Origin of the sequence: Bradyrhizobium sp. AUGA SZCCT0177, assembly GCF_018130125.1 — a bacterium.
Classification (GTDB): Bacteria; Pseudomonadota; Alphaproteobacteria; order Rhizobiales; family Xanthobacteraceae; genus Bradyrhizobium.
In genome coordinates this window covers 1-52,035 of the sequence record NZ_JAFCMA010000044.1, presented here as the reverse complement: position 1 = coordinate 52,035, position 52,035 = coordinate 1, and the positions used below count along the sequence as shown (strand labels likewise).

The following is a 52,035-nucleotide window of genomic DNA, read 5'->3' as shown; positions in this document are numbered from 1 at the left end:
AGGCGTAAACCAGCGTCCACCGCAACCCGTCCAACGTCCGTGACGACGGCCGACGCCCTCTGAGTGGGACGGGATGGCAAACATTTGCACCTGATTTTCCTTCTGTAAAAGCGAAATATTTTTGATTCTGGGGCTTGACGCGGTTTCCGTAAATCAGAACTGATTTGCCCGTCGGGTTGTTTTGTCGCATGCACGTATCGAAATTGGGCTTGCATGCCAAGCGACGCAGTTTCGTAGGATGGGTTGAGCTCTTCGCGAAACCCATCATCTTGATCAGCGAAATCTATCCCCGTTCGCCGAAATCTGCATTCTCGTTAACAACCGTGCCTGCCCAATCTCCGGGATAAACTCCTAGCTTCACCATGCGATGGAACGACGAAAAGGGCCAATCCCGAGCCCGCGCGACGAGACCATGTTTCACCGGGTTGATATGGATGTAGTCGACGTGGCGCTCAAAGTCGGCTTCGTCGCGAACGGTATGTTCCCAATACCGCCGTTGCCAGATGCCGCGCTCGCCTTTGGCCGCGCGGCTCCCGGAAATCTGCTCGCCGGCCGGCAGGCTGTGCGAGAACACCGATTTGATAAGCCGCCAGCGCGTGGCAAAATTGGCGTCGCCCTCGGGGAGTGTCCATACCGCGTGGAGGTGATCGGGCAGAACGACCATGGCGTCGATCGTGAACGGATGCTGCTGCCGCACCTTTCGAAACGATATGCGCAATTCATCGATGTGCTCTGTCAGAAGGCGCAGCCGTCGATCCGCAAGATTGACGGTGAAGAAGAAGCAGCCTCCAGCAACGAAGTTGCGACGATAGCCGGTCATACAGGCACGCTCGCGCGGCAAGGTGATGGGTTTCGCGAAGGGCTCAACCCATCCTACGGTCTATTCCGAAAGCCCTACAACACCTGATGCACGTCGATGACGACGCGGTCGGTGTGGCGGGCGGCGGAGCCGATGAAGAGGTTTTCCATCAGCCAGCGGTATTTTTCGTGGCCGGTCTCGAATTTCGGCACGGTGCGGAAGTAGATCAGCTTGGGATCGACCGGCTCGCCGCGCTTCAGCTTCTGCAGCAGATCGACCGGGCCGAAACGCAGGCCCTTGTTCTCGACATAGACGGTCGCGCCGTCGTCGGTCTCGAAGGCGTATTTGGCTTCCAGTTCGATCAGTTCATTGGGCCGGATGATCTGGAAGTCCGCGCCGAACGCGCAGACCTTTCCGTTGACGCCTTCGCCGCGCACCTCGCCGCCGAGGATCGGGATGATCCGGCGCACGCCGTGACCGGTTTCGCCGGCCGATGTCACTTCGCCGATGCGGACGGTGAGCGTGAAGACATACTTTGTCTCGAGCTGAGGCTTCATCGGGTTAACCCATCATGCGTTGCGGCAGCCAGAGCGCCAGGATCGGAAATGCAATCAGGATCACGAGGCGGATCAGGTCGGTCACGACGAACGGGATCACGCCGCGGAAGATGGTGGTGAACGACACGTCCTTGACCACGCTCTTGATGACAAAGACGTTCATGCCGACCGGCGGATGGATCAGGCCGAGTTCCACCGTCATCACGATGATGACGCCGAACCAGATCGGGTCAAAACCGAGATGCATGATGACCGGGAAGATGATCGGCACCGTCAGGATGATCATGGCCATCGCGTCCATCAGGCAGCCCAGCACCAGGTACATCACCATGATCAGCGCGAGGATGCCGTAGGGGCCGAGCCCGAGGCCGGTGAGCAGTTCGGTGACCTTTTGCGGGGTCTGCGTCACCGTGAGGAAATAGCCGAAGATCAGGGCGCCGATCAGCACGGTGAAGACGGCCGCGGCGGTGCGGGTCGCCTGCAGCAGCGAGTTCAGGATTTTTTCCTTGTTCAGCCGTCCGGTGAGCACGCCGATCAGGAACGCGCCGGTGGCGCCGACGCCGCCGGCTTCCGTCGGCGTAAAGCGCGGCAGGAACGGCAGGCCGTAAAGTCCGCCGATCACGAAGACGAACAACAAGACCGGCGCCCAGATGTCTTTCAGGCCGGCAAAGCGCTCGCGCCAGGTGGTTTGCGGCCCCTTCGGCAGGAAGTCGGGCCGGAACCAGCCGATCAGCGAGATCGTGATCATGTACATGGCCATGGCGAGCAGGCCTGGAATGATGCCGGCCATGAACAGCTTGCCGATGTCCTGCTCGGTGATGATGCCGTAGACCGCCAGCACCGTCGACGGCGGCAGCATCGCGCCCAACGTGCCGCCGGCCGCGATCACGCCGGTGGCGAAGGATTGCGGATAGCCGAAGCGGCGCATTTCCGGATAGGCGACGGCGGAGAATGTCGCGGCCGTCGCCACCGACGAGCCGCAGATTGCGGCAAAGCCGCCGCAGGCCGCGACCGTGGCGATGCCGAGGCCGCCGCGCAGATGGCCGACAAAGCCGTTGGCGGCGCGAAACAGCTCGCGGCTCATTCCGGAGTTGCTGACGAAGGCGCCCATCAGCAGGAACATCGGAATGACGCCGAACGTATAGTCGGTCACCGTGCGCATCGAGGTCTGGCCGACCATTTTCAGCGCCGGGGTAAAGCCGACGAGATATCCAAAGCCGGTGACGCCGACGAGGCCCATCGCCATGCCCACCGGCACGCGCAGCAGCATCAGCGCGAACAGCGCGACAAATCCGAGAATGGCGACGGCGTCGGTGCTCATGATGCCCTACTCTACCGTGGTTTCTTTGGCATCATGGATGTCTTCCGGATGGAAGATCAGGCGGTAGGTGCGGATCGCGATCAGCAGCACCGCCGAGGCGTCGCCGGCCCACGCGATCGCGAAGAACGGCCAGGTCGGCATCCGCATGTCGAAGGTCAGGACGTTGTCGTTGTAGGTGCCCTGCACCTTGTCGAACAGCGTCCAGGTCTGTACCGCCACCACGAACAGCAGCACCAGCGTCGCGAACACGTCGATCATCCGCTGGTATTTCGGACCGACATTGGCCCAGACCAGATCGACCGTGATGTGCCCGCCGCGATAGCTGGTCGCCGCGATGCCCCAGAAGATCAGGATGCCGAGCATCATGCGGCCGATGTCGAAGGAATCCGGGATCGAATAGTTGAAGATGTTACGCAGCAGCACGGCCAGGAAAATGTTGGCGGCGACGATGCCGACAAATGCCGCCGCTATCCATTCGATCGTATCGATGAAACGATCCATCGAAGCGCGATTCATGTGGGGAGGTCCTAAGACTTAAGCGAGTTGATGAAAATTCGGTGGTGCCTAGAACTCAGTTCACCTCTCCCGCTTGCGGGGGAGGTACAGGCCGCCTTCGGCGGTTAACAGGAACGCCGAAGCGAAGCTTCGGCTATGGCGAAGCGCCGGGTGAGGGCTCTCTCCACACGAAGATTCTCACTGCGGCGGCACCCCCACCCCGCCCTCCCCCGCAAGCGGGAGAGGGAGACCACGAGTCTTTTACTGCGCCAGGGCGTTGTGCTTGGTCAGTTCGGCGCGAAGCTCGGTCATCGCCGCATCCGGGTCGCCGCCGGCTTTCTTGACATTGTCCGCCCAGGTCTTGACCAGCGGCTCGGACGCCTTCTTCCACAGCGCGGTCTGCTCCGGCGACAGTTTGTAGACTTCGTGGTCGGGCAGCGCCTTGATCTTTGCGACACCGGAGTTCTCGTAGATGCCCCAGGGTTCGCCGACGCGGCCGGCGGCCTCGGTGTTGCAGTTGTTGTCGATCGCCTTCTTCTGGCGATCGGACATCTGGTTGTACTTGTCCTTGTTCATCACGAAGGCAAAGGTCGTGACATAGATCGGCGCCTCGATGTGATACTTCGTCACCTTGTCGATGCCGAACAGCAGCACCGATCCCCACGGGAAGGTGACGGCGTCGGCGACGCCGCGCTCGATAATGTCGCGGACCTCAGGCGCCGACGACTGCACGTTGGTGCCGCCGAGCAGGGTCACGTAATTCGCCATGGTGGCGTGGGCGGGACGGATCTTCATGCCCTTGATGTCGTCGGGCACCACGATCTTCTTGGTGCGCGAATGGAACGTGGAGGGTGAGTGAATGAAGCCGAGGCAGAACTTGACGTCCTTCATCTCCTTCTCGGCATATTTGCGGTACCAGGCGTCGAGCGCCATCGAGCCGCCCTTGGCGTCCGACATCAGGAACGGCAGTTCGCCGGCGCCGATGATCGGGAAGCGGCCAGGCTGGTAACCCGGATTGATGTAGGTGACGTCGGCGATGCCGTCGCGCGCCATGTCGTAATGGTCGAACGCCTTGCCGAGCTGCTGGGCCGGGAACACCTTGTATTTGATGGTGCCGCCGGATTCCTTTTCGACCGCGGAGCCCCAGTCTTCCAGCGCCTTCTGCAGCGGGTGCGACGCCGGCACCCAATGCGACAATTTCAACTCGAAGTTTTTTTCCTGCGCCATCGCAGGCGTTACACTGGCAGCAAGCAGCAGCGCCAAAAACGCTTTTCTCATCGACATTCTCTCCCTTTGCGCATGAAGGCGGGCTTGGCGCCCGGTCTCGTTATTTAACATGTTATATAGTTGGTGCGGCTTTTCAAGCCGAGTTCGGTGCGGCGCTTCCACGCGTCCGCCGACAGGACGGCCTTGCGGTGCAGCGCAACAAACGACAAGGTTTCGCGCCAACGCTCTTTGCGAAAATTGTTATATGATATAATTATCATTTCAACACCTCGCGCAAGCGTCGGCGTGCCAATCTGTATCAGACCATGGGAGCAAGCAATTGCGGACTAAAGTCGCAATCATAGGTGCCGGGCCGGCTGGATTGTTGCTTGGGCAACTACTTCACCGCTACGGCATCGATAACGTCATTCTCGAGCGCCAGACCCCGGAATATGTGCTCGGCCGCATTCGTGCCGGCGTGCTGGAAGCCGGCACCGTGGCGCTGCTCGACGAGGTCGGCGCCGGGACGCGCGTCCATCGCGAGGGCCTGGTGCACCATGGCGTGGAACTGGCCTTCGGCGGCGTGCGGCACCGCATCGACTTGCATGCCGCCACCGGCAAGGCGGTGACGATCTACGGCCAGACCGAGGTGACGCTCGACCTGATGAACGCACGCAAGGCGGCCGGCCTCACCACGGTCTATCAGGCCAGCGAGGTCAAGCCGCATGATTTCGATACCGACCGTCCGCGCGTCACCTACACCAAGGACGGGGTTGCCCACGAAATCGACTGCGACTTCATCGCCGGCTGCGACGGATTTCACGGCGTCAGCCGCGCCAGCGTCAAACCCTCGGCGATCCAGACCTTTGAGCGGATCTACCCGTTCGGCTGGCTCGGGATTCTTTCCGAAACGCCGCCGGTCAGCCACGAATTGATCTATTCCAACCATGCGCGGGGCTTTACACTGTGCTCCATGCGCTCGACCCAGCGCAGCCGCTATTACGTGCAATGCCCGCTCGACGACCATATCGACCAGTGGCCGGACGAGCGGTTCTGGGACGAGTTGAAGCGCAGGCTCGACCAGAAGGCGGTCGATGAACTCGTCACCGGGCCGTCGATCGAAAAGAGCATCGCGCCGTTGCGCAGCTTCGTCGCCGAGCCGATGCGGTTCGGAAAAATGTTCCTGGCCGGCGACGCCTCGCACATCGTGCCGCCGACCGGCGCCAAGGGATTGAATCTGGCGGCCAGCGACGTGCATTACCTCTCGAGCGCGCTGCGCGAATATTACGACGAGAAATCCAGTGCCGGGATCGACAATTATTCGGCGAAGGCGCTGACGCGAGTCTGGAAGGCGGTGCGGTTCTCGTGGTGGATGACGTCGATGCTGCACAAATTCCCGGATCAGGGCGAGTTCGGCGCGCGGATTCAGCTCGCGGAGCTGGAATATCTGGTCAGCTCAAAAGCCGCGTCGGCGTCGCTGTCGGAGAATTATGTGGGTTTGCCGTTGTAGACATTCGCGTGGTGGCTATCCCTCATGGTGAGGAGCGCGTCTTCGCGCGTCTCCGGACGATGCTCCGCATCGCCGAGCGAACCATGAGGCCCGCGGCCCATCCTTCGAGACGCCGCTTCGCGGCTCCTCCAGCGACAACGGCGAAGCCGTTGCGCGGGGATGAGGCTGAGTTTGTTGCTGGCTCGGGTGACTCTGCCTGCGCTTACGACACAATCACGGCTCTGCCGCAGGCGTTTCAAACGGGTGCCGAAATCCCGTTTAAAACTTTGTAGGCGGTGACTTCGCAGGCGCGTTGCGTTCAATGACGAGAGACATCGTCAGCACGTGAGCCACACATGACCGCGACCGAAATCCCCGATGGTTTTGAGCTTCACACCCGCAAGAGCCCACTCACCGAGCCATGGGAGCCGCTTTATGCCAAGCGGACCGACAAGGCCGTGGTCATCGGGCTGCGACTTGCAAAACCGCACACCAACGGCCGCGGCCTGATTCATGGCGGGCTGATCGCGGCCCTCTCCGACAACGCGATGGGCTATAGCTGCGCGCAGGCGACGAACTGGACGACGTCATTCGTGACGATCGGGCTCGCGGTTGACTTCGTCGGCACCGCGGAGGTCGGGCAATGGCTTGCGATCGAGACCGAGGTGATCAAGACCGGCCGCACGATTTGCTTTGCGCAGAGCCTGATCAAAGCCGACGACGTCGTGATCGCGCGGGCCAATGCGACGTTCCGCGTGGTGCCGAAGAAAGTTGATGCGTAGGGGCTTACCTCGTGTCCCGGGCGCGGTGCGGCGTTCTTTACGCCGCTCCGCAGAACCGGGACCCACGCGGAGAGATGGGCCCCGGCTCTGCAGCGCACCGCAAGCGCGCTGCGCTGCGTCCGGGGCACGAGATTTCTGTCTAGCCAAAATGCCAATCCGCAGTCTCGGTCACGAGATCAATGAATGTCCGCACCTTGGCCGACAGCAGCCGCGAGGTCGGATAGACGATGTGGATCGGCAGCGCCGGCTGCTCGAATTCCGCCAGCACGATTCGGAGCCTTCCCGCTTTCAGTGAATCGGCGGCCTGATAGGCCAGCACCCGGGTCAGGCCCCCGCCCGCTTCCGCATACTGGATCGCGGCGTCGGCGCTGTTGGAGGTAAACCGCGGCGTGCTCGAGACGCGGATCTCACGGCCTTCGGCGGCAAAGCGCCAGTCCGGTGCGGCGGTCATGGCGCCGAAATGGATGGTATCGTGCGTAGCGATCGCCTCCGGCGTTTTGGGCTCCCCGCGCCGCTTGAGATAATCCTTCGAGGCCACCACGATCCGCCGCATCTCGCCGACATGGCGCGCGACCAGCGTCGAGTCCGGCAAATGGCCGATCCGTACCGCGAGGTCGACGCCCTCTTCCACCAGATTGATCATGCGGTCCGATAGCCTGAGATCCGCCGAGACGTCGGGATAGCGCTTCAGATAGGCCGTCATCACAGGGCTGACGTGAAGCCGGCCAAAGCCGTTCGGGGCGGATACCGCCAGCCGGCCGCCCGGCCTGGTGCGCTCGCCCTCGGCGGCGCTTTCGGCTTCCTCGACATCACTGAGGATCTGGCGGGCGCGCTCGAGGTAACGGGCGCCGGTATCCGTGAGCGTCAGGGATCGGGTGGTCCGCTGCAGCAGCCGGGCGCCGAGACGGTCCTCCAGCGCCGCGATCAGCCGCGTCACGCCTGATGGCGACAGCCCTAGCTTGCGCGCGGCAGGGGCAAAGCCCTGCAAATCGGCGACGGTGACAAAGGCCTGCATGGCTTCGATACGGTCCATGCCCATTATTTCATATATTGCAATAGTGTCGTGTCAATCGGGATGATTGTTTTAAATTCGGGAGATAGCATCTTATTGACCAGCAGAGGCGCACCGGCGCCATCGAACTTGGCAGGAGCAACTCCAATGTCAGACGTTCACACCTATTCCAGCGACGTTGCCTTCACCCCGGCGGTGAAGGCGGTGCAGTCGCGCAAGGGATCGCGCGACGCCTATGCCCGCGTCGAAGAGAACGGCGGCTGGCGCACCGAGATCGATGAAAACCTCGCGGGCTTCCTGGGCGAAACCAACAGTTTCTATATCGCCACCGCCTCGGGCGCCGGCCACCCCTACATCCAGCATCGCGGCGGCCCGAAGGGCTTTGTCAAAATCATCGACAAGAACACGATCGCGTTCGCCGATTACAGCGGCAACCGGCAATACATCACGCAAGGCAATCTCTCGGAGAACCCGCAAGCGCATATCTTCGTGATGGACTATGCGCACCGGAGGCGCGTCAAGATCTGGGGCGAGGCGCGCGTGGTCGATGACGACCCGGCACTGACGCAGGCGTTGATGCCGAAGGGCTATAAGGCGCGGCCCGAACAAGTCATCCTGTTCCGGATCTCGGCATGGGATACCAATTGTCCGCAGCACATCCCGCAAAAATTCGACGCGGGCGACGTCGCGACGGCCTTGGCCTCTCGCGACGCCCGCATCGCCGAACTTGAAGCAGAACTGGCCGCATTGAAGGGCCAGCCTGCATCGGCGACCTGAGCGGTGCACTCATAAATCGATCATGTCCGCTTGGCCGCCAGGCGCGGTAGTATCAGGCTGAAGCGGCCCGGACCTGGAAACCGGAAACCTTCGCACCCGCTGGACGACCAGGCGAACATTCAAGGGGAGACGCCATTGCCTGGAACAGTCGCTTCCCGAGCCGCGGCATTGCTGATGCTCTGGAGCGGCGTAGGTGCGCTGATGGCTGACGCATGGGCCACACCGCTGGAGCGCGTAGAGTTTGAAAGCGCCTCTCAGCGGCTCGTTTCAGGCACGCCCATTCCGGGCGAGCGCATCCAGGGCGATCTGGCCAAGCCCGATGGCGCAGGGCCTTTTCCCGCGGTCGTCGGACTGCACGGCTGTGCCGGGATGCACGACACGACAAAGCAAAAATTGACCGATGAACTTGTCGCCCGAGGCTATGTCGTCCTGCTCGTCGACAGCTATGCAACGCGTCTTGGTACCGATCACGCCTGCACATCAAGCGCGTTTGCCACCTTCGTCAGGCGCAGGCCGGATGCTTACGGGGCGCTCGTCTTCCTGGCTGGGCAAACCTTCGTCGATCCGCGGCGTGTGGCTGCGGTCGGCTTCTCGGCAGGTGCTCGGGTTGCCCTCTCTGTGGCGGAGCCCAATTCGTTCGAACTGTTCGGCCCTCCAAGCACTCTGCAGTTCCGGGCGGCGGCGGCGTTCTATCCTCCGTGTCAACAGGCCATGGCGCGTCCGGGGATACCCACGCTCATTTTCACCGGGGCCCTCGACGATTGGACGCCGGCGGCAGATTGCTCCGGTAAAATCGCCAGCTGGGGCAACGACGGGCCGCCAGTCGAGCTCGTTGTCTATCCCGGCGCGTACCATGGATTCTATTACCCGCACCTGAAGCCCGGCACGACCCTGTTTGGTCACTGGCTGGAATACGACGGCGAGGCAGCGGGCAATGCAAGTCAGCGCCTGCACCGGTTTCTCGATCGCCATCTCAACTGAGGGCATGCCGATAGCGGCAACGGAAGCTCGTCCAGCTGGCATCCATGCGCGTATGGTTGCGCTAACGGGCCCACGTCAGAGCAAGTTCGGCTGGACCCACAATGAAAAACTCGCCCGTTTCGTCTACGGGCGAGTTCTTACGCGTCAGCCGATCAATAGACCGAGCAAACGTTGATCACACCGTACGAGGTCACCCGCCAGCAGCCGTAGCCATGGGCGTGATGATGATGACCGTGATGGTGGTGGCCGTGGTGGTGATGGCCGTGGTGGTGATGGCCATGATGATGGTGGCCATGATGGTGATGGCCGTGGTGATGGCCGTGATGGCCATGGCCGCCATGGCCGTGGCCACCGTGCCCGCCGTGGCCACCATGCCCGTGCCCACCAGCGAACGCCGCGCTATTGATAGACAGCGAGGCAGTGCTCAGAGCGAGAACTGCAATCGCCGAAACAATGAGCTTCTTGATCTTCGTCATAGTCATTCTCCCGATTGGTGCAGCGCGAGTACCGCCTGCTGTGATCGGGAACGTAGCCAAGCTCAAAGTCGCGCGATGTGACGGAGATCACTCAGGCCGCTGGAGCGTGCCGGTCCTACCCGGCACGCCGGAGATGCGGAGTATTGGCTTCGCGTCATTCGCGGCGGTTTGATCGAACGCCGGCGACTTCCGGTCTACCCCCGCCAAACATCGCGCGGCTGCGTGCGCGCCACGACACCTCTGACGGTTTGCAACCTGATTTGTAACCAGGGTGCCGAAGCCTCACGCGCCGCTTTCCGGTCCTTGATCCAGATCAAGTTGATCGCCTTCAATCTGCCTTGAAATCCGGCTGCACTCTTTTTGTAATTGAGTTCATCCGATGCAGATCTGGATCCGAACACCGATTGCGATCGTGGTGGCGCTCGCGTCTTTGGGCGCGATCACCGAGCGGGTGCGCGAGCCTGATGTCACCGACACTGAAATTCGCATAGGGAACGTTATGCCCTATAGCGGGAATTTGGAGGCGTTCGGAGCGATCGGAAAGGCCGAAGCCGCGTATTTTGAGATGATCAACGAGCGTGGCGGGATCAACGGCCGCAAGGTGCGCTTCATCTCCCGTGACGACAAATCCAATCCGTCGACCGCCCTGGAACTTACACGCGACCTGATCGAGACAGAGAATGTCCTGCTGATGTTCGGTTCTTTCGGAACTCCGGGGAATTTTGCCGTCCGCACATACCTGAACGAGCGGCAAATTCCTCAACTCTTTGTCGCCTCCGGAGACGATCATTTGAGCGATCCAACCCTGTTCCCCTGGACAATGGGCTGGCAACCCTCGATTCGAGAAGAGGGGCGCATCTACGCCAACTACATCCAGGCGTTCTACCCCGGAAAAAGGATCGTCGCGCTTTGGCAGAACGATCATTTTGGTCGTGAACTGTTCAGGGGGCTGCAAGACGGGCTCGGGGACATCGCCCGGATGATCAAGGTCGACATCGCCTACGATGTCGCAGACGAGCATCTGGGCACACACGTATCGGTCCTGAAGCGATCAGGCGCCGAGATTTTTGTATTTGCGGGCGCGCCTGCGGACCTGACGAAAGTGATCCGAAGCGCGGCGGAACTGAACTGGCACCCGGTGTTCCTGCTGAACCACATGTCGTCGTCGATTGCGACGGTGCTAAAGCCTGCCGGCCCGGAAAAGGCCCTGGGCGTCATCACCGCTACCTTCCTGAAGGATGCCAATGATCCGGTCTGGAAGGACGAACAAGCCGTCAAGGACTGGCAGACTTTCATTGAAAAATACAACCGGGCCGGAGGCAACGACGACAGCGCCGCCATGTTCGGCTACGCGGCCGCCGAGACACTCGCCCAGGTGCTCAGACAATGCGGCGATGACCTGTCTCGCGACAACGTCATGAAGCAGGCAGCGGCCCTCGAAGACTACCAGGGCTCGATCTTGCTACCCGGAATCAAAATCAACACTGGACGTTGGGATTTCCGGCCGATCAAACACCTGCGACTGGTTCAATTCGACGGCCGTAGCTGGCAACCGATCGGCGACGTGCTCGAAACGGCTTTCTCCCGGGCCCAAAAATAGCTGCGTCCGGGCGAAACAACAGACCAATCTGCGTCGGAGAAGCGGACGACGCGCAAACCTGCCCGTCGCCGACTCAGAGTTCATCCTTACGCAGCCTCCTGCTGCAGCGGCGCCCAGCTGAACTCGGGATAATATTGCAGCATCATCCGGTCGACATAGGCGGTCAGGTTGCCGAACTTCTCGGTCTGCTGCCGCAGCGGCGATTCGAAGTACGGCGTCAGGATGCCGGCAATCGCACCGAAGGCGGTGGCATCGGTGCCGCAAGGCGTGTCGCCAAACAGATAGGGCTTGTCGCCGAGCTGAACCGACAGCGCAAACAACGACCGGACCGCAAGGTCGACATCCTCTTCCGGAGCATGGCGACCGAGACCGCTCAGCAGATAGTTCTCCGCCACCCGGAACTGCGCGTCCTCGCGCAGCTTCTCGCGCATGTGGTCCGGCGCGCCGTCGAAGAAATGCGCCGGTCCCTTGGCGAAATTCTCGGTATCGACCCAGCGGGCGCCGACCAGTGCCCAATAAACATGATGCTCGATCATCCGCTCGAACGCCCAGGCTTGCGCCCGCGCCTGCAAGCTCAGCGGCGCGTCGAAATCGAAGCCGTATTTGCCCTCGATGTGGGCGCGGATGAAGGTGGAATCGGCGATGCTCTCGGCCTCGTCGACGATGTATGGCAACTGCCCCTTGGGCGAGGCCGGCGGCATCGCCTTCTCCTTGCGATAGGCAAGTCCAGCCATCTTCAGCTGGACCTCGGTCTTGGTCACAAAGGGGCTGATTTCCGGCAAGCCAAAGCCGGCGCCAAAGCCATAGAGCGTGATCATCCGAAAAACTCCTGATTTCCTTAAGAACGTGGGGAAAGCCTAATGGCGCGCTGCTGCCACCGTGGTGTCAGCAGCAGCAATGCCGGCCGCGACCCTCCTCTTCCCGCGGCGCACGACGCCCACGGGCCCGCGACAGCAACTGCCCTTGCGCAAAGGCGCACATTGCTGTGAATGAACGCCATGCCAGCTCGACCATCGCCCAGCGCAGATCTGACGTGACGCAGTGGATGGAAACCAGCTGTTCCAGGGCGAAGGCCTGGGTATTCGTAAGACGCCTGCGGCTTCCCAGGGGACCAAATTCGCTGAAAATCGTCATGGACAAATTCCCTTCAGTTGAGGTGTTGTCCCGATATACCGACCCCCTGCTGCCAACATGCTGTCAGCATCAGCCAGGCGGGCTTACGAAAAGAGCCAAGAAAAGAGACTCGCCATGAGACGCGCCGACCGGCTGTTCCAGATCATTCAGGTGCTCCGGCGCACGCGAAAGCCGCTGACGGCGGACGCGATCGCGGCCGAACTCGAGACCTCGAAACGCACCATCTATCGCGACATCGCCACGCTGATCGAACAGCGCGTGCCGATCCGCGGCGAGGCCGGCATGGGCTACATCCTGGAGAAGGGATTCGACCTGCCTCCGTTGATGCTGACGCCCGACGAGATCGAAGCCGCCGTGCTCGGCGCGCAATGGGTCGTAGGTCATGCCGATCCCGTGCTGGCACGCGCCGCGCAGGACCTGATGGCGAAGATCGCCGACACGGTCCCGGAACGGTTGCGGCCTTTCGTTCTCGAACCTGCAAGCCGCGCGCGGTCGGTCTGGAACCGGGAACCGGACCGTATCGACATGGTGCGGACACGCGCCCAGATTCACGAGGGCAAGAAGATCACCCTGGACTATCGCGACGAACATGGCCGCGAGAGCAAACGCACGATCTGGCCGATTGCCATCGGCTATCACGAAGCGGTGCGGATCATGGCGGCGTGGTGCGAGCTGCGGAAGGATTTTCGGAGCTTTCGCACCGACCGTGTCGTCGACGCGGTGTACCACGACGAAAAATATCCGGAGCGGCGCGATTTGCTGCGGGCGAAATGGCGGCGCAGCCTGGTCTGGGAAGCCCCGAAGGATACGTAGAGCAACCTCCACACGAACCGTACGAATCGCGGCAGCACCCCCACCCCAGCCCAAGAGCGAGCTTCGCTCGTCTCGACCCCCGCAAGTGCGGGAGAGGGAGTGCAGTTCCATCGCGGGCGCAGTTCGATCTTCTCGTCATGCTCCGGCCGCGACTGGTCGGGCGCATCATTCCGCGCTAAACGGCAGCGATGGATGAAGCCGGATCAATGATTGCCAGCGAAAGCCCCTGCCAGGCCTGCGGCGCCTGCTGCAGCTATTCGCAGAACTGGCCGCGCTTCACGACCGAGGACGATGCCGACCTCGACCTGATCCCGGAAAAGTTCGTCAACGACCGGCTGTCGGGAATGCGCTGCGACGGCGACCGCTGTTCGGCGTTGTCGGGCAAGGTCGGCGAGGCGACGGCGTGCACCATCTATGCGGTGCGGCCCGAGGTATGCCGGACCTGCATGCCCGGCGATCCCGAATGCGCGATGGCGCGGAAGAGGCATGGGCTGGCGGCGCTGGTGTAGCTCACTGCTGTCGTCCCGGCGCAGTCAGATGCGCAATTGCGCATCGGGGGACCCATACGCCGCGGCCCGTGTTGTTGGAAAAGAAAGATAACGACCAGCGTGCGAAACAATTTCTGCCGGTGGCTATGGGTCCCGGCGTTCGCCGGGACGACGGACTTACGCCGGCACCGCTTCGGCGAGGTCTTCGTCGTCGATTTCGTCTTCAACCGGAGCGAAGGTGGAGAGCGGCTTGGTCGAAAGCGTGATCGGCTTGCGGTTGCCGTAGGACGACGAGGGCGCGGAGCGCGCGGCCGGCTCGCGGGACAGCGCGTAGAGGGTCGAGCCGACGCGCCCGCCCAGCGAGATCAACTCGCGCTCGGTGCAGCTGGCGGCAATGGCGAGGGCCAGCGAGTGCAGGTGGCTGCGGCGGTAGCAGAACAGCGCCAGCATCGCGCGCGTCTCGGAGGAGACACTCTCCACCAGAAGCGGCAGGCCGTTGGCGTTGGCGCGGTACATCTCGCCGAGCAACTCGTCCCGGACCGGGCAGAAATCGTTCTCGAAGGCTTCGCGGCTTGAAAACATTGCGGTTCTCCCTATGCGGAAGATGCAGTGCAATACTCTAACGAAAGGTTAACCACCCGTACCAGTAGTGTTCCGGTGCTCTTGCCAGTTTCGACCAAATCGGACCGGCGCAGCCGGTGATTCGCCTGGCGCGAATTGCGCCTAAACCCCTGCCGCCACGGGCTGGCCGGCGGTCACGTGCAGACCAGGGCAGGCTATGCGTGAGGGAGGCTGGTGCCTATCCGGAATACTCCGGTCCGTAGGCCGGATCAGTTCGCCGCCATGAAGATCGCCAGGCCGAAGCCGGTGAGATGGTGCAGCGCCTGATCGACGCCGATCAGCGTCCAGAACCAGGGATGCTCATTCTCCAGCGTCACCCCGAAGGACGATGCACAGATCCCCTTGGCGCGATCGATCGTGATGTGGATGGCGAAGTCGATAAAGGCGACGAACCAGAACCGCGGCGCGACCACCATGATCAGCAGCAACGATGTCACGAGATGCACCGAGCAGTGCGCCAGCAACGGCATCGCCCAGCCGGTCTTCTGGTCCTTGCCGATCGCCATCCAGGACGTCTGAAAAATGAAGTCGGCAATGATGTGCTTCACCGTGAGAAGCAACATCCATCCCACCAGCGCAGCAACCGGGACCGACGACGACATGGAAGGAAACAACAAAGCTGACGCCCTTTGCTGGGACTAACGAGGTGGCAATAAAACCGGGGGTCTAGGCTGTCAGCGAATTTTCTTCTCGAACCCGGACGTGAACGTTGCCGTTATTTATGGCACCTCCCGGACCGGAATGCACCTGTGGGTGGTTGGAAAAAAAAATGGTGTGGCCCAACGGCGATACTGCGGCATCGGCGCGCAGCTTTTGCGGGTAAGGTTACCGGCGGGGGAGCGATTTGCAATCCGGCGGGGGCAGGATATCATTGCCGCGCAGGGAAATTGTCGTTCGTTTCTAGGCATTTACGAATTCATTTGGATGGCCTGCGACGCCGATTTGGCGGCGGGATGTCCTCCGACCGGGTATAGCCATGAGTGCTGGAGCCCCCACGCCAAAACCCGGTATGCCACGGCGCCTCCGTATGCCGGTCGTCAAAAGCAACCGCTCCCAGATCGTGCTGTTCTCGATCCTGACCCTGATTCTTACCGCCGCAACGATGTGGGGCGGCCGGGCTTTGGTGCGAAATTCGGAGACGCTGGTCTTTGCCGTCGGCGAAGCCAATGGGCCCGAGGCGCGTTTTGCGGCCCGGCTTGCCGCCGTCCTGAAGAACAATTCGTCGCGGCTGCGCCTCAAGATCGTGCCCAACGCCGACAACGCCAAGGCGGTCGCCCAGTTCGACCGCAAGGAAGCCAACCTGGCGATTTTGCGCACCGACGCGAAAATCCCGTCCCGGGCGCGCGCGGTTGCGATCCTTGAACACGACCTGCTGCTGCTGATCAGTCCCGCCGGCAAAAAGATCAAGACCGTCACCGAGCTGAAGAAAAAGAAGATCGCCGTCGTCGCCGACCGCGAGAGCAGCGTCACGCTGATCCGGAATATGCTCGAACTTTCCGAGCAGCCGGAAGCAGCGGCGCGAATCCAGTTGGCCCCGCCGGGGTCGACCTTCGACAAGCTGTTCGCGTCGGGCTTCGGCGCCGTGGTCGCCGTCGTCCATGCCTCGAAGGTCGTGAAGGACAGGAGTTACGAGCAACATGCCAGGCGCGGCGGCTTCACGCTGAACGCGATCGACGCCGCGAAGGCGATCACCCGGAAATATCCTGCCCTTTCGGAGGAAACGGTCACGACCGGCATGCTGTCGGCGGCGCCGACGTTGCCCGAGGAAGATATCGAGACCATCGGGCTGCAATGGCTGCTGGTCGCGCAGTCAAATCTGTCGACGACAACCGTCAGCGACCTCGCGCGCATCATCTACGAGAACAAGGCCGAACTCGCGCTCGACGGCGGCTTCGCCTCCAAGATCGAACCGGCCGCGACCGACAAGGATGCCTTCATTGTCGCGCATCCGGGGGCTACCGAATACATCAACGACGAGATCAAGTCGTTCGTGGAGCGCTACAGTGACCTGATGTATGTTGCCCTCGCGGCGCTCGGCATCATCGGCTCGCTGTTCGCCACCATCTACACCAAGGTCACACGCATAGCGCCCGAAAAGGCCAGCCAGCTGGCCACCGCCATTCTCGATATCGGCGAGCGGATGGCGGATGCCAAATCCCTCGACGCGCTCGACAAACTGCAGGACGAACTTGAAGCCATTATTCGGCGCGTGGTGATAGGGCTGCGCGACGGCACCATCTCCAGCGACGGGCTGGATACGTTCAAGCTCGGCTATGAATTCGTGCGCGACGAAATCGGCATGCGCCGCGATCATCTGAAACGGCACCCGCCGCCCCAGGACGACAAGGTGGTAGCCGTGAAGACCGCGCAAAGCGCGTAATCACGCTACCGGGCCAAGATCAGATCGCATTGCATCCACGATGAAGTTGCGTTCCCTCTCCCGCTTGCGGGGACGTGAAGCAAATCACCCCGCAGCGGCGCTCGAGCCGCTGGCCGGCACCCGCGCCCTGATTTCCTCGATCTTGCGCTTGAGCGCGGCCTGCCGCGGATCGGGCAGCGCCGCTGCGCGCGCTTCCGCTACCGCTCCGGCGAGATCTGATAGCGCCAGCACGCCGTCGAAGGTCGGCTTGGCCAGGCCGTCGATGATCGCGTTCCAGTCCGCCATGCCCTGACGGTAGACGTCGCCATAGCTCTCGATCATGGTCGCGGTCTGCACGATTTCAGAAGCCGCGGCCGGCTGTTTGTCCAGGCTGCGGCTGATCATGTGCAGCCAGCGTTCGACCCACAGCCGCTCCTTGGCGTAACGCACCGAATAGCGCCGCCACCGCTTCAACCCGGCTTCAATCTTGAGGCGGCGAACGCCGAGACGGCTTGCCGCGCTGAATCGAATGGAAATCCGCTTGTGCGCCCACCCCGCCCAGTTAAGCGCATCGATCAGATATTCCGCGATAATGGCGGGGAGCGCGCTCACCAGTTCGTCGACCCGGAATTTCCTGATATCGACGACCGGATTGTAGTTCCCGCCGGACCCCTCGTTGAATTCGGCAAGCTTGAGCTGCGCGATCCGGATCGGATCCTCGTAGCTCATGCGCACCGCCATCAGCCGCGCGATCTCGACCAGCATCGCATCATCGACCCCATTGCGGCCGACGAACCGCCGCAGCCGGTCGACGTAAAGCTGCGCATAACTCGTGCTCTGATAGTCGATCAGCAGATGGATGGCATCGCTCGCGACATCGGTCACCGCTTCTGGCAAGCCCTCGGGAAGGAATGGCGGGGTGTCGTCCTCCTCACCGATGAAATCGGCGAACAGATAACGCAACGACGACATGAAACCGCGGTCTGACACTCCCTTAGCTCCGGCCTCTACGCAGGTTTCGGCCCGGCGGCAGATGCCGCCGTTTGCTGGGCCAGCTGGTGCTGCAGCGTCTCGAGGTTCTGAAACAACCGGGCGCTGGCGAGGCGAAGGAAGTAAAAGCCGAACGCCGGATTTTGAACGTAGAGTTCCTCGACCTTGCTGTAGCTGACGCTCAGCACGAGGCCGGCCTCCACGCATTCCAGCGACTGGGTGCGCATGTTCGACGGCGACAGCATGCCAAGCTCGCCGACGATGGCGCCGACCGGCAAGACGATACCGGACTCGACCAGCTTGAACTTGCCGCTGACGATGTAGAGCATGTCTTCGGCCTTCTCGTCCTTGTAGAACAGCATTTCCCCGGCCGCGCAATCGCGCTCGGTCATGAACGGCTTCAGCCACTCCATCGACAGGTCGCTGTTGACCGATTTTTTCACGTCGCGCACGAGCTGCAACATCTGGTGCAGCCGATAGGAATTGACCAGCAGCATCGCCACCTGAACCACCATGACCAGATAATTACGGGACGGAATGGCGGTCAGGAACAGGGCGATGTTGGCGAGAATGCCGAACACCCGCAAAGGAATCATCGTCCGCATCGTGGTGGTGGCGATCACGAAGATCGACGCGAAGAGGGCGCCGGCCGTGCCGGCATGTTGTGCCAAATGAGACGGATCCATTGGAAGCCAACCAATTTTTCAGGGAGTGAATTTTTTCGCGATTTTATTGCAGTGCCGCTATTGTAAAGGCCGCAGGCTATTTTCGATATGCGGGGAAAAAACGACGATTTGTCGGGATTCGACAAAATTCATCCCCCGCCGGGCTTGCCGCGCAGCCTCGCCGGCGGGCAATTCGACGCGGTATCGCGGTTTGCCGGCCGTCGTTGACGGCCTTCCCTGCGGCGGGCACTTTGCGCAACAATCTGCGTTCCGCCGATGTCACCACCACGCGGCTGTCGAAGCTCTTGGTGCTTGACCTCGTCGATTTTCGCCTGCTGATGGCACGGCATCCTGACCTCGCCCAGACCATCGACGCCGAGGCCAAACGGCGCGCGCAAGAAAACAAAGAGAACAAGTAAATAACAAGAATGGAGAACGATATGCCCAGTTCAGCCGCGGCGGCGAGCTCGCCGGTACTCGACATCAGCGGCGCGCGCGCCACCATCCGCCTCAACCGGCCGAAACATTTGAACCGGCTGCAGAGCGAGGATCTCGGCGAACTCGTGAAACTGTTCGACCGGATCGAGGCCGATCCTGACATCCGGGTGCTGGTGCTGACCGGCACCGGCCGCGCCTTCTCGGCCGGCTACGATCTCAATTCGGTCGCCGACCGCGCCACCAGCGCCAGGGAAGAGCAGAGCGCGGGCTCGGCGTTCGAGGTGGTGGTCAACCGCCTGGAAGATCTTGGGGTGCCGACGATCTGCCGGCTCAATGGCGGCGTCTATGGCGGCTCGACCGATCTGGCGCTGGCCTGCGATTTCCGCATCGGCGTCGATACGGCTGAAATGTTCATGCCGGCGGCGCGGCTCGGCCTGCATTATTACAAGAGCGGCATCGAGCGTTACGTGACGCGGCTTGGCGTCGACAACGCCAAGAAGTTGTTTCTGACGGCGCAGAAGATCTCGGCGCCCGAGATGCTGCGGATCGGCTATCTCACCGCGATGGTGCCGATTGCGATGCTCGACGAGGAAGTAGGCAAGCTTGCGAACATCCTCGCCGGTAACGCGCCTGTCGCGATGCGCGGCATGAAACGCGCCATTAACGAATTCGCCCGTGGCAAGCTCGACGAGGCCGCCGCGAACCAGCGCCACCGCGAGAGCATGCGCGGCGACGAGATCAAGGAAGGCATCAAGGCCTTCGCGGAAAAGAGGGCGCCAAGATTCTGATTCTGCCTTCTCCCCTTGTGGGAGAAGGTGGCATAGGCGGCCTTCGGCCGCCGTTCTTAGAACGCCGATGCTTTGCATCGGCTATGGCGCCGGATGAGGGGTCTCCCACAAGGGGAGAAGGGAAGAAAAGGTGTCGTCCCCCCGCCCCCACGAAACATTCCTGAAACACGATTCTCCGGAACCGGCGTGAACGAATATTCAAGTCGCGCCGACAGAGGTGCAGGGACGAAACAACGGCCCCCGCGCCTTTCAAATTGGAGAATACAATGCTTCGCAAGGTTACCCTCGGACTGATCGCCGCCACCGCCCTCACCCTCGCCGCTGCTGCGCCCGCCGCCGCCGGCCCCTTCCATCATCACCACCACCACGGCCATTGGGGTCACGGCTGGGGTCACGGCTTCGGCGTCGGCTTCGGTGGCGTCTACCTCAACACCGGCTATGGCTACAACGACTGCATCCAGCAGCAGTGGGTCGAAACCCGCCGCGGTCTGCGCCTGCGCACCGTCAATGTCTGCGCCTACTGATCTCGTCTGAATCCAGATAGCGAAAAGCCCCGGCCGCCATTGGCGATCGGGGCTTTTCCTGTGCGCTTGATGATTTGAATACGCTATTCGTCGAAGAACGTGACCGTATCGGCCACGCTTGCGCGCGAAGTCCGGTAGGTGTTGACCTTGTGCGCATTGTCGGCAAAGCCGAACGAAATGCCGCAGACCACGCGGCGGTCATCGGCGAGGTTGAAGTGCCGGCGGATCAGCCCGGAATGCCGCGCCAGGGCGGCCTGCGGAATGGTGCCGAGACCGAGCGCCTGCGCCGCCAGCATGAAATTGCCGACATAGGCGCCGCAATCGACCGCGCCGTAAGTGCCGAGCGGCTCGTCGGTGTGAATGACAGCCACATGCGGCGCGCCGAAGAAGTTGTAATTCTCCAGCGCCTGTTTGGCATAAGCCATCTTGTCGCCTCTGGCGATGCCGAGCGTGTTGTAGAGCTGGAATCCGCTCTCGCGCCGGCGCTCGAGATAGACGCCGAGATATTCGCGCGGCGGCGTGAAATCATGGTCGTCCTTGCCGCCCGAGGAAGCCTCGGCATAGATCGCCTTGCGAAACCGCTCCTTGGCCTCGCCGCTCGCGATCAGCACCTGCCATGGCTGGCTGTTGCACCATGACGCGGTGCGCTGCGACACGGCGAGGATATGCTCGATGGTCTCGCGCGGCACCTCGCGCGGCAGGAAGGCGCGCACCGAGTAGCGTTCGCCGAGCAATTCCTCGAGCACACCGATGCGGTCTTCGGCCGCGTAGCGCGCCTTCGGCGCTTTTGCATCCATGGTCATCGCCCTTTGGTCGGGATCTTGTTGAACGGCACGTCCTTGTCGACACGGATATCGCCGGGCAGGCCGAGCACGCGCTCGGCGATGATGTTGCGCAGGATTTCGTCGGTACCGCCGGCAATACGCATCGACGGCGAAGAGAGCAGCATCTGCTGGAACTGGCCGCTTGCGGCTTCTTCATCCGCCCCGGCCAACGCACCGGCTGCACCCTCCAGGTCCATCGCGTAGGTCGCGATGTCCTGCAGCATCGTGCCCGACACCAGCTTGCCGATGGAATTCTCCGGTCCCGGCCGCTCGCCCTTCGACAGCGACGAGATCGCGCGGTAGCTGGTGTATTTCAGTCCGCTGGCCTTCACCGCCCAACTCGCAAGTTTGGAACGGACAGCTGGATCGTCGATCGCGAGCCCGTCATCGGTCATCAGGTTCGAGCAGAACTCGAACATTTCAGGAAAACCGGTCGCCAGCCGCGAGCCGATCGACATGCGCTCGTTCATCAGCGTGGTGAGCGAGACGTTCCAGCCGTCGCCGACCGCGCCGAGGCGTTGATGATCCGGGATCACGACGTCGGTGAAATAGACCTCGTTGAACTCCTGCATGCCGTTGGCCTGCTTGATCGGCCGCACCTCGACGCCCTTGCTCTTCATGTCGAGGAAGAACATCGTCAGGCCCTTGTGCTTGGGCACGTTGGGATCGGTGCGGGTGATCAGCAGGCCGTAATCCGAATAATGCGCGCCCGAGGTCCAGATCTTCTGGCCGTTGATGATCCAGTCGTCGCCCTGCTTCTCGGCACGGGTACGCAGGCCCGCGACGTCGGAACCACCGGCCGGCTCCGAAAACAGCTGGCACCAGATATGTTCGCCGGACGCAAGCTTCGGCAGATAATGCCGCTTGTGCTCCTCGCTGCCGAACGCCATCACGGTCGGGCCGCACATGCCCTCGCCGATCTGAAACGGCTGCGTCAGCTTGCCGTAGACACCTTCTTCCTGCTGCCAGATCACCTTCTCGATCGGCGTGGCGCCGCGGCCGCCATACTCCTTCGGCCAGTGCAGACAGGCCCAGCCGCCTTCGGCCTTCTTCTTCTGCCAAGCCTTGCCGACATCGACGATCTCTTCCTTCTCCAGCCGGATGCGGCCGAGCGAGGATTTCGAAAGCTCCGCCTCGTATTTTTTCGGCGCGTTGGCTTCCATCCATTTGCGGGCGAGGCTACGGAATTCGGCTTCCTGCGGGGTATCGTCGAAGTTCATGGCGGCTCCTTTCGCGCTTACGCGCGTCCCTTGGTCGGAATCTTGTTGAACGGCACGTCCTTGTCGACCCTGATGTCACCGGGCAGGCCAAGCACGCGTTCGGCAATGATGTTGCGCATGATCTCGTCGGTGCCGCCCTCGACGCGGGTGCCCGGCGCACGCAGCAGCATGGCCTGGAATTTTCCGGCAATCTCCGCGTCCTCCGGCCCGCTCAGCGCGCCGGCGGCGCCCTGCAAATCGAGCGCGTACATCGCGACTTCCTGCACCATCGAGCCCGCCACCAGCTTGCCGATGGAATTCTCGGGACCCGGACGATCGCCCTTCGACAGCGCCGAGATCGCGCGCATGCTGGTGTACTTCAGCCCGCTCGCCTTGACGGCATAGTTCGCCAGCCTGGAACGCACGTTGCGGTCCTCGATCGCAGGACCATCGTCCAGCATCAGGCTGTTGCAGAAATCGAACAGCTCCGGAAAGCCGGTGGAAACACCGGCGCCGATCGACATGCGCTCGTTCATCAGCGTCGTCAGCGAGACGTTCCAGCCGTCATTGACGGCGCCGAGCCGCTGCGAGTCCGGTATCTTCACATCCGTAAAATAGACCTCGTTGAAATCGGATTGGCCGCTGGCCTGCTTAATGGGTCGCACCTCGACGCCCGGGCTCTTCATGTCCAGGAAGAACATGGTGAGACCCTTGTGTTTGGCCACATTGGGATCGGTACGAGTCAGCAGGATGCCGTAGTCCGAATAGTGCGCGCCCGAGGTCCAGATCTTCTGGCCGTTGATGATCCAGTCGTCGCCCTTTTTCTCGGCGCGGGTGCGAAGCCCGGCGACATCGGAGCCGCCGGCGGGCTCGGAGAACAGCTGGCACCAGACCTTTTCGCCCGAGGCCAGCGGCGGCAGGTACTTTCGCTTCTCCTCCTCGCCTGCGAACGCCATCATGGTCGGCCCGCACATGCCGTGGCCGATGATGAACATGCCCGAGAGTTTTCCGAACGGGCCTTCCTCCTGCTGCCAGATCACGCGCTCGATCGGCGACGAGCCACGGCCGCCATACTCCTTTGGCCAATGCAGGCAGGCCCAGCCGGCATCGGCTTTCTTCTTCTGCCAGGCCTTTGCGACCTCGAGGATGTTGGCGCCCTTGAGCACGGTGCGGCCGAGCGAGGATTTGCGCAGCTCTTCCTCGTACTGCTTCGGCGCATTGGCCCCGATCCAGGCTTTCGCCTCGGCGCGGAACGCGGCCTCCTGCGGGGTGTCATCGAAGTTCATTCGTTTTATCCTTGCTCGTCATTCCGGGATGGTCCGAAGGACCAGACCCGGAATCCAGAAGTTATCATCTCGAGATTCCCCGATGTGCAATTGCACATCTGAGGTTCGCCGCTCTGCGGCGCCCCGGAATGACGTCAGGCCGCGTTCTTCTTGCGCATGCGGTCGATCAGCTGATCTTCCCAGTACGACAGGCTGCCGAGCGTCACTGCGGTCGCGTTGGCACGGCGGTAGTACATGTGGCAGTCGAACTCCCAGGTGAAACCCATGCCGCCATGGACCTGGATATTGTTCTTGGAGCAATGCTGGAACGCCTGCGTCGCGCTGATGCGGGCGGCGGCGGCGGCTTCCGGCAATTCCGAGGCGTTGGTCGAGAGCGCCCAGGCGCCGTAATAGCAATTCGAGCGCGCCAAGGTCGCCGAGACATACATGTCGGCAAGGATGTGCTTGACCGCCTGGAACGAGCCGATCGGCCGGCCGAAGGCGATACGGTCGAGCGCGTAATCACGCCCCATCTCCAGCGCGCGGTCGGAACCGCCGACCTGCTCGAACGCCATCAGGACAGCCGCGCGGTCCAGCACTTGCGTGAGAATGCCCCAGCCTTCACCGGCGGCGCCGAGCGGCTCGGCCTTGCAGTTCTTGAAGGTCAGTTCGGCCTGGCCGTGGGTCGGATCGATGTTGGTCAGCGACCTGACCTCGACGCCGCCGGCCTTGAGGTCGACCAGGAACAGCGAGATATCGGCATCGCGGCCGGTCGATCCGGTGCGCGCGGCTACGACGGCGAAATCGGCGATGGCGCCGTCCGGCACTGGCTTCTTAACGCCGCTCAGCGTACCGCCGGAGGCCGACAACTTGATCGCCTGCGGCGATGGATTGCCCTTGCCCTCGAACAGCGCCAGCGTGCCGATCGCTTCTCCGGAGGCGATCTTCGGCAGCCATTTCTGCTTCTGCGCGTCGCTGCCCGCGAGCAGCAGTGCTTCGGCGGCAAGATACACCGTCGAGGAGAACGGCACCGGCGCCAGCGCGCGGCCCATTTCCTCGGCGATCACGCAAAGCTCGAGATGCCCGGCACCGGCGCCGCCAAACTCTTCCGGGATCGCGACGCCGAGAAAGCCCATTTCGGCGAGGCCCTTCCACAAGGCCTTGTCGTAGGTCGCCTTGCCGTCCAGCACCTCACGCACCGCTTTCGGCGGGCACTTCTCGGCAAGGAACTTCCTCGCCGCATCGCGCATCTGCTTTTGTTCGTCGGAGAAATCGAAATTCATGGCGTGTTACCTTTTCTTACGGTCATCTTATTTGCCGTCATTCCGGGGCGCGCGAAGCGCGAGCCCGGAATCCATCGCGCCAAGGAACGCGCGGCCCAATGGATTCCGGGCCTGCGCCTAACGGCGCATCCCGGAATGACGAGTGGAGAGAGTTTCGCTTTCATTTCAGTACAATCACGTCCTCTCCCGGATTGTCGGCGTAAAGTTGCTCCACCAGCGCGGCGCGGCGTTCGAGGCCTGCGCGCTGGTTGATGTAGCCTTTGTCGGTGAGTTCGTTGCCGTCGATGGAGGGCGGCTCCGCCATCAGCATGGCGCGGGCGATCCGCATGCTGCTGCCGGTGCAGGAGGCGTTGTGCGCTTCCAGCCCGCGCTTCAGGCAGGCGATAATTTCGGGATGCCTGACCACGTCTTCAAACGACGCGTCGGGATTGCCGACGAGTTGCCGGCAGGCGTGCAGATTGGGCCAGGCCAAGAGCCCGATGAATTCCCGGTCCTGCCCCGCGACCAGCGCGTCGTGCACCGCGGGTGTGGCGGCGGCGATGGCATCCGTGCGCAGCGAGCCGACATGGACGAAGGTGCCGGTGGTGAGCTTGAAGTCCTCGACCACGCGGCCGGCGAAGATGATGCCCTGCAGCGGATCGTTGTCGTCAACGAACACACCGGCATCGCCGATGCAGTAGAAACCTTCCTCGTCGAACATCTTTTTCGTCAGATCGGGCTGACCGAAATAGCCGGGTGTGACGTTAATGCCGCGCAGGCGCAGCTCATATTTCGAGCCGCACGGCACCATCTTCAGCTCCACGCCGGGGAACGGCAGTCCGATCAGGCCGACGCGCTCGGTGTCCCAATAGGTGCCAGTGGAGGTCGGCGCGGTCTCGGTCGAGCCCCAGCCGGTATAGAACACGATGCGCTCGCCGGTAGTCTTCACCGCCAGCGCCTGCATGCGATCATAGAGATCGTCGGGCAGCCGCGCGCCGCCATAGGCCATGACGGTCAGATTCCTGAAGAAGCTGCGGCACAGCGCATCGTCTTTTTCCATCGCCGCCGCCAGCGCCGCATAGCCGGCAGGCACGTTGGCGTAATAGGTCGGCGACACCTCGCGGAGATTGCGAAGAGTCTCCTCGAACAGGCCCGGCATCGGCCGCCCGTCGTCGATATAGAGCGTGCCGCCATCGACCAGGATCGGATGGAATGCCGCGTTGCCGCCCATGGTGTGGTTCCACGGCATCCAATCCAGCATGGTCGCGATCGGCCCGTTCGGATCGCGCGGCCGCACCTGCATCATCATCGCCGCATTGGCGCACATCATCTCCTGGGTGTTGATGACGGCCTTGGGCATGCCGGTCGAGCCCGACGTGAACAGCAGCTTGCCGACGGTATCCGGCGTGATCTTTGCGATCGACTCGTCAACGGCCTTCGTCACCGTCGTCGCGGCGAGGTCGGCAAACGACACGCTCTTGATGCCTTCGCAGGGCCGCAGCACATGCACGACGGTGACGCCGGTGAGATCGAGCGCTTTCAGCGCCTTCTCGAAGGTCGGGCCATCCTGCACCATCACGACCGCAGGCTTGATCAGGTTGAAGAGGTATTCGAGCTTGAGATGATCCTGGCTCATCAGCGAATAGGCCGGTGACACCGGCGCCGCCGGCAGGCGCGCCTGCATCGCGGCCTGCGTCATCAGCGCGTGCTCGATGGAATTGCCGGACAAGATCGTGACCGGGCGACCATCTGCGACGCCGAGGTTGAGCAGGCCCTGCGTCAGCCCGTCGACGGTGCGCCTGGCTTCACCGTAGGAAACCTTTCGCCATTGCCGGTCCGCGCCGCCGCGCTGCGCCAGCCAGATGCGATCGGGCGCTTGCTTTGCCCATTTCGCCAGCGAGGCCGGAATATGCTTCTCGTAAGACTGCAGCGGAATGCGCGACTTCAGCACGATGACGCCGTCCGGCCGCCGCGCGACATCGATGTCGCGCTTCAGCCATTCGATCTTGCGAAAGCCGGGCTTGGTCAGCACCTCGGCTGCGTTCCCACTCATATTGCGCCTCCCGGAATTCGGTCCTTTTTCGGATCCTTCGTTCTTGTCTTGCTATCGTTTGATATAGACAGGCTTTCGCTTTTCAAGGAAGGCCCTGATGCCTTCATTGAATTCTTCCGAGCGGCTGCACAGCACCTGATTGCGGTCTTCCATCGCGATCACGGCTTCGATCGACCCGGCATCGACGCTCATATTGAGGCATTCCTTGGAAAGCCGGAGGCCCACCGGCGAGGCCGTCATCATCGCCTCGATATAAGGTTCCGCAGCCGCATCGAGCCCGCCTTCCTCGACCACTTCAGACACGAGACCAACCGCGAGCGCGCGCTCCGCGCCGATGAAGCGTCCGGTCAGGATCAGTTCCGACGCCACGGACACACCGACCAGCCGCGGCAGGAAATAGCTGGTGCCGATATCGCAGCCGCCGAGGCCGAGCTTGATGAAGGCGCAATTCATCCGCGCCGATCTGGTGGCGATGCGAATATCCGTCGCCAGCGCCAGCGCAAAGCCGCCGCCGGCCGCAGCGCCCTGCACCAGCGCGATGATCGGCTGTGGACAACGCCGCATCAGCATCACGATGTCGCCGATCCGGCGCTGCGAATCCAGCGACTCGGTGACGCCGGGCGGCTCCTGCTGCGCGGCCCGGCGCTTCATGGCATGTTTGAGATCGAGCCCGGCGCAGAACGACGCACCGGCCCCTTTCAGCACCACCACACGCGTGGTGCGGTTGCGTTGAAGCCCCTCGAAATACGCATTCAGCGCATCGATCATGTCGGGGTTGAGCGCGTTGAGGCTATCAGGGCGATTGAGCGTCACCCGGTCGACCCCGTCATCATGTTCGATCAGCAGCGGTTGAGTCACGAAGCGCTCCTCCGTCGTCGTCCCGGCGAAGGCCGGGACCCATAACCACCGGCCTTCGTTACGACCAAAGGCATTGGCCAAGTTGCCTCAAAGAACCGCCGCGGCGTATGGGTCCCGGCCCCCGTGCGCAATTGCGCACTAGGCCGGGACGACGCGTTATCCGCGAGCAACTACCGCGGCGCCATGCGGATCGCGCCGTCGAGGCGGATGGTTTCGCCGTTGAGCATCGGGTTCTCGACGATGTGGACCGCGAGGTTGCCGTACTCGGAGGCGTCGCCGAGCCGGGCCGGATGCGGCACCTGGGCGCCGAGGCTCTTGCGGGCCTCCTCGTTCAGGCCCATCAGCAGCGGCGTCAGGAACAGGCCCGGCGCAATGGTGTTGACGCGGATCTTCAGGCTGGCGAGGTCGCGCGCGGCCGGCAGCGTGAGGCCGACGACGCCGCCCTTCGACGCCGAATAGGCGATCTGGCCGATCTGGCCTTCATAGGCCGCGACGCTGGCGGTGTTGATCGCAACGCCGCGTTCTTCACCGATCGGGGGCGCGGTGGCGAGCCGTTCCGCGAACAGGCGCAGCACGTTGAAGGTGCCGATCAGATTGACGTTGATGATGCGGACGAATTTTGCCAGCGGATAGACGCCGTCCTTGCCGACGGTGCGCTGCGAGCCGCCGATGCCGGCGCAGTTCATCAGCACGCGCGCGATGCCGTGCGCGGCTTCGGCCTTGGCGATCGCGGCCTTGATCGCTTCCTCGTCGGTGACGTCGGCATGCAAGGCGACGCCCTTCACTTCGGCGGCGACTGCTTCGGCGTTTTCCTTGTTCTGGTCGATCACGCCGATTTTTGCGCCCTTGGCGGCCATGGCGCGGGCGGTAGCGGCACCGAGACCGGAGCCACCGCCGGTGATGAGAACGGCAACATCATTCAACTGCATTTTGAGACCCTTTCCTTGAACTTTTCCTTGGACGTTTCTTCTCTGGACGTGCGAATGGCGAACAGGGAGTGGCGAATGGAAAAATCCATTCGCTATTCGCTACTCGCCATTCGCGGCTTTCTTTTCACTGAGCATGCCGCCGCAGATCAGCGCTTCCATGTGCTTGATGTACTGGCGGCAGACTTCGTCGGTGACCGGACCGACGCCGGTCGCCCGCGACATCGCGTGGCGGCCGAAAAACAGGTGATCGCAGGCGCCGACCAGGCTGGTGTAAAACATCACGGGATCGATGTTGCGGAATTCGCCGGCCTTGATGCCTTCCGCGAGCAACCGCTTCTGGAACTCCAGCAGGGGCGCCACGAAAAACTTCGACACCTCGTCGGCGGCTTCCGTGCTGCTTTCATGCAGCAGATAGTGGATCAGCCGGTTCATGTACGGGAACTGGTAATAGGCGCGGATGATGCCGCCGATATGCAGCTTGAGTTTGGCGGTCGGCGAGATCGGCTGGCTGATCAGATATTCGAGCTGCGACATTTCTGTCGCGGCATCGCGCGCCAATAGCGCCAGCAACAGGCCGTCCTTGTTGCCGAAATGATATTTCACCAAAGCGGCGTTGACGCCGGATTTCTGAGCGATGTCGGAGAGCGAAACCTCGATCGAGGCGCGCTCGATCATCAATTCGCTTGCCGCCACAAGCAGCTTCTCGGCGGTGGTATTTTTGCCGCCCGCCAGTTTGGTCGGTATGCTGGTATTCAACCCTGATGCCATCACTGCCTGCCGGAAATTCCGGCCGCACATAAGCGCATGCCGCGGCTGCACTCAAGAGTTAATTGATTGATTGACTAAATCCCGTGCCACCCCTTAAATCCGGCCCATCATTCAAAAACCATCCAACAACAATTCAGGGAGAACAGACATGGCCGAGGCCTATATCGTCGCCACCGCTCGCACCGCCGGGGGCCGCAAAGGGGGACGTCTCGCAGGATGGCATCCGGCCGATCTCGCCGCCTCCGTGCTGGATTCGCTGATCGATCGCAGCGGCGCCGACCCCGCGCAGGTTGAGGACGTCATCATGGGCTGCGTGATGCAGGCCGGCGAACAGTCCAACAATATTGGCCGCAACGCCGTGATGGCTTCAAAGCTGCCGGAAAGCGTGCCCGCCACCTCGATCGACCGCCAGTGCGGCTCGTCGCAGCAGGCGCTGCATTTCGCGGCGCAGGCGGTGATGTCCGGCACCATGGATTGCGTGATCGCAGCCGGCGTTGAATCGATGACGCGGGTGCCGATGGGCCTTGCGTCGTCGCTGCCGGCCAAGAACGGCTTTGGTCACTACAAGAGCCCCGGCATCGAGAAGCTCTACCCGAACATCATGTTCAGCCAGTTCACCGGCGCTGAAATGATGGCGGAGAAATACGGTCTGTCCAAAGACGAACTCGATACGTACTCCTACAACAGCCACCAGCGCGCGATCGCAGCGACGCAAGCCGGCAAGTTCAAGGACGAGATCGTCTCGCTGCAGATCACGCGCGCCGATGGCACGACCGACACCCACCACATCGACGAGGGCATCCGCTTCGATTCCAGCCTCGACGGCATCAAGGGCGTCAAGCTGATCGCCGAGAACGGCAAGCACACCGCCGCCAGCGCCAGCCAGATCTGCGACGGCGCTTCGGGCGTGATGGTCGTCAACGAAAAGGGCCTCAAATCGCTCGGCGTCAAGCCGCTGGCGCGCATCCATCACCTCACCATGATGGGCGGCGATCCCGTGATCATGCTGGATGCTCCGCTGCACGCTACCAAGCGCGCACTGGAGAAGGCCGGCATGTCGGTCGACGACATCGACCTGTTCGAGGTCAACGAGGCCTTTGCCGCGGTGCCGGTTGCGTGGCTGAAGACCACCGGCGCCGATCCTGAAAGGCTCAATGTCAATGGCGGCGCGATCGCGCTCGGCCACCCCCTCGGCGGCTCCGGGACCAAGCTGATGACCACGCTGGTCAACGCGCTCAAGCAGCGGGGCAAGCGTTATGGTTTGCAGACGATGTGCGAAGGCGGCGGCATGGCGAATGTGACGATTGTCGAGCGCCTGTAGGCTGTTGCGATAACAAATGGTGTCGTCCCGGCCTTGAGCCGGGACCCATAGCCACAGCAGTTTGTGGTTATGCAAAGCTGGAGCTCCAGCTCGTTTCAAAATCAAGATCGGTGGTTATGGGTCCCGGCTCAAGGCCGGGACGACCACGTTGATTGTTTCAGGAACCCCGATGACCCATCCGTCGATCTACGCCCGCACGCATCCGAACAAGATCGCCTACCAGATGGCGGGCACCGGAAAAGCAATCACCTATCGCGAGCTTGACGAACTCTCGAACCAGGGGGCGCATCTGTTCCGCGCGCTCGGCCTCAAGGCCGGCGACCACATCGCGTTCCTGATGGAGAACCGCCTGGCGTTCATGGAGATCTGCTGGGCGGCGCAGCGCGCGGGACTCTATTACACCGCGATCAGCCGCTATCTGACCGAGGATGAGATCGCCTACATCATCAAGGATTGCGGCGCAAAAGTCTTCATCACCACGCCGAAGTGTGCCGAGAAGGTGCAAGGCCTGATCAAGGGCGAGCCCGGCGAACCGCTGTTCTTCATGGTCGACGAGCCGCAAGCGGGTTTCCGCTCCTGGGACAAGGAAGCCATCGCGCAACCGACGACGCCGATTGCGGACGAGGTCGCCGGCTACGACATGCTGTATTCGTCGGGCACGACCGGACGGCCGAAAGGCATCAAGAAGGCGTTCGAGGGCAACAAGATCGACGTGCCCAACCAGTTCCTGAAAGTCCTCTGCGGCGACATGTGCGGCATGAATGCTGACAGCATCTACCTGTCGCCGGCGCCGCTCTATCATGCGGCACCTTTGCGCTTCAACATGATGGCGACCATCCTCGGCGGCACTTCCATCATCATGGAATCCTTCGACGCCGAGGAATTCCTGAAACTGGTCGAGAAATACAAGGCCACCCAATCGCAGCTGGTGCCGACCATGTTCGTGCGGATGCTGAAGCTGCCGGAGGAGGTGCGTACGCGCTACGACGTTTCATCGTTGAAGGGCGCGATCCACGCCGCCGCGCCCTGCCCGGTCGATGTGAAAGCCAAGATGATCGAGTGGTGGGGACCGATCCTGATCGAATATTACGCCGGCTCCGAAGGCAACGGCGTCACCGTGTCAAACTCGCAGCAATGGCTGAGCCATCGCGGCACCGTCGGCCGCGCCGTGGTCGGCAAGGTCAAGATTCTGGACGAGAACGATCAGGAAGCGCCGACCGGCCAGATCGGCACGGTCTATTTCGCCGACGCGCCTGTTTTCGCCTATCACAACGATCCCGAGAAGACGAAACGCGCCTACAACGACCGCGGCTGGTCGACGCTCGGCGACGTCGGCTATCTCGACGACGAGGGCTTTCTCTACCTCACCGACCGCAAGAGCTACATGATCATTTCAGGCGGCGTGAACATCTACCCGCAGGAGACCGAGGACGTGCTGATCACCCATCCCGGCGTCGCCGACGTCGCGGTGTTCGGCGTGCCGAACGAGGAAATGGGCGAAGAGGTCAAGGCCGTGGTGCAGCCGCACGACATGGCCAAAGCCGGCAAGGAGCTCGAGGCAGAGCTGATCCTGTTCTGCAGAAAACATCTGTCGCCCATCAAATGCCCCAAAAGCATCGACTTCGAAACCGAACTGCCGCGCACGCCGACCGGCAAGCTGGTGAAGCGGCATTTGCGGGACCGGTATTGGCCGAAGCCGGCGGTGAAGGGGTAGCTCCACTTTACCCTCCCCTGGAGGGCGAAGTGTTACCCATCTTGCCGGTTGCTCAGAGACAACCGTGGCTGTTTCCTGCCCAGAACCGGTTACATCGATGCTGTCGGCGAGCACGTCAGGGATGGCGCGGCGCGCAGATGCATTCGCCCGCGCTGCTTGGTGGCAGTAGTGGTCCATTGCGCTTCGATTCGCTGAAAGTCTGTCGACAATTTTCCGCGGTGGCTGCCGCCCGTCTCGAAGGCGGCATTCCCCTCGGGCGACAGCTCGAAGATTTCGACCTGCAGATCCGACAATCTGACGAACATCTGGACCTTTATCTTCGTCACCTGGCGTCCGACCTCGTATGAGCCGCATCCCAACGCTTCAACATGCTTCTCATTCAGGGCGCGAACTGAATCCAGGGTAATGACGACGTTCTGCACCGTCCTGTCACCATCCCAGATGAACTCGCCAAAAAAGCCGCGCGGCAAATTCCCGGTCAGATCCGTCATGTCAGCCGCGCGCACGGTCGAGCCAAGCAGCAGGCTCGCTGCCACGATCATCAGAAGGCGCGAAATCCAGCCGTGGAAATTTGTCAGCCCCAACCAACGCATTGGTATGCATCCTGCGAGTTCGTGTTGCTATCGTTGCGTATTGCGGTCGTTAGTGGCCCCGCAGGGGGCCAAGGTTCAAGCCGTTGTCTTAACGCACGCCGACCGGCAAGCTGCGGCATCTGCGGAAACGCTATTGGACCAGGGCCGCATTGGACCAGGGCCGCCGCGAGTTGATGACCCTTCCTTCCCTTCTCCCCTTGTGGGAGAAGGTGGCACGGACGAAATCCGTGCCGGATGAGGGGTCTGCATCCGCGGAAAGAACCCCTCACCCGTCTTCGCTGCGCGAAGCCACCCTCTCCCACAAGGGGAGAGGAGACGAAAGGAGCGACCGCCATGACCGCCCTCCCCGACATCCCGCTCCCCTCCGGCATTCGCTCGCGCTACGTCGAAAACATCAACGGCCTCTCCATGCATGTACTGGAGGCCGGCTTCGAGATCCGCGGCCGGCCCTGCGTGCTGTTGCTGCACGGCTTTCCTGAGCTGGCCTTCAGCTGGCGCAAGGTGATGCCGCAGCTGGCGGCCGCGGGCTATCACGTGATCGCGCCGGACCAGCGCGGCTATGGCCGCACCACGGGGTGGGATGCCAATTACGATGGCGACCTCGCCTCGTTCCGGCTCACCAATCTGGTGCGCGACGCGCTCGGGCTGGTGTCGGCGTTCGGCTACCGTTCGGTCGATGCCGTGATCGGGCATGATTTCGGCTCATCGGTCGCCGCCTGGTGCGCGCTCCTGCGGCCGGATGTGTTCCGTTCGGTCGCGCTGATGAGCGCGCCGTTCGCTGGCCCGCCGGCGCTGCCGTTCAACACCGCGGATGCACCGGCCAAGCCTGCAGCGGAAGACCCCGTCCATCGCGAGCTGGCGGCGCTCCCGCGGCCGCGCAAACATTACCAATGGTACTATTCGACGCGCGAGGCCAACGCCAACATGCACCACGCGCCGCAGGGCGTGCATGATTTCCTGCGCGCCTACTACCATCACAAGAGCGCGGACTGGAAAGACAACGCGCCCTATCCGCTGAAATCATGGACGGCGGCCGAAATCGCCAAACTGCCGACCTATTATGTGATGGATCTTGTAAAGGACATGGCCGCGACCGTCGCCGAGGAAATGCCCTCTGCCGCCGCGATCGCCGCGAACACATGGCTGCCGGACAGCGAGCTTTCGTTCTACAGCGCCGAATATACCCGCACCGGTTTTCAGGGCGGCCTGCAATGGTACCGCTGCGGCACCTCGGGGGCGTTTCTGCCTGAATTGCAGACCTGGTCGGGCCGCACCATCGACGTGCCCTCGGCCTTCATTTCGGGCAAGCAGGATTGGGGCACCTATCAGCGCCCAGGTATGTTTGAGACCATGCAGTCGAAGGCCTGCACCAACATGATCGGCTGCCATCTCGTCGATGGCGCCGGCCATTGGGTGCAACAGGAGCAGCCTGCCGAAGTGAGCCGGCTGCTGCTGCAGTTTCTGGAAAAGGGCCAAGCTGCCCGTTAGCGCTTTGACCGGATCGCCCGTGCTCGGCGTCGGCATCCTGATCGGCGCGTCGTAGGCTCAGCTCACAGCAAGCTCGGCATCACTACGTCGGTGATGATTCGCCGCGGCGGCAAATTGGCATCCTTGGTGTTGTAGTTGCCGGCCGTGCTTGCGACCACCAGATCGAGCCCCGGAAATACAGTCAGCCGTTGGCCGCCATTGCCGGCGGCGTTCCACAAGTGCTGGTTGGAGCGCGGCATGGTCGGCGTCTCCATGGTGAAATCCAGATTGTACCACTGGTAGCCGTATTTCCGCTCTTCCTCGATCGGCACCACGGGCGAGGTGCTGCGCGCGATCCATTCCGCCGGCACGACGGAACGGCCTTCCCAGACACCGCCGCGCAGCGTCAGTTCGCCGATCCTGGCAAGATCGCGCGGCGTCATGCGGATACCAGACGCCGCAATCAGTTCGCCGCGGTTGTCCGCGTGCCAGTCGGTCGGGCCGATCCCGAGGGGATCGAACAAGGCTTCGCGCGCATACGCGTGCAGCGATTTGCCCGTTCCCTTGGCGATCAGGCGTCCGAGCAGTGCGGTGGCGCCGCCATTATAGACCCAGCGCTGGCCGGGCTCCGTCACGATCGGCCGGTCGAGAATGTAGCGGTACCGATCCGGCGCCATGTCCATGGCGGTCTCGCTGTTGGCCGGATTGGTATAGGGCATCGATTCGTTCCAGTCGGTGCCCATCGTCATCGACAGCACATGATGCAGTGTCCAGCGGCTGCGCGCGGGATCGGCCGCAAGATCGGCATATTCGGGAAAAGACTGCATCAGTCGATCCTCCGGCGCCGGCACTTTGCCGGCGGCCAGCGCGATCCCGTACAACAGGCCGACGATGCTCTTGGATACCGAGCGCAGATCGTGCAGCGTATCCGGCTTGAAAGAAACCACGCCCACCGGCCGGTTTCCCCTCGCGGTGTCCTCACCCTCGAAATAGCGCTCGAACACCAGCCGACCGCGCCTCACCACGACGACGCCATGGAGGTTCCATATCCGCTTGTCCGCGATTGCCTTGTCGAGGCGCGCCGGCAGATCATCATCGAAGCCGGCTTCGCGGAGCGAAATCGACTGCCAGGCGGCGGCCGCGGCCGAAACGGGTCCGGCCAGGGGGCCCATCAGTATCCCACCCGCGCCGGCCAGAACCTGCCGGCGGTTGAACCTCGACACATTCACGATCTTGCCTCCCGCGGTTGGCGCGCGGCCGTCACAGGAATACAGCTTCATGTCCGACTTGTGACACCGTCGCCAAAGGGCTTCAACTTCCGTTGAGGTCGCCGATCTCCGGAAAGAACAGGTCTTTCCATGAAATCGGCTCGTTCCTGGTGGTGCCGACCTTGCGCATGAATTTGGCGAATTTCATCGTCGCCGCCGGCGTCATGGTCCATTCGACATTGGGACCGGTGACGACCTTCGTCACCATCTCGAGCGGCAGTTTGGAGCCGGAATCGTTGATCCAGCTTTGCGCCGTGCCCTTGGGATCTGCGGCGATGATCGAGGTGGCCTCCTTCACCGCGTCGAGGAAAGCGGCGTAGAGTTCGGGATTGTCCTTGCGGAACCGCGCCGAGGTCCATGCCACCGTGAACGTATGCGGCCCCAGCACGTCGAACGAGGTCAATATGGTGCGGATGTTCTTCTGCTCGAGTTGCTGAAACTGGAACGGCGGCACGCTGAAGGCCGACGAGACGCCGCCCGCGCCGCTCAATAGCGCGATGGTCGCATCCGGCGGCGACATCGACACCGTCAGCGGATCAAGCTTGGCGTAGTTCGCCTCGCCAAAAGCTTCCGCCGCCGCCATCTGGAGCAGGACTGCCTGCACCGATACTTTGATCGAAGGCACCGCGATGCGATCGCGCTCGCTGAAATCCTTGATCGACTTGATGTCGGGATTGGCGGTGTTCAGCAGAAACGGCTGCGAGGAGAGCGCGCAGATGCCCTTGACCTCAAACGAGGTGCCTCTGGTTTTGTCCCACAGCGTGATCAGACCAGGCACGCCGCCGCTGACGATGTCGGTAGAGTTCGACAGCAACGCCTCGTTCATCGCCACCGGGCCGTTGAAGCGCTGCCAGGAGACCTTGAAGTCCTTCAGGCCGCGTTGCGAGGCGTATTTCTCGATGAGCCTGTCGCGCTTCATGACGTTGAATTGCAGGTAGCCCATCGAAAACTGTTCGGCCAACCTGATCTCGGCCGCACCGGCCGTCGTCGGGCCGATGGCGAAAGCGATCGCGGCAGCTGCCACCCAGGTGGTCCTCATGGTCGTCTCCCCGTCTTTTCATTTTTTGTTGATCGGGAGACTAGCGCGCGAAAGGCGAGCGCGCCAATAGCACTGGCAGCATGACGGCCCTGCCGCTGTACAGCCATTGCTCTTGCGGCGCCTCGCCAAACTGAGCATCATCCGCGCCGCATCAAGAACAGACCGGGAGCAAGCCTTGGCCAAATCGCAATGGAGCTTCAAGACCGCCGTTGAATTGTCGGCAGCGCTCGCTGCAAAAAAGGTTTCCGCCGTCGAGCTGGCGCAGGACGCGATCGGCCGCATCGAACGGCACGATGCCAAGATCAACGCGATCTGCGTGCGCGATTTCGACAGCGGCCTCGCCGCTGCGCGTGCCGCCGATGCGGAACTGGCGCGCGGCGTCAGCAAGCCGCTGCTCGGCATCCCCATGACGGCGAAGGAATCCTTCAATATCGCGGGCCTGCCCACGACCTGGGGCATCCCGGCGCAGAAGGATTTCAAGCCGACCGAAGACGCGCTCCCCATATCGCGCATCAAGGCTGCCGGCGGCGTGATCCTCGGCAAGACCAACGTGCCGCTCGGGCTCGCCGACTGGCAGAGCTACAACGACATCTACGGCACGACAAACAATCCGTTCGATCTCGGCCGAACGCCAGGCGGCTCGTCCGGCGGATCGTCGGCGGCGCTCGCGGCCGGCTATGGCGCGCTGTCGCTCGGCTCCGACATCGGCGGCTCCTTGCGCGTTCCGGCGTTTCACTGCGGCATCTATGCGCACAAGCCGACCTTCGACCTCGTGGCCATGCGCGGCCACACGCCGCCGCCCTTCCCGCCGCTGCCGTCCAACCGCGATCTTTCCGTGATCGGGCCGATGGCGCGCGGCGCGGCCGATCTCTCGCTGCTGCTCGACGTGATGGCCGGTCCCGACCCGCTCGACGCCGGCAAGGGTTACAGACTGGAGCTGCCAGCGGCGCGCCACACCGCGTTGAAGGATTTCCGCGTGCTGCTGATCGATACCGATCCGCTGATGCCGACCGACAAGACTGTGCGCGGAACGCTGGAAACACTTGCCGCCAATCTCGCCAAGGCCGGCGTCAGGGTCGAACGGCAAAGCCGGCTGCTGCCCGACTTCGCCGCATCATCCCGGCTCTATATGCGAATGCTGATGTCGTTCCTCGCGGCATCCTTTGCGCCCGAGGTCTATGCCGGCGCGCAGGCTGCGGCGGCATCCCTTCCGGCCGACGATATGAGCCTCACCGCCGAGCGCCTGCGCGGCATCGCGCTCAGCCATCGCGACTGGCTGATGGCCGACGGCGGGCGCGTGCGTCTGCGCGCGCAGTGGCGCGAGCTGTTCAAGACGTTTGACGCCGTGATCTGCCCGATCATGCCGACGCCCGCCTATCCGCACGATCACTCCGCCGACCAGGAACAACGCCGCATCAGGATCGACGGCAAGGACCACGTCTATTCCGATCAGCTCGCCTGGCCCGGCATCGCCACCCTGCCCGGCCTGCCGTCCACCGCGATCCCGACCGGCTTCGCGCCGGACGGATTGCCGATCGGCGTGCAGATCGTCGGCCCCTGGCTGGAAGACCGCACGCCCTTGAGGCTCGCCGAACTGATCGAGCTCGAATTCGGCGGGTTCAAGCCGCCGCCGATGTTGGATGATTGAGCTGGAAACTTACCTGCAACGTCATTGCATGTGGTGCGAAGCGACCGATAATCGCTCCAACAAGCCGAAGGGAAAGCCATGAGCAACGACATCGAAGAACTCACCGCGCTGAACCGCGACTATGTCGCCTCGGTGCAGAATTGCGACGTCAAACGCTTCGACGAGATTCTGGCGCAGGAGTTCTACTGCTCCAATCCCGACAAATCGCTGGTCGACCGATCAGGCTTTCTCAAGCAGACCGCCGTGCCGGTGACGATCCGGAATCTGCGGGCCGACGACGTAAAAATCCGCGTGCTCGGCGACTTCGCCATCATCCACGCCGCGACGCGTTATACGACGGCGGATGGGCAGGAAGCCCATGGGCGATATACCGATTGCTGGGCGAAGCAGAATGGGAAATGGCTCGCGGTGTCCGCGCATGTGTCGCGGTGAACACCAGCCGTCGTCCCGGCCTTGAGCTCAGATGCGCAATTGCGCATCGGGGGACCCATAACCACCAGCGGCGATTGCTTTTGCACGCTGGTCGTTATCTTCCTTGTTTAGCCACGTCGGCCGCGGCGTATGGGTCCCGGCCTTCGCCGGGACGACGCATAGGTGAAGTTCGCCACACGCGCAGTTCACTCACGCATCGAACATGATCACGCTGCGCACGGTCTTGCCCGCCTTCATCGCCGCAAAGCCCTCGTTGATTTCGGACAGTTTCAGTTTGGCCGAAATCCAGTCTTCCAGATGCAGCTTGCCGCGCATGTAGAATTCGACCAGGCGGGGCATGTCGACGCGGAAATGGTTGGAGCCCATTGAGGAGCCCTGGATCCTGCGCTCGCGCAGGAAGTCGAAGCCGTGCAGCTCGATCTTCTGGCCGAACGGTATCATGCCGACGATGGTCGCGGTGCCGCCGGCGGCCAGCATCGCGAACGACTGCTCCGCGGTCTCCTTGCGGCCCAGCACTTCGAAGGAATGGTTGACGCCGCCCTTGGTGAGTTCGCGCACCTGCTGCACGACGTCGCCGTTGCGGGGATCGACGATGTCGGTGGCGCCGAGTTTGGTCGCAAGCTGCAGCTTGGCGGGATTGGTGTCGATCGCGATGATGCGGCCCGCGCCGGCGATCGCAGCGCCGTTAATCGCGGCCATGCCGACGCCGCCGCAGCCGATCACCGCGACCGTTTCGCCGGCGGTGACTTTGGCCGTGTTCACGACCGCGCCGTAGCCGGTGATGACGCCGCAACCGATCAGCGCGGCCAGTTCGAGCGGCATATCGTTGCGGATTTTGACGATGGCGTTTTCGTGCACCAGCATCTGCTCGGCGAACGACGACAGATTAAGGAACTGGTTGAGTTTCTCCGAGCGCGCCCAGGACAGCCGGTTGGACACGCCCGGCAGCATTTTTACCGTCGTGTCGGTGCAGAGCACGGTGCGTCCGGTGGTGCAATTGTCGCAGGTGCCGCAGAACACCGACAGGCAGGTCACGACGTGATCGCCGGGTTTCACATAGGTGACGTCGGAGCCGACTTTTTCCACCACGCCGGCCGATTCATGGCCAAGCACCGCAGGCAGCGGATGCGGATAAAGCCCTTCCATGAAATGCAAATCAGAGTGACAGAGGCCGGCGACGCGGGTGCGGATCAGGACTTCGCGCGGGCCGGGATTCGGCACGCTGACATCCTCGATCACGAGCGGTTGATTGACTTCATGCAGAACGGCGGCCTTCATCGGGTACTCCCTTGATTGTTTTTCTTGAATATCAGCGTGGTCGGAAGCCTACGCTGCGGTGAGCAATTCGCCAACCTCGGCCATGCCCACCGCGCGTTCGCCGAGCAGGTGCTCCGTGATCGCACGCTGCGTGGCATTTTCCGCCAAGCGGAACGGATCAGACGCGGCCACCCGGTGATCGATCACCAAGCGCGAGAGCAGCAGCCGCTTCGCATCGCCGCGCATCTCATGGATGCGGCCGCCCTCCCATGCCAAGGCCACGGCGCTGGCGACATGATAAAGCAGGCTGGTCGCACGCCGCGCATCGCCTTCGTTATCCGACTTGCTGGCGACCTCGCGCGCAAAGCCGATAGCGCGGTCGGTCAATTCGCGCAGGCGGTTGCGCCAGGCCTGCGGCACATTGGCGCTGTCATCGAGGCGGGCGTGCAGATCGGCGGCGAGCGCCGCATCGGCGCCGTGGCGGCCGACCGCGCGTTTCAGCGCATCGATCGCGACGATATTGCCGGTGCCTTCCCAGATCGAACCGAGATGTGCGTCGCGCAACAGGCGCGGGGTCGCGAATTCCTCAATGTAGCCGATGCCGCCGCGCATCTCGAGCGCATCACCGCAGACCTTGCGGGCATCGCGGGTGGCACGGAATTTCAGCGTCGGCGTCAGGATACGCAGCAACGCCGCGGCATCCTGGCTGCCGGCCTCGGCGCGATCAAGCGCGTCAGCGGTGAGAAAACTCATCGACAGCGCCTGTTCGGTCGGCAGCATGATCTTCATCAATTGCCGCCTTGCCAGCGGCAGATCAATGATGCGCTGGCCGAACACCACGCGATTTCGCGCCACCGTCATCGCGTCATGGCACGCGCGCCGCATCAACGCGGTGGATTTGACGCCGTTGGAAAGCCTGGACGAATTCACCATCTCGGCCATCTGCACAAAACCGCGATCGAGCTTGCCGACGGCATAGGCAATCGCGCCTTCCAGCTTGATTTCGCCCGAGGCCATCGATCGGGTGCCGAGCTTGTCCTTCAGGCGAACGATCCGGTAGTGGTTTTGCGAACCATCCTCGAGCCGACGCGGCATCAAAAACAGACCGACGCCGCGCGTACCCGGCCCCGCGCCTTCCGGGCGCGCCAGCAGCATCACCACTTCGGCGTCGGCATTGGAGCAGAACCATTTCTCGCCATGCAGCCGCCAGTGATCGCCCTCCTGCACGGCCGTCGTGGTGAGCGTGCCGACGTCGGAACCGCCTTCCTTCTCGGTCATGAACTGACCACCCTGGGTCAGCTTGCTCATGTCGGTTTGCGTCAGGCCATCGAGATATCGCGCCTTCAGCGCCTCGCTGCCGAAATTATTCAACAGCTTGGCGCAGCCATCGGTGACGTTGATCGGGCAGCCCAGCCCGAACTCGGCCTGATTGAACAGGAACGTAAAGGCGTGCTTGGCGACAACGGGATATTTGTCCGGCCATCCCATGATGCCCTTGCGGATCGACAGCGCGTGAATGCCGAACTCGCCGAATGCGGCCTTCTCCAGTTCGCGATAGGCCGGATGATATTCGATATACTGGGAATCGCGTCCAAAACGGTCGCGCTGGTGCAGCACCGGCGTGTGGCGGTCGGCGAGCCGCGCGCATTCGTCGAGATGACCGCCGGCAAGCCCGCCGAGCCGGTCGAGATGCGGTTCGATGTGGCGAAACAGCGGCTCCGGCAAATGCAGCCGCAGCAGATCCGTCAGCGCCGGATCGGCCCGGTAGAAATTCATCCCCGAGGTATCAGGCGCAAGCAATCCTGGCTTGTCGGCCGCGGCCGTGCTGCGATCATGCGTGAGGGGTTGCTGCATTTTTATCTCTTGTTCGTTCCGCCCGATATTGATCATCTACCGATAACGCAGGCGATCAAGCCGTCAACAAGCATAATTGGAGGGTCACCCCATGGGGGACGGATATCAGCCTCGCCATGACCCGGCGGGTTGTCTGGCGGAATTACGCCCCTAAATACCTGTTCCCGGTCATTTCTGGAGAGCCGCCATGCCGACCCCGCCAACCTACAAGACCGCCCTGATCGTCGGCGCCGGCGAGGGATTGAGCGCATCGCTGGCGCGGCTCTTCGCGCGCGAAAAAATCCGCGTCGCGCTGGCCGCCCGCAAAATCGAAAAACTCGGCGCGCTGTGCACCGAAACCGGCGCCCGCGCCTATGCCTGCGACGCCACCAACGCCGACGACGTCGAACGGCTGTTCGGTCAGGTCGAGCGCGAGATCGCTACGCCTGATCTCGTTGTCTATAACGCCAGCGGGCGGGCGCGCGGCCCCTTCACCGACCTGGTGCCGGCCGACGTCGCCAACGCGATCGCGGTCAGCGCCTTCGGCGGTTTCCTGGTGGCGCAGCAGGCGGCGTTGCGCATGCTGCCCAACAAGCATGGCGCGATCCTGTTCACCGGCGCCTCCGCCAGCGTCAAGGGCTATCCGCAGTCAGCCCCGTTCGCGATGGGCAAGTTCGCACTGCGCGGCCTTGCCCAGAGCATGGCGCGTGAACTATCGCCGCAAGGCATTCACGTCGCGCATTTCGTCATCGACGGCGGCATCCGCAGCGCCGCCCGCACCGAGCCCGCCGACCGGCCGGATTCGATGCTCGATCCTGACGCCATTGCCTCGAGCTACTGGAACGTGCTGCAGCAGCCGCGCAGCGCCTGGACCTGGGAGCTGGAATTGCGGCCGTGGGTCGAGAAGTTTTAGCACACCGTCATTCCGGAGCGATGCGAAGCATCGAATCCGGAATCTCGAGATTCCGGGTCTGGTGCTTACGCACCATCCCGGAATGACGAACAAGACGAAATACTGGGGGAAACATGACCGAAATCACCGTCGACACCGGCACCAATGAATTGCTCTGCGTGATCCGCGACCGCGTCGCCATCATCACGCTGAACCGACCCGAGGCGCGCAACGCGATGTCGGATAATCTGACGCCGGCGCTGCGCAACATGATCAAGACCTGCGGCGAGAATCCGGAAGTCGGCGCGCTGCTGCTCACCGGCGCCGGCACGGCATTTTGCGCCGGCGGCAACGTCAAGGGCATGGGCGCCAATCGCGACAAGAAGAAGCTCGAAATGTCGCATGACGAGAGAGTCGCCGACCTGCAGGAACGCCAGCGCCTGCTGACCGGCGCCTTGGTCTCGGTGCGCAAGCCGACCATTGCGGCCTTGCCCGGCCCCGCAGTCGGCGCCGGGCTTGCCCTCGCGATGGCCTGCGACATCCGTATCGCCGCACAATCGGCCTTCCTTTCCACCGGTTACCTCAAAGTGGGCCTGAGCGGCGACTATGGCATCGCCTGGTTGCTGACCCGGCTGGTCGGCACCGCGCGGGCGCGCGAATTGATGTTCACCTGCGAGCGGGTCGATGCCGCCAGGTGCGAGACGATCGGCCTCGTCAACCGCGTGGTCTCGGACGACAAGCTTCAGGCTGAAGCCTTTGCGCTCGCCAAATCGATCGCTGAAGGTCCGACGATCGCGATCCGCTATATGAAGGACAATCTCGACGAAGCCCTGATGTTCGATTTCGCCACCGCGCGCGACCATGAAGCCGAACGCATGATCCGCACCCAGGTGACAGCGGATCACAAGGAGGCGGTGCAAGCCTTCATCGAAAAGCGCAAGCCGGTGTTCAGGGGCGGCTGAGAACTTAGCTTATCGGGTTTTCGTCAAACAGCCGCGCCACCATCACCGAATCCAGGTAGGCGCGCACGCGCACGATTCTGTCGTTCTTGAAATAGCAGACCCAGCAATAGTGGTTGTCGAAGCGAAAACCGTTCCTGGCGGTCGCTTCCGAATGTAGTTCCACAATCGCGACATCGTCATTCACGATCAGATTGTCGACGTGCAATTGCGCGCCGTGGGGCAACACCTTGCCGAGCTTCGCAAAGGTCCCGGCAATGAAATCGGCCTTTGATGCGTAGTGGCCGGCGAGCGGATGCGTGCCCATCACGATCCAGTCGACATCGTCAGCGACATGGCCAAAGAATGCTGCGCCATCGCCATGCTCGAGGCCGGCAAAGATCTTCCGCACGAATTCAGCATCGACTGACATGCGCCGCCCTCCGCTCGGTGGGGCAAGGCTAAACGGGGCCGGCGCGATTTTCAATCGATAGCCGCGAGCCCTCGCCAACGTTTTGTCATCTTTGCATTCGCGCGTGGCGCGGCGGACGCACTGGCCGCCCCCGCGAAATCGACGAAGGCGCGCAGAGCTGGCGGCGGCTCGGATAATACAGGAAGAAGCCGGGATAGGCGGGACACCAGAAGGAGCTCGCGGCCTGGCGCGAGGTTTCGACTTCGACCGACTGGACTGAAGAGGCTGCGTAAATGTTGTTGAACCCGCAGGCATAAAAATAGCCCGGTTCTGGTCAGCCAGAACCGGGCCTAGTTCCGTCAAACCGCAACCGAGGACATAGTGGCCTGGCGGGAGAGGGCGGCGAGCCGCCAGCTTGCACAGGGGATGTCTTGCGGTTCGACGTCGATATGCTTTTCGAAGCGCACCAGCTTCCAGTCGCCGGGGGTCGGCATGAAGGCGTAGCCGGATTTGCGGGCGAGGCCGATCATGGCCTCATTGGAACGCAGCGTATCGCCGAACAAACGGTCAGCGCCGAATGAGGCGGCGCGGCATTCGAGATTTTTCAACAGCGCCTTGCCGATGCCGTGGCCCTGCCAGCGGTCGTCGATCGACATGCCGAATTCGATGCTGCCGTCCTCGAACGCGTAACGGGCTTCGCCGACGATGATCTCATGGCCATCGACCAGCATGCTCGCGACCACGCTGAAGCGGTCGGCTTCGCCGATATGGATGAAATCCTCGAGCACCGACGGCGGCAGTTCGCGCGTGGCGCCGAGGAAGCGGTTGTAGCGGGAGCGGATGGTCAGCGCGCGGAAATAGCTTTGCAATGCCTCGGCATCGCGCGGCTCGACGAAACGCACGGTCAGGGCCTCGCCGCTGCGCGCGCGCAGCAGGTCCGAATATTGCTTGAGATCGTCGAAACGCATTGTCGTCATCGCACGCTCCCATTGCTCCCGAAAAAATGGCCGGCGTCCCCCTGATGAGGCGACGCCGGCATGGCTGCGTTTTATGCCCGCCAGAATGGTTTTGAGGCTTCGTAGATGGCATCGCCGTGGGAAACGCCGATGTCGTGGAGTTCCCGGTCGGACCAGTTGGCCAGTTCCCGGCGAGCCGCGGAGCGCTGCCGCCAGACATGGATCAGTTCGGCGACTTGGCTGAAAAGGCTCTGTCCATGATGATTTATCATCGATTCATGTGTGAAAGTAGACATTTAAAGCTCCTATCTCTAATCTGTTGACGCTAATATCTGCGCTCCCAAGGCCTTTCACAAACGACACTTTGTACCGCCTCGGATGATAAAAACTCATATATTGGGGAAGTGCTGGAGATGACCACCAGGCTGCCGTCGCTGAATGGGTTGCGCGCCTTCGAGGCGGCCGCCCGGCATCTGAGTTTCACGCAGGCGGCGGCCGAGCTGAACGTCACGCAGACCGCGATCAGCCATCAGATCAAGCGGCTGGAAGAAGAGCTCGGCGTCCGCCTGTTCGTGCGCCAGAACCGGGCGCTGACGCTGACGCCGCAGGCGGTGGATTACCTGCCCGGCATCCGCGCCGCCTTCAACGATCTGCGGCTCGCCACCGATCGGCTGCTGCGCAAGGACGACGACCATGTGCTGACGGTTTCGACGCTGGCCTCGCTCGCCGCCAAATGGCTGCTGCCGCGCCTTTCCGCGTTCCAGGAAGCGCATCCCGGGATCGATGTGCGTATCACCACCTCGACCAATCTGGTCGACTTCCAGCGCGACAATGTCGACGCCGCGATCCGCTACGGCCGCGGCCAATGGGCCGGATTGCGCGCCGACTGGCTGATGGCGGACGAGCTTTTCCCGGTGTGCAGCCCAAATCTCTTGAAGGGCAGCAAGCCGCTGAAATGCCCGGAAGATCTCCGCGACCACGTGCTGCTGCATACCAGCAACTTCAACAGCGACGACTGGCGGCTGTGGCTGACAGCGGCCGGCCTGCCCGCGGACTTTTCCAAGCAGCCGGGCGTGACCTTCGATCTCATCTTCATGACGGTGCAGGCCGCCATCGACGGCCTCGGCGTCGCGATGGGCCGCTCGGCCTATGTCGAGGACGACATCGCCAAGGGCCGCCTCGTCGTGCCCTTCAAGATCACGCTGCCGACCGATGCCGGGTTCTATCTGGTCTCGCCCGCGGGACGAACGGACCCGCCAAAACTGTCGGCGTTCCGGCAATGGCTGATTGCCTCGGTACAGAACAAGCCCTGAAAGGCCGACATTCCGCGTTCTCAGGGCACCTCCGCCGTTTTGCGGGTTGTCGCCACGCCCCACTGTGCCAAATTGTCGCATCAAGCAGGCTAACTGTCTCGGGGAACGAGACTTTTTGCGCCGGCGGCAACACAGCAGGGAGACGGCGTCATGGCGCAGGCAAGTGGTGCGGAAATACCGCAAATCAAATCGCGTATCGGCGCCATCCTGCGCGCGACCAGCGGCAATTTCCTCGAGCAATTCGATTTCTTCCTGTTCGGATTTTACGCCAGCGCAATCGCGAAGGCGTTCTTTCCTGCCCAGAACGAAACGGCGGCGCTGCTGAATGCGTTCGGGGTGTTCTGGCTCGGCGCGCTGATGCGCCCGGTCGGCGCCATCGTGCTCGGCTCCTATATCGACCGCATCGGCCGGCGCCGGGGTTTGATCGTGACGCTCGGGATCATGGCGATCGGGACGGTCGTGATCGCCTTCTGTCCGGGGTTTGAGACGATCGGCATCGCCGCTCCCGTCATCGTGCTGCTTGGCCGGCTGCTGCAGGGATTTTCCGCCGGCGTCGAACTCGGCGGTGTCTCGGTCTACCTGGCGGAGATTGCCACCCCCGGCAACAGGGGCTTCTACACCTCGTTTCAATCTTCCAGCCAGCAGGTCGCCATTTTTGTTGCCGCGATCCTCGGCTATGTGCTGAGCGAGGTGATGCCGGCAGAAACGGTTGCGGCGTGGGGCTGGCGCATTCCATTCTTCATCGGCTGCCTCATCATTCCCTTCATTTTCGTGCTGCGGCGGACGCTCGAAGAGACGCCCGCCTTCCTCGCCATGAAGACGCATCCGACCGCATCGGAAGTGTTCGCGTCCGCGGTGGCAAACTGGCGCATCGTCATTCTCGGCATGATGATGGCGGTGCTGACCACCACGACCTTCTACTTCGTCACCGTCTACACGCCGACCTTCGGCAAGACCGTGCTGAAGCTGTCCACGCCGGACGCCCTCCTCGTCACCCTCCTGGTGGCCGTGGCCAATTTCATCTGGAATCCGGTCGGCGGCGCGCTGTCCGACCGGATCGGGCGCAAGCCGGTATTGCTGGCGATTGCATGCCTGTCCCTGGTGACCGCCTATCCGGCGCTGCACTGGCTGATCGCGGCGCCCACCTTCGGCAAGATGCTGGCCGTCGAAATGATGTTCTCGTTCTACTTCGGCGTTTACAGCGGCACCATGCTGGGCGCGCTGGTCGAGGTGGTGCCGGCGAACGTCCGGACCACCTGTTTCTCGCTGGCCTTTGCGCTCGCCGCAGGCCTGTTCGGGACGTTTACGCCATTTGCGTCGACCTGGCTGATCGGTCACACCGGCGACAAGGCATCCCCCGCCTACTGGCTGATGTGCGCCGCGGCGCTGGGCATCATCGCAGCGCTCGCCATCTATCGCGACGGAGAAACGATCGCGACCCGCGACGCTGTTCCCGCGTAGAGCATTACCGGGATGCGCCGGGCAATGGACTGCCCGGCGGCGCAGGAGTTGTAACGGATAATTCCGTGATGCGTGCGGCATCCGACATTGTCGCATGTCGCGCGGCAGCCAATTTGATTTCCATGCAAACAACGATAACAAGAGCGCATGGTGGATTTGAAACGCAGGTTCGACGTTCTGGTGATCGGCGGCGGCAACGCCGCGCTGTGTGCCGCGATCTCTGCCCGCCGGGCCGGCGCCTCGGTGCTGGTGCTGGAAGGCGCACCGAAATTCTATCGCGGCGGCAATACCCGGCACACCCGCAACATGCGCTGCGCCCATGACGCGGCGACCGACATTCTCACCGGGCCCTACACCGAAGAGGAATTCTGGCAGGATCTGTTGCTGGTGACCGGCGGCGAGACCGACGAAGAACTGGCAAAATTCATGATCCGGGAGTCCAAGGACATCCTGAACTGGATCGTCGAACAGGGTGTGCGCTGGCAGCCGTCGCTCGGCGGCACGCTCAGCCTCGGCCGCACCAATTCGTTCTTCCTCGGCGGCGGCCGCGCGATGCTGAACGCGCTGTATCTGACCGCCGAACAGCTCGGCGTCCAGATCATCTATGACGCCGAGGTTGCCGACCTCCACATCGAGGACGGCATGTTCCTGGCGGCTCACCTGAAGCAGCCGATCGATGGGGCCACCGAAATCCGCGCCTCGGCGCTGGTCGCCGCCGCCGGCGGCTTTGAAGCCAACATCGAATGGCTCAAGGAATATTGGGGCGAGGCCGCCGACAACTTTCTCATTCGCGGCACGCCCTACAATCGCGGCTCGATCCTGAAAATGCTGCTGGCCAAGGGCGTGCAGGACATCGGCGATCCCACCCAATGCCATGCGGTCGCAATCGACGCCCGCGCGCCGAAATTCGACGGCGGCATCATCACCCGACACGACTCTGTCGTGTTCGGCATTGTCGTCAACAAGCACGCCCAGCGCTTCTACGACGAGGGCGAGGACATCTGGCCGAAGCGCTACGCGATCTGGGGCCGGCTGGTGGCGGCCCAGCCCGACCAGATCGCCTACATCATTTTCGATTCGGCTGTCGTCACGAGCTTCATGCCGACGCTGTTCCCGCCGATCGCGGGCGGCACCATCGCCGAGCTCGCCACCAAGCTTGAGCTCGACCCGGTCGCGCTGGAAAAGACCATCACCGATTTCAACGCCGCGGTGCAGCCCGGCACGTTCGACCACACCATCCTGGACGATTGCCGCACCGAAGGCATCACGCCGCAAAAAACGCATTGGGCGCGCAAGATCGAGGCCGCGCCGTACCTCGCCTATCCGGTGCGGCCCGGCATTACGTTTACCTATCTCGGCACCCGCGTGAACAAGCAGTCGCGCATGCTGATGAAGGACGGCAAGCCTTCCGCCAACATGTTCGCCGCCGGCGAGATCATGGCCGGCAACGTGCTCGGCAAGGGCTACGCGGCCGGCATCGGCATGACCATCGGCAGCGTGTTCGGACGGGTGGCGGGACGGGAAGCGGCCAAGAATGCGCGGAATTAGTGAGTTACCTCTCCCCGCCCTTCGCGGGGAGAGGTCGGATTTGCGCGCGCAAATCCGGGTGAGGGGCTCTCTCCGCGAGCACGGTCTGTGGAGACAGCCCCTCACCCCGACCCTCTCCCCGCGAAGGGCGGGGAGAGGGAGATAACGACGATGGGAGGCTTGATGATACGCGTAGCGATATTTTCTGCAGTTGCGGCTCTGATGTCTGCAACGCTGGCCAATGCCGCCGAGCCGATCGCGCTGCGCGACATGGGCTCGTTCCATGTCGGCGGACGGCTGGTCGAAATCTCCGGCAAGCCGGTGAAGGAAGTGACGTTCACGCCGGGCGGCGTGCCCGCAAAGGTCGATCCGAACGGCACCTACCAGGTCGAGCAGATGTACGTGCAGTATTTTCTGCCCGCCGTTGAGAAGGGCGCCTATCCGCTGCTGATGTGGCATGGCGGCGGGCTGACCGGCGTCACCTACGAGACCACGCCGGACGGACGCGAAGGCTGGCTGAACTATTTTCTGCGCAAGGGCTGGGCCGTCTACAATTCCGACGCCGTCGAGCGCGGCCGCGCCGGCTGGGCGCAATATCCCGACATCTTCAAGAGCGAGCCGGTCTTCCTCACCACGGCCAATCCGTTCGAGCGCTTTCGCATCGGCGACGGCGCCGGTTCCTACGATGCCGATCCGGCCAAGCGCAAGCTCATGCCCGGCAGTCAGTTTCCCAACGACGGCTATGAGAATTTCGTCAAGCAGAACGTGCCGCGCTGGACCACTACGGATGATGCGATCATTGCCGCCTATATCGCCGAGATCGACCGCGTCGGGCCCTCCATCATCCTGTTCCACAGCCAGGCCGGCAGCTTCGGCTTCAAGGTGGCGCAGGCGCGGCCCGACAAGGTCAAGGCGCTGATCGCGATCGAGCCCGCCGGTGTCGGCGATCCCGCCAAGGTCGAAAGCTTGAAGAACATCCCGACGCTGATGGTCTATGGCGACTATATCGAGCAGGACTCGCGCTGGCCGAAGATCCGCGCCACCGGCGTCGCCTTTGCGGAAAGCCTCAAGGCGGCCGGCGGCAGCGTCGATGTCGTCGACCTGCCGAAAGCCGGCATCAAGGGCAATTCGCACATGGTGATGATGGACAAGAACAATGCCGAGGTTGCGGCCCTGATCCAGAAATGGCTCGAAGGCAAGGGTCTCACCAAGTAACAGACACGTTTGGGAAGAGAGCACCGCGCGATGCACGGAACGAGAATTCTGGAGGAGGCGGACCGCCTGATGACGGTCTGCAATTCCTGCCGCTATTGCGAGGGGCTCTGCGCGGTGTTTCCGGCGATGGAAATGCGCCGCGCGTTTTCCGACGGCGACCTCAATTATCTCGCCAATCTCTGCCATAGCTGCGGCGCGTGCTACACCGATTGCCAGTTCTCGCCGCCGCATGAATTCAACGTCAATGTGCCGCAGACGCTGGCCGTTGCGCGGAACGAATCCTACGCCGCCTATGTCTGGCCGCGTGCTTTCTCCGGCGCCTTCGCGCGCAACGGCCTCGTGATCAGCATCGTTGCCGCGCTCAGTGTCGCCGCCTTCATCTTCGGCTTTGCCGCCTTCCACGACCGGCAAGTGCTGTTCGGCGTCCACACCGGGCCGGGCGCGTTCTACAAATTGATGCCGCACAATGCGATGGCGGCGCTGTTCGGCGCCGCCTTCCTCTATGCGATCGTGGCGCTTTTCATGGGCGTGCGCGCGTTCTGGCGCGATATCGGCGAGCCCGTCGGCATGCGCGCCGATGCGGGCTCGATTTGGCAGGCGATCCGCGACGCCGGCGAGTTGCGTTATCTCGATGGCGGCGGCGTCGGCTGCTTCAACGAGGACGACCGCCCGACCGACCGCCGCAAGATCTATCACCACCTCACCTTCTACGGTTTTGGACTGTGCTTTGCCTCGACCAGTGTCGCGACGCTCTATCATTATTTTCTGGCGCGTCAGGCGCCCTACCCGTGGTGGGACCTGCCTGTCGTGCTGGGCACGCTTGGCGGCATTGGGCTGTTGATTGGACCCGTGGGACTGCTCCTCGAAAAATGGAAGCGCGATCCTGTGCTGGTCGATGAAAAACGCCTCGGCATGGATGTCGCGTTCATCGTGATGCTGTTCCTGACCAGCCTGACCGGCATGGCGCTCTTGTTCCTGCGCGCAACACCGGCGATGGGACCGCTACTGGCGCTGCATCTCGGCGTGGTGTTCTCGCTGTTCGTCACCATGCCCTATGGCAAATTTGTGCATGGCATTTATCGGTTCGTCGCCCTGGTGCGTTATGCGCGGGAGCGGCGGATGATGGGGCATGTGTAGCTGCCAATGCGTTTCCTAGTCCTCTCCACTCGTCGTCCCGGCCTTGAGCCGGGATCTACCGTGTTAGCTGTCAAGAGGCGTTAGCGCCTTTCCAAGGCTGTCCGGACCTGATTACGGCATTGGCGAAGACGACAAGGCG

The 52,035-nt window shown here is 62.6% G+C and carries 51 protein-coding genes and 1 pseudogene; 24 read left to right on the top strand and 28 right to left on the bottom strand.

Translation table 11 applies throughout. The annotated features are described in order from the left end of the window. Positions 1–283: 283 nt before the first annotated feature. The 5 genes from JQ597_RS33895 to JQ597_RS33875 form a co-directional block, all read right to left on the bottom strand. Positions 284–820, bottom strand: a complete 537-nt coding sequence (locus tag JQ597_RS33895; RefSeq protein WP_212269758.1) for an REP-associated tyrosine transposase — start codon at positions 818–820, stop codon at positions 284–286. A gap of 74 nt (positions 821–894) precedes the next feature. After that, complete coding sequence (locus JQ597_RS33890; protein WP_212269757.1) at positions 895–1,356, bottom strand: DUF3237 domain-containing protein; 462 nt, start codon at positions 1,354–1,356, stop codon at positions 895–897. 4 nt (positions 1,357–1,360) lie between these two features. After that, positions 1,361–2,677: a TRAP transporter large permease gene (locus JQ597_RS33885; protein WP_211999387.1), complete on the bottom strand. Its 1,317-nt coding sequence runs from the start codon at positions 2,675–2,677 to the stop codon at positions 1,361–1,363. A gap of 6 nt (positions 2,678–2,683) precedes the next feature. Next, positions 2,684–3,193 carry a TRAP transporter small permease gene (locus tag JQ597_RS33880; protein WP_192737094.1) on the bottom strand — a complete coding sequence of 170 codons (510 nt, stop codon included), beginning with the start codon at positions 3,191–3,193 and terminating at the stop codon, positions 2,684–2,686. A gap of 240 nt (positions 3,194–3,433) precedes the next feature. After that, the gene (locus tag JQ597_RS33875; RefSeq protein ID WP_212269756.1) at positions 3,434–4,450 is read right to left on the bottom strand and encodes a TRAP transporter substrate-binding protein; all 1,017 of its coding nucleotides are present in this window, start codon (positions 4,448–4,450) and stop codon (positions 3,434–3,436) included. Between the two features lie 268 nt (positions 4,451–4,718). Between JQ597_RS33875 and pobA the strand changes: the two genes are divergently transcribed. Beyond that, positions 4,719–5,888, top strand: a complete 1,170-nt coding sequence (pobA, locus tag JQ597_RS33870) for a 4-hydroxybenzoate 3-monooxygenase (protein ID WP_212269755.1) — start codon at positions 4,719–4,721, stop codon at positions 5,886–5,888. Positions 5,889–6,223: 335 nt separating this feature from the next. Further along, on the top strand, positions 6,224–6,649 hold the full coding sequence (locus JQ597_RS33865; protein ID WP_212269754.1) for a PaaI family thioesterase: 426 nt from the start codon (positions 6,224–6,226) through the stop codon (positions 6,647–6,649). A gap of 139 nt (positions 6,650–6,788) precedes the next feature. Here JQ597_RS33865 and JQ597_RS33860 read toward each other — a convergent pair whose 3' ends face one another. Beyond that, positions 6,789–7,682, bottom strand: a complete 894-nt coding sequence (locus JQ597_RS33860; RefSeq protein WP_212269753.1) for a LysR family transcriptional regulator — start codon at positions 7,680–7,682, stop codon at positions 6,789–6,791. 126 nt (positions 7,683–7,808) lie between these two features. Here JQ597_RS33860 and JQ597_RS33855 point away from each other — a divergent pair, with 126 nt between their 5' ends. From JQ597_RS33855 to JQ597_RS33840, 4 genes are all read left to right on the top strand, one after another. After that, complete coding sequence (locus JQ597_RS33855) at positions 7,809–8,438, top strand: pyridoxamine 5'-phosphate oxidase family protein (protein WP_212269752.1); 630 nt, start codon at positions 7,809–7,811, stop codon at positions 8,436–8,438. A gap of 174 nt (positions 8,439–8,612) precedes the next feature. Beyond that, a complete protein-coding gene (locus JQ597_RS33850; protein WP_249148424.1) occupies positions 8,613–9,419 on the top strand; it encodes a dienelactone hydrolase family protein in 807 nt (268 codons plus the stop codon). A 212-nt stretch (positions 9,420–9,631) separates the two neighbouring features. After that, the gene (locus JQ597_RS33845; protein WP_212269750.1) at positions 9,632–9,976 is read left to right on the top strand and encodes a hypothetical protein; all 345 of its coding nucleotides are present in this window, start codon (positions 9,632–9,634) and stop codon (positions 9,974–9,976) included. A 298-nt stretch (positions 9,977–10,274) separates the two neighbouring features. Continuing rightward, positions 10,275–11,495 carry an ABC transporter substrate-binding protein gene (locus tag JQ597_RS33840; protein ID WP_212269749.1) on the top strand — a complete coding sequence of 407 codons (1,221 nt, stop codon included), beginning with the start codon at positions 10,275–10,277 and terminating at the stop codon, positions 11,493–11,495. Between the two features lie 86 nt (positions 11,496–11,581). Here JQ597_RS33840 and JQ597_RS33835 read toward each other — a convergent pair whose 3' ends face one another. After that, positions 11,582–12,313, bottom strand: coding sequence for a glutathione S-transferase family protein (locus JQ597_RS33835; RefSeq protein WP_212269748.1), 732 nt, complete (start codon positions 12,311–12,313; stop codon positions 11,582–11,584). Between the two features lie 67 nt (positions 12,314–12,380). After that, a complete protein-coding gene (locus JQ597_RS33830) occupies positions 12,381–12,629 on the bottom strand; it encodes a hypothetical protein (protein ID WP_212269747.1) in 249 nt (82 codons plus the stop codon). Between the two features lie 114 nt (positions 12,630–12,743). On the opposite strand from JQ597_RS33830, the gene JQ597_RS33825 reads away from it, so the two are divergent. Together JQ597_RS33825 and JQ597_RS33820 are read left to right on the top strand one after the other, a co-directional pair. Then, a complete protein-coding gene (locus JQ597_RS33825) occupies positions 12,744–13,442 on the top strand; it encodes a helix-turn-helix transcriptional regulator (RefSeq protein WP_211999372.1) in 699 nt (232 codons plus the stop codon). Between the two features lie 206 nt (positions 13,443–13,648). Beyond that, positions 13,649–13,951, top strand: coding sequence for a YkgJ family cysteine cluster protein (locus JQ597_RS33820; protein ID WP_212269746.1), 303 nt, complete (start codon positions 13,649–13,651; stop codon positions 13,949–13,951). A gap of 156 nt (positions 13,952–14,107) precedes the next feature. Here JQ597_RS33820 and JQ597_RS33815 read toward each other — a convergent pair whose 3' ends face one another. After that, the gene (locus tag JQ597_RS33815; RefSeq protein WP_212269745.1) at positions 14,108–14,512 is read right to left on the bottom strand and encodes a hypothetical protein; all 405 of its coding nucleotides are present in this window, start codon (positions 14,510–14,512) and stop codon (positions 14,108–14,110) included. 248 nt (positions 14,513–14,760) lie between these two features. Continuing rightward, positions 14,761–15,114 carry a DUF3307 domain-containing protein gene (locus tag JQ597_RS33810; RefSeq protein WP_212269744.1) on the bottom strand — a complete coding sequence of 118 codons (354 nt, stop codon included), beginning with the start codon at positions 15,112–15,114 and terminating at the stop codon, positions 14,761–14,763. 413 nt (positions 15,115–15,527) lie between these two features. Between JQ597_RS33810 and JQ597_RS33805 the strand changes: the two genes are divergently transcribed. After that, positions 15,528–16,931: a TAXI family TRAP transporter solute-binding subunit gene (locus JQ597_RS33805; RefSeq protein WP_212269743.1), complete on the top strand. Its 1,404-nt coding sequence runs from the start codon at positions 15,528–15,530 to the stop codon at positions 16,929–16,931. 84 nt (positions 16,932–17,015) lie between these two features. Here JQ597_RS33805 and JQ597_RS33800 read toward each other — a convergent pair whose 3' ends face one another. Both JQ597_RS33800 and JQ597_RS33795 read right to left on the bottom strand, forming a co-directional pair. Then, entirely contained in the window at positions 17,016–17,882 is an 867-nt protein-coding gene (locus tag JQ597_RS33800) for a DUF6537 domain-containing protein (RefSeq protein ID WP_212269759.1), read from the bottom strand. Between the two features lie 35 nt (positions 17,883–17,917). Next, the gene (locus tag JQ597_RS33795) at positions 17,918–18,586 is read right to left on the bottom strand and encodes a Crp/Fnr family transcriptional regulator (RefSeq protein WP_212269742.1); all 669 of its coding nucleotides are present in this window, start codon (positions 18,584–18,586) and stop codon (positions 17,918–17,920) included. A 230-nt stretch (positions 18,587–18,816) separates the two neighbouring features. Between JQ597_RS33795 and JQ597_RS33790 the strand changes: the two are divergent. The 3 genes and pseudogenes from JQ597_RS33790 to JQ597_RS33780 form a co-directional block, all read left to right on the top strand. Then, a pseudogene (locus tag JQ597_RS33790) lies at positions 18,817–18,984 on the top strand (cyclic nucleotide-binding protein); the annotation flags it as partial. Positions 18,985–19,005: 21 nt separating this feature from the next. After that, positions 19,006–19,791, top strand: coding sequence for an enoyl-CoA hydratase/isomerase family protein (locus tag JQ597_RS33785; RefSeq protein WP_212269741.1), 786 nt, complete (start codon positions 19,006–19,008; stop codon positions 19,789–19,791). Positions 19,792–20,057: 266 nt separating this feature from the next. Then, the gene (locus tag JQ597_RS33780) at positions 20,058–20,315 is read left to right on the top strand and encodes a hypothetical protein (protein ID WP_212269740.1); all 258 of its coding nucleotides are present in this window, start codon (positions 20,058–20,060) and stop codon (positions 20,313–20,315) included. Positions 20,316–20,398: 83 nt separating this feature from the next. On the opposite strand, the gene JQ597_RS33775 is transcribed toward JQ597_RS33780, so the two are convergent. The 8 genes from JQ597_RS33775 to JQ597_RS33740 form a co-directional block, all read right to left on the bottom strand. Next, complete coding sequence (locus JQ597_RS33775) at positions 20,399–21,112, bottom strand: nitroreductase (protein ID WP_212269739.1); 714 nt, start codon at positions 21,110–21,112, stop codon at positions 20,399–20,401. Positions 21,113–21,114: 2 nt separating this feature from the next. Beyond that, the gene (locus tag JQ597_RS33770) at positions 21,115–22,359 is read right to left on the bottom strand and encodes an acyl-CoA dehydrogenase (RefSeq protein ID WP_212269738.1); all 1,245 of its coding nucleotides are present in this window, start codon (positions 22,357–22,359) and stop codon (positions 21,115–21,117) included. 17 nt (positions 22,360–22,376) lie between these two features. Beyond that, positions 22,377–23,624, bottom strand: a complete 1,248-nt coding sequence (locus JQ597_RS33765) for an acyl-CoA dehydrogenase (protein WP_212269737.1) — start codon at positions 23,622–23,624, stop codon at positions 22,377–22,379. Positions 23,625–23,758: 134 nt separating this feature from the next. Beyond that, a complete protein-coding gene (locus tag JQ597_RS33760) occupies positions 23,759–24,886 on the bottom strand; it encodes an acyl-CoA dehydrogenase family protein (protein ID WP_212269736.1) in 1,128 nt (375 codons plus the stop codon). A gap of 160 nt (positions 24,887–25,046) precedes the next feature. Beyond that, positions 25,047–26,918 carry an AMP-binding protein gene (locus JQ597_RS33755; RefSeq protein ID WP_212269735.1) on the bottom strand — a complete coding sequence of 624 codons (1,872 nt, stop codon included), beginning with the start codon at positions 26,916–26,918 and terminating at the stop codon, positions 25,047–25,049. A gap of 51 nt (positions 26,919–26,969) precedes the next feature. Beyond that, a complete protein-coding gene (locus tag JQ597_RS33750) occupies positions 26,970–27,776 on the bottom strand; it encodes an enoyl-CoA hydratase/isomerase family protein (RefSeq protein WP_212269734.1) in 807 nt (268 codons plus the stop codon). 170 nt (positions 27,777–27,946) lie between these two features. Then, positions 27,947–28,705, bottom strand: a complete 759-nt coding sequence (locus tag JQ597_RS33745) for an SDR family NAD(P)-dependent oxidoreductase (RefSeq protein ID WP_192737070.1) — start codon at positions 28,703–28,705, stop codon at positions 27,947–27,949. 99 nt (positions 28,706–28,804) lie between these two features. Then, entirely contained in the window at positions 28,805–29,473 is a 669-nt protein-coding gene (locus JQ597_RS33740) for a TetR family transcriptional regulator (RefSeq protein WP_212269733.1), read from the bottom strand. Positions 29,474–29,621: 148 nt separating this feature from the next. On the opposite strand from JQ597_RS33740, the gene JQ597_RS33735 reads away from it, so the two are divergent. Next, positions 29,622–30,794: an acetyl-CoA C-acetyltransferase gene (locus JQ597_RS33735; protein ID WP_212269732.1), complete on the top strand. Its 1,173-nt coding sequence runs from the start codon at positions 29,622–29,624 to the stop codon at positions 30,792–30,794. Positions 30,795–30,963: 169 nt separating this feature from the next. Further along, positions 30,964–32,508, top strand: coding sequence for an acyl-CoA synthetase (locus tag JQ597_RS33730; protein WP_212269731.1), 1,545 nt, complete (start codon positions 30,964–30,966; stop codon positions 32,506–32,508). Positions 32,509–32,597: 89 nt separating this feature from the next. Here the strand turns inward: JQ597_RS33730 and JQ597_RS33725 are convergent, their stop codons facing one another. Next, positions 32,598–33,050: a hypothetical protein gene (locus JQ597_RS33725; RefSeq protein ID WP_249148422.1), complete on the bottom strand. Its 453-nt coding sequence runs from the start codon at positions 33,048–33,050 to the stop codon at positions 32,598–32,600. 384 nt (positions 33,051–33,434) lie between these two features. Here JQ597_RS33725 and JQ597_RS33720 point away from each other — a divergent pair, with 384 nt between their 5' ends. After that, entirely contained in the window at positions 33,435–34,589 is a 1,155-nt protein-coding gene (locus JQ597_RS33720) for an alpha/beta hydrolase (protein ID WP_212269729.1), read from the top strand. A 62-nt stretch (positions 34,590–34,651) separates the two neighbouring features. Here the strand turns inward: JQ597_RS33720 and JQ597_RS33715 are convergent, their stop codons facing one another. Both JQ597_RS33715 and JQ597_RS33710 read right to left on the bottom strand, forming a co-directional pair. Next, positions 34,652–35,848 (bottom strand): serine hydrolase domain-containing protein, encoded by a 1,197-nt coding sequence (locus JQ597_RS33715; protein WP_212269728.1) that lies wholly within the window; start codon positions 35,846–35,848, stop codon positions 34,652–34,654. Positions 35,849–35,879: 31 nt separating this feature from the next. Continuing rightward, on the bottom strand, positions 35,880–36,875 hold the full coding sequence (locus JQ597_RS33710) for an ABC transporter substrate-binding protein (RefSeq protein ID WP_212269727.1): 996 nt from the start codon (positions 36,873–36,875) through the stop codon (positions 35,880–35,882). A gap of 175 nt (positions 36,876–37,050) precedes the next feature. Here JQ597_RS33710 and JQ597_RS33705 point away from each other — a divergent pair, with 175 nt between their 5' ends. Both JQ597_RS33705 and JQ597_RS33700 read left to right on the top strand, forming a co-directional pair. After that, positions 37,051–38,523: an amidase gene (locus JQ597_RS33705; RefSeq protein ID WP_212269726.1), complete on the top strand. Its 1,473-nt coding sequence runs from the start codon at positions 37,051–37,053 to the stop codon at positions 38,521–38,523. A 78-nt stretch (positions 38,524–38,601) separates the two neighbouring features. Continuing rightward, positions 38,602–38,955, top strand: coding sequence for a nuclear transport factor 2 family protein (locus tag JQ597_RS33700; RefSeq protein ID WP_212269725.1), 354 nt, complete (start codon positions 38,602–38,604; stop codon positions 38,953–38,955). Between the two features lie 189 nt (positions 38,956–39,144). On the opposite strand, the gene JQ597_RS33695 is transcribed toward JQ597_RS33700, so the two are convergent. Together JQ597_RS33695 and JQ597_RS33690 are read right to left on the bottom strand one after the other, a co-directional pair. Further along, positions 39,145–40,233 carry a Zn-dependent alcohol dehydrogenase gene (locus tag JQ597_RS33695; protein ID WP_212269724.1) on the bottom strand — a complete coding sequence of 363 codons (1,089 nt, stop codon included), beginning with the start codon at positions 40,231–40,233 and terminating at the stop codon, positions 39,145–39,147. 48 nt (positions 40,234–40,281) lie between these two features. Continuing rightward, the gene (locus tag JQ597_RS33690) at positions 40,282–42,066 is read right to left on the bottom strand and encodes an acyl-CoA dehydrogenase family protein (protein ID WP_212269723.1); all 1,785 of its coding nucleotides are present in this window, start codon (positions 42,064–42,066) and stop codon (positions 40,282–40,284) included. Positions 42,067–42,253: 187 nt separating this feature from the next. On the opposite strand from JQ597_RS33690, the gene JQ597_RS33685 reads away from it, so the two are divergent. Both JQ597_RS33685 and JQ597_RS33680 read left to right on the top strand, forming a co-directional pair. After that, positions 42,254–42,958 carry an SDR family NAD(P)-dependent oxidoreductase gene (locus JQ597_RS33685; protein WP_212269722.1) on the top strand — a complete coding sequence of 235 codons (705 nt, stop codon included), beginning with the start codon at positions 42,254–42,256 and terminating at the stop codon, positions 42,956–42,958. 113 nt (positions 42,959–43,071) lie between these two features. After that, on the top strand, positions 43,072–43,899 hold the full coding sequence (locus tag JQ597_RS33680) for an enoyl-CoA hydratase (protein WP_212269721.1): 828 nt from the start codon (positions 43,072–43,074) through the stop codon (positions 43,897–43,899). A 4-nt stretch (positions 43,900–43,903) separates the two neighbouring features. On the opposite strand, the gene JQ597_RS33675 is transcribed toward JQ597_RS33680, so the two are convergent. From JQ597_RS33675 to JQ597_RS33665, 3 genes are all read right to left on the bottom strand, one after another. Continuing rightward, positions 43,904–44,308, bottom strand: coding sequence for a nuclear transport factor 2 family protein (locus JQ597_RS33675; protein ID WP_212269720.1), 405 nt, complete (start codon positions 44,306–44,308; stop codon positions 43,904–43,906). Between the two features lie 338 nt (positions 44,309–44,646). Continuing rightward, positions 44,647–45,264: a GNAT family N-acetyltransferase gene (locus JQ597_RS33670; protein ID WP_212269719.1), complete on the bottom strand. Its 618-nt coding sequence runs from the start codon at positions 45,262–45,264 to the stop codon at positions 44,647–44,649. A gap of 71 nt (positions 45,265–45,335) precedes the next feature. Next, positions 45,336–45,539, bottom strand: coding sequence for a DUF1127 domain-containing protein (locus JQ597_RS33665; protein WP_212269718.1), 204 nt, complete (start codon positions 45,537–45,539; stop codon positions 45,336–45,338). Between the two features lie 117 nt (positions 45,540–45,656). Here JQ597_RS33665 and JQ597_RS33660 point away from each other — a divergent pair, with 117 nt between their 5' ends. The 5 genes from JQ597_RS33660 (at position 45,657) to tcuB (ending at position 51,896) form a co-directional block, all read left to right on the top strand. Further along, positions 45,657–46,556 (top strand): transcriptional regulator GcvA, encoded by a 900-nt coding sequence (locus tag JQ597_RS33660; RefSeq protein WP_212269717.1) that lies wholly within the window; start codon positions 45,657–45,659, stop codon positions 46,554–46,556. Positions 46,557–46,706: 150 nt separating this feature from the next. Then, positions 46,707–48,017, top strand: coding sequence for an MFS transporter (locus JQ597_RS33655; RefSeq protein ID WP_212269716.1), 1,311 nt, complete (start codon positions 46,707–46,709; stop codon positions 48,015–48,017). A gap of 147 nt (positions 48,018–48,164) precedes the next feature. Continuing rightward, positions 48,165–49,565, top strand: a complete 1,401-nt coding sequence (tcuA, locus tag JQ597_RS33650; RefSeq protein ID WP_212269715.1) for an FAD-dependent tricarballylate dehydrogenase TcuA — start codon at positions 48,165–48,167, stop codon at positions 49,563–49,565. 162 nt (positions 49,566–49,727) lie between these two features. After that, a complete protein-coding gene (locus JQ597_RS33645; RefSeq protein ID WP_212269714.1) occupies positions 49,728–50,759 on the top strand; it encodes an alpha/beta hydrolase in 1,032 nt (343 codons plus the stop codon). Between the two features lie 30 nt (positions 50,760–50,789). Beyond that, positions 50,790–51,896 (top strand): tricarballylate utilization 4Fe-4S protein TcuB, encoded by a 1,107-nt coding sequence (gene tcuB, locus JQ597_RS33640; protein ID WP_212269713.1) that lies wholly within the window; start codon positions 50,790–50,792, stop codon positions 51,894–51,896. The last annotated feature ends 139 nt before the right edge of the window (positions 51,897–52,035 follow it).

Bases quoted from the DNA above. Each gene is read 5' to 3' on its own strand.
- JQ597_RS33895 (WP_212269758.1), bottom strand. From the start codon at position 820: ATGACCGGCTATCGTCGCAACTTCGTTGCTGGAGGCTGCTTCTTCTTC.
- JQ597_RS33890 (WP_212269757.1), bottom strand. From the start codon at position 1,356: ATGAAGCCTCAGCTCGAGACAAAGTATGTCTTCACGCTCACCGTCCGC.
- JQ597_RS33885 (WP_211999387.1), bottom strand. From the start codon at position 2,677: ATGAGCACCGACGCCGTCGCCATTCTCGGATTTGTCGCGCTGTTCGCG.
- JQ597_RS33880 (WP_192737094.1), bottom strand. From the start codon at position 3,193: ATGAATCGCGCTTCGATGGATCGTTTCATCGATACGATCGAATGGATA.
- JQ597_RS33875 (WP_212269756.1), bottom strand. From the start codon at position 4,450: ATGAGAAAAGCGTTTTTGGCGCTGCTGCTTGCTGCCAGTGTAACGCCT.
- JQ597_RS33865 (WP_212269754.1), top strand. From the start codon at position 6,224: ATGACCGCGACCGAAATCCCCGATGGTTTTGAGCTTCACACCCGCAAG.
- JQ597_RS33860 (WP_212269753.1), bottom strand. From the start codon at position 7,682: ATGGACCGTATCGAAGCCATGCAGGCCTTTGTCACCGTCGCCGATTTG.
- JQ597_RS33855 (WP_212269752.1), top strand. From the start codon at position 7,809: ATGTCAGACGTTCACACCTATTCCAGCGACGTTGCCTTCACCCCGGCG.
- JQ597_RS33850 (WP_249148424.1), top strand. From the start codon at position 8,613: ATGCTCTGGAGCGGCGTAGGTGCGCTGATGGCTGACGCATGGGCCACA.
- JQ597_RS33845 (WP_212269750.1), top strand. From the start codon at position 9,632: ATGGGCGTGATGATGATGACCGTGATGGTGGTGGCCGTGGTGGTGATG.
- JQ597_RS33840 (WP_212269749.1), top strand. From the start codon at position 10,275: ATGCAGATCTGGATCCGAACACCGATTGCGATCGTGGTGGCGCTCGCG.
- JQ597_RS33835 (WP_212269748.1), bottom strand. From the start codon at position 12,313: ATGATCACGCTCTATGGCTTTGGCGCCGGCTTTGGCTTGCCGGAAATC.
- JQ597_RS33830 (WP_212269747.1), bottom strand. From the start codon at position 12,629: ATGACGATTTTCAGCGAATTTGGTCCCCTGGGAAGCCGCAGGCGTCTT.
- JQ597_RS33825 (WP_211999372.1), top strand. From the start codon at position 12,744: ATGAGACGCGCCGACCGGCTGTTCCAGATCATTCAGGTGCTCCGGCGC.
- JQ597_RS33820 (WP_212269746.1), top strand. From the start codon at position 13,649: ATGATTGCCAGCGAAAGCCCCTGCCAGGCCTGCGGCGCCTGCTGCAGC.
- JQ597_RS33815 (WP_212269745.1), bottom strand. From the start codon at position 14,512: ATGTTTTCAAGCCGCGAAGCCTTCGAGAACGATTTCTGCCCGGTCCGG.
- JQ597_RS33810 (WP_212269744.1), bottom strand. From the start codon at position 15,114: ATGTTGCTTCTCACGGTGAAGCACATCATTGCCGACTTCATTTTTCAG.
- JQ597_RS33805 (WP_212269743.1), top strand. From the start codon at position 15,528: ATGAGTGCTGGAGCCCCCACGCCAAAACCCGGTATGCCACGGCGCCTC.
- JQ597_RS33800 (WP_212269759.1), bottom strand. From the start codon at position 17,882: ATGTCGTCGTTGCGTTATCTGTTCGCCGATTTCATCGGTGAGGAGGAC.
- JQ597_RS33795 (WP_212269742.1), bottom strand. From the start codon at position 18,586: ATGGATCCGTCTCATTTGGCACAACATGCCGGCACGGCCGGCGCCCTC.
- JQ597_RS33785 (WP_212269741.1), top strand. From the start codon at position 19,006: ATGCCCAGTTCAGCCGCGGCGGCGAGCTCGCCGGTACTCGACATCAGC.
- JQ597_RS33780 (WP_212269740.1), top strand. From the start codon at position 20,058: ATGCTTCGCAAGGTTACCCTCGGACTGATCGCCGCCACCGCCCTCACC.
- JQ597_RS33775 (WP_212269739.1), bottom strand. From the start codon at position 21,112: ATGGATGCAAAAGCGCCGAAGGCGCGCTACGCGGCCGAAGACCGCATC.
- JQ597_RS33770 (WP_212269738.1), bottom strand. From the start codon at position 22,359: ATGAACTTCGACGATACCCCGCAGGAAGCCGAATTCCGTAGCCTCGCC.
- JQ597_RS33765 (WP_212269737.1), bottom strand. From the start codon at position 23,624: ATGAACTTCGATGACACCCCGCAGGAGGCCGCGTTCCGCGCCGAGGCG.
- JQ597_RS33760 (WP_212269736.1), bottom strand. From the start codon at position 24,886: ATGAATTTCGATTTCTCCGACGAACAAAAGCAGATGCGCGATGCGGCG.
- JQ597_RS33755 (WP_212269735.1), bottom strand. From the start codon at position 26,918: ATGAGTGGGAACGCAGCCGAGGTGCTGACCAAGCCCGGCTTTCGCAAG.
- JQ597_RS33745 (WP_192737070.1), bottom strand. From the start codon at position 28,705: ATGCAGTTGAATGATGTTGCCGTTCTCATCACCGGCGGTGGCTCCGGT.
- JQ597_RS33740 (WP_212269733.1), bottom strand. From the start codon at position 29,473: ATGGCATCAGGGTTGAATACCAGCATACCGACCAAACTGGCGGGCGGC.
- JQ597_RS33735 (WP_212269732.1), top strand. From the start codon at position 29,622: ATGGCCGAGGCCTATATCGTCGCCACCGCTCGCACCGCCGGGGGCCGC.
- JQ597_RS33730 (WP_212269731.1), top strand. From the start codon at position 30,964: ATGACCCATCCGTCGATCTACGCCCGCACGCATCCGAACAAGATCGCC.
- JQ597_RS33725 (WP_249148422.1), bottom strand. From the start codon at position 33,050: ATGATCGTGGCAGCGAGCCTGCTGCTTGGCTCGACCGTGCGCGCGGCT.
- JQ597_RS33720 (WP_212269729.1), top strand. From the start codon at position 33,435: ATGACCGCCCTCCCCGACATCCCGCTCCCCTCCGGCATTCGCTCGCGC.
- JQ597_RS33715 (WP_212269728.1), bottom strand. From the start codon at position 35,848: ATGAAGCTGTATTCCTGTGACGGCCGCGCGCCAACCGCGGGAGGCAAG.
- JQ597_RS33710 (WP_212269727.1), bottom strand. From the start codon at position 36,875: ATGAGGACCACCTGGGTGGCAGCTGCCGCGATCGCTTTCGCCATCGGC.
- JQ597_RS33700 (WP_212269725.1), top strand. From the start codon at position 38,602: ATGAGCAACGACATCGAAGAACTCACCGCGCTGAACCGCGACTATGTC.
- JQ597_RS33695 (WP_212269724.1), bottom strand. From the start codon at position 40,233: ATGAAGGCCGCCGTTCTGCATGAAGTCAATCAACCGCTCGTGATCGAG.
- JQ597_RS33690 (WP_212269723.1), bottom strand. From the start codon at position 42,066: ATGCAGCAACCCCTCACGCATGATCGCAGCACGGCCGCGGCCGACAAG.
- JQ597_RS33685 (WP_212269722.1), top strand. From the start codon at position 42,254: ATGCCGACCCCGCCAACCTACAAGACCGCCCTGATCGTCGGCGCCGGC.
- JQ597_RS33680 (WP_212269721.1), top strand. From the start codon at position 43,072: ATGACCGAAATCACCGTCGACACCGGCACCAATGAATTGCTCTGCGTG.
- JQ597_RS33675 (WP_212269720.1), bottom strand. From the start codon at position 44,308: ATGTCAGTCGATGCTGAATTCGTGCGGAAGATCTTTGCCGGCCTCGAG.
- JQ597_RS33670 (WP_212269719.1), bottom strand. From the start codon at position 45,264: ATGACGACAATGCGTTTCGACGATCTCAAGCAATATTCGGACCTGCTG.
- JQ597_RS33665 (WP_212269718.1), bottom strand. From the start codon at position 45,539: ATGTCTACTTTCACACATGAATCGATGATAAATCATCATGGACAGAGC.
- JQ597_RS33660 (WP_212269717.1), top strand. From the start codon at position 45,657: ATGACCACCAGGCTGCCGTCGCTGAATGGGTTGCGCGCCTTCGAGGCG.
- JQ597_RS33655 (WP_212269716.1), top strand. From the start codon at position 46,707: ATGGCGCAGGCAAGTGGTGCGGAAATACCGCAAATCAAATCGCGTATC.
- tcuA (WP_212269715.1), top strand. From the start codon at position 48,165: ATGGTGGATTTGAAACGCAGGTTCGACGTTCTGGTGATCGGCGGCGGC.
- JQ597_RS33645 (WP_212269714.1), top strand. From the start codon at position 49,728: ATGATACGCGTAGCGATATTTTCTGCAGTTGCGGCTCTGATGTCTGCA.
- tcuB (WP_212269713.1), top strand. From the start codon at position 50,790: ATGCACGGAACGAGAATTCTGGAGGAGGCGGACCGCCTGATGACGGTC.